Source organism: Streptomyces sp. NBC_01571 (assembly GCF_026339875.1).
GTDB lineage: Bacteria > Actinomycetota > Actinomycetes > Streptomycetales > Streptomycetaceae > Streptomyces.
Map to the genome: position 1 here is coordinate 1 of NZ_JAPEPZ010000008.1, position 43,378 is coordinate 43,378.

44 protein-coding genes are annotated in these 43,378 nt (G+C 70.4%); 20 read left to right on the top strand and 24 right to left on the bottom strand.

Translation table 11 applies throughout. The features are described 5' to 3' along the window. Positions 1-1,218: 1,218 nt before the first annotated feature. The gene (locus OHB41_RS51245) at positions 1,219-1,854 is read right to left on the bottom strand and encodes a choice-of-anchor C family protein (RefSeq protein WP_266709565.1); all 636 of its coding nucleotides are present in this window, start codon (positions 1,852-1,854) and stop codon (positions 1,219-1,221) included. An 853-nt stretch (positions 1,855-2,707) separates the two neighbouring features. Between OHB41_RS51245 and OHB41_RS51250 the strand changes: the two genes are divergently transcribed. Further along, complete coding sequence (locus tag OHB41_RS51250; protein ID WP_266709567.1) at positions 2,708-3,385, top strand: ParA family protein; 678 nt, start codon at positions 2,708-2,710, stop codon at positions 3,383-3,385. Positions 3,386-3,387: 2 nt separating this feature from the next. Next, positions 3,388-4,269 carry a hypothetical protein gene (locus OHB41_RS51255; RefSeq protein WP_266709569.1) on the top strand — a complete coding sequence of 294 codons (882 nt, stop codon included), beginning with the start codon at positions 3,388-3,390 and terminating at the stop codon, positions 4,267-4,269. A gap of 170 nt (positions 4,270-4,439) precedes the next feature. Here OHB41_RS51255 and OHB41_RS51260 read toward each other — a convergent pair whose 3' ends face one another. The 12 genes from OHB41_RS51260 to OHB41_RS51315 all read right to left on the bottom strand — a co-directional run bounded on the left by OHB41_RS51260 (position 4,440) and on the right by OHB41_RS51315 (position 12,533). Then, positions 4,440-6,173: a DUF2637 domain-containing protein gene (locus OHB41_RS51260; RefSeq protein WP_266709571.1), complete on the bottom strand. Its 1,734-nt coding sequence runs from the start codon at positions 6,171-6,173 to the stop codon at positions 4,440-4,442. A gap of 264 nt (positions 6,174-6,437) precedes the next feature. After that, positions 6,438-6,800: a ParB N-terminal domain-containing protein gene (locus OHB41_RS51265; protein ID WP_266709573.1), complete on the bottom strand. Its 363-nt coding sequence runs from the start codon at positions 6,798-6,800 to the stop codon at positions 6,438-6,440. After that, entirely contained in the window at positions 6,797-7,312 is a 516-nt protein-coding gene (locus tag OHB41_RS51270) for a hypothetical protein (RefSeq protein ID WP_266709575.1), read from the bottom strand. Before OHB41_RS51270 ends, OHB41_RS51265 begins: the two co-directional genes overlap by 4 nt. Before the next feature lie 25 nt (positions 7,313-7,337). After that, positions 7,338-7,706, bottom strand: coding sequence for a hypothetical protein (locus OHB41_RS51275; protein WP_266709577.1), 369 nt, complete (start codon positions 7,704-7,706; stop codon positions 7,338-7,340). 185 nt (positions 7,707-7,891) lie between these two features. Beyond that, positions 7,892-10,006, bottom strand: a complete 2,115-nt coding sequence (locus OHB41_RS51280; protein WP_266709579.1) for an FtsK/SpoIIIE domain-containing protein — start codon at positions 10,004-10,006, stop codon at positions 7,892-7,894. Then, the gene (locus OHB41_RS51285; protein ID WP_266709581.1) at positions 10,006-10,689 is read right to left on the bottom strand and encodes a TraA-like protein; all 684 of its coding nucleotides are present in this window, start codon (positions 10,687-10,689) and stop codon (positions 10,006-10,008) included. The genes OHB41_RS51280 and OHB41_RS51285 overlap by 1 nt, the downstream gene beginning before the upstream one ends. Further along, complete coding sequence (locus OHB41_RS51290) at positions 10,686-10,961, bottom strand: hypothetical protein (RefSeq protein WP_266709583.1); 276 nt, start codon at positions 10,959-10,961, stop codon at positions 10,686-10,688. The genes OHB41_RS51285 and OHB41_RS51290 overlap by 4 nt, the downstream gene beginning before the upstream one ends. A gap of 13 nt (positions 10,962-10,974) precedes the next feature. Next, entirely contained in the window at positions 10,975-11,220 is a 246-nt protein-coding gene (locus OHB41_RS51295; RefSeq protein ID WP_266709585.1) for a hypothetical protein, read from the bottom strand. A 302-nt stretch (positions 11,221-11,522) separates the two neighbouring features. Continuing rightward, positions 11,523-11,693, bottom strand: a complete 171-nt coding sequence (locus OHB41_RS51300; protein WP_266709587.1) for a hypothetical protein — start codon at positions 11,691-11,693, stop codon at positions 11,523-11,525. Continuing rightward, positions 11,690-11,938 (bottom strand): hypothetical protein, encoded by a 249-nt coding sequence (locus OHB41_RS51305; protein ID WP_266709589.1) that lies wholly within the window; start codon positions 11,936-11,938, stop codon positions 11,690-11,692. The genes OHB41_RS51300 and OHB41_RS51305 overlap by 4 nt, the downstream gene beginning before the upstream one ends. After that, positions 11,935-12,075 carry a hypothetical protein gene (locus OHB41_RS51310; RefSeq protein ID WP_266709591.1) on the bottom strand — a complete coding sequence of 47 codons (141 nt, stop codon included), beginning with the start codon at positions 12,073-12,075 and terminating at the stop codon, positions 11,935-11,937. Before OHB41_RS51310 ends, OHB41_RS51305 begins: the two co-directional genes overlap by 4 nt. Next, a complete protein-coding gene (locus OHB41_RS51315) occupies positions 12,072-12,533 on the bottom strand; it encodes an RNA polymerase sigma factor (RefSeq protein ID WP_266709593.1) in 462 nt (153 codons plus the stop codon). Before OHB41_RS51315 ends, OHB41_RS51310 begins: the two co-directional genes overlap by 4 nt. A 248-nt stretch (positions 12,534-12,781) precedes the next feature. Between OHB41_RS51315 and OHB41_RS51320 the strand changes: the two genes are divergently transcribed. The 3 genes from OHB41_RS51320 (at position 12,782) to OHB41_RS51330 (ending at position 15,904) form a co-directional block, all read left to right on the top strand. Further along, entirely contained in the window at positions 12,782-13,480 is a 699-nt protein-coding gene (locus OHB41_RS51320) for a GntR family transcriptional regulator (protein WP_266709595.1), read from the top strand. 19 nt (positions 13,481-13,499) lie between these two features. Beyond that, positions 13,500-13,904 (top strand): hypothetical protein, encoded by a 405-nt coding sequence (locus tag OHB41_RS51325; RefSeq protein ID WP_266709597.1) that lies wholly within the window; start codon positions 13,500-13,502, stop codon positions 13,902-13,904. A 596-nt stretch (positions 13,905-14,500) separates the two neighbouring features. Continuing rightward, complete coding sequence (locus OHB41_RS51330; RefSeq protein WP_266709599.1) at positions 14,501-15,904, top strand: hypothetical protein; 1,404 nt, start codon at positions 14,501-14,503, stop codon at positions 15,902-15,904. Between the two features lie 73 nt (positions 15,905-15,977). Here the strand turns inward: OHB41_RS51330 and OHB41_RS51335 are convergent, their stop codons facing one another. Continuing rightward, positions 15,978-16,385 (bottom strand): hypothetical protein, encoded by a 408-nt coding sequence (locus OHB41_RS51335; protein WP_266709601.1) that lies wholly within the window; start codon positions 16,383-16,385, stop codon positions 15,978-15,980. 381 nt (positions 16,386-16,766) lie between these two features. Between OHB41_RS51335 and OHB41_RS51340 the strand changes: the two genes are divergently transcribed. Next, entirely contained in the window at positions 16,767-17,342 is a 576-nt protein-coding gene (locus tag OHB41_RS51340) for a GIY-YIG nuclease family protein (protein WP_266709603.1), read from the top strand. A gap of 268 nt (positions 17,343-17,610) precedes the next feature. On the opposite strand, the gene OHB41_RS51345 is transcribed toward OHB41_RS51340, so the two are convergent. Then, complete coding sequence (locus tag OHB41_RS51345; protein ID WP_266709605.1) at positions 17,611-17,814, bottom strand: hypothetical protein; 204 nt, start codon at positions 17,812-17,814, stop codon at positions 17,611-17,613. A 179-nt stretch (positions 17,815-17,993) separates the two neighbouring features. Here OHB41_RS51345 and OHB41_RS51350 point away from each other — a divergent pair, with 179 nt between their 5' ends. Both OHB41_RS51350 and OHB41_RS51355 read left to right on the top strand, forming a co-directional pair. Next, on the top strand, positions 17,994-18,374 hold the full coding sequence (locus tag OHB41_RS51350; RefSeq protein WP_266709607.1) for a cold-shock protein: 381 nt from the start codon (positions 17,994-17,996) through the stop codon (positions 18,372-18,374). A gap of 72 nt (positions 18,375-18,446) precedes the next feature. Beyond that, entirely contained in the window at positions 18,447-18,593 is a 147-nt protein-coding gene (locus OHB41_RS51355; protein ID WP_266709609.1) for a hypothetical protein, read from the top strand. A gap of 79 nt (positions 18,594-18,672) precedes the next feature. On the opposite strand, the gene OHB41_RS51360 is transcribed toward OHB41_RS51355, so the two are convergent. The 5 genes from OHB41_RS51360 to OHB41_RS51380 all read right to left on the bottom strand — a co-directional run bounded on the left by OHB41_RS51360 (position 18,673) and on the right by OHB41_RS51380 (position 25,297). After that, complete coding sequence (locus OHB41_RS51360) at positions 18,673-18,912, bottom strand: hypothetical protein (RefSeq protein WP_266709611.1); 240 nt, start codon at positions 18,910-18,912, stop codon at positions 18,673-18,675. Between the two features lie 837 nt (positions 18,913-19,749). Then, a complete protein-coding gene (locus OHB41_RS51365; protein ID WP_266705580.1) occupies positions 19,750-20,838 on the bottom strand; it encodes an ISAs1 family transposase in 1,089 nt (362 codons plus the stop codon). A 1,401-nt stretch (positions 20,839-22,239) separates the two neighbouring features. Then, a complete protein-coding gene (locus tag OHB41_RS51370) occupies positions 22,240-23,274 on the bottom strand; it encodes a hypothetical protein (protein ID WP_266709613.1) in 1,035 nt (344 codons plus the stop codon). Between the two features lie 264 nt (positions 23,275-23,538). Continuing rightward, positions 23,539-24,360 carry a hypothetical protein gene (locus OHB41_RS51375; protein WP_266709615.1) on the bottom strand — a complete coding sequence of 274 codons (822 nt, stop codon included), beginning with the start codon at positions 24,358-24,360 and terminating at the stop codon, positions 23,539-23,541. A 13-nt stretch (positions 24,361-24,373) separates the two neighbouring features. Further along, complete coding sequence (locus OHB41_RS51380; protein ID WP_266709617.1) at positions 24,374-25,297, bottom strand: sigma-70 family RNA polymerase sigma factor; 924 nt, start codon at positions 25,295-25,297, stop codon at positions 24,374-24,376. 528 nt (positions 25,298-25,825) lie between these two features. On the opposite strand from OHB41_RS51380, the gene OHB41_RS51385 reads away from it, so the two are divergent. From OHB41_RS51385 to OHB41_RS51440, 12 genes are all read left to right on the top strand, one after another. Next, positions 25,826-26,170 (top strand): hypothetical protein, encoded by a 345-nt coding sequence (locus OHB41_RS51385; RefSeq protein WP_266709619.1) that lies wholly within the window; start codon positions 25,826-25,828, stop codon positions 26,168-26,170. A 195-nt stretch (positions 26,171-26,365) separates the two neighbouring features. Continuing rightward, positions 26,366-26,548, top strand: a complete 183-nt coding sequence (locus OHB41_RS51390; protein ID WP_266709621.1) for a hypothetical protein — start codon at positions 26,366-26,368, stop codon at positions 26,546-26,548. Positions 26,549-26,561: 13 nt separating this feature from the next. Continuing rightward, positions 26,562-26,948, top strand: coding sequence for a hypothetical protein (locus tag OHB41_RS51395; RefSeq protein WP_266709623.1), 387 nt, complete (start codon positions 26,562-26,564; stop codon positions 26,946-26,948). Positions 26,949-27,030: 82 nt separating this feature from the next. Further along, positions 27,031-28,179: a hypothetical protein gene (locus OHB41_RS51400; RefSeq protein WP_266709625.1), complete on the top strand. Its 1,149-nt coding sequence runs from the start codon at positions 27,031-27,033 to the stop codon at positions 28,177-28,179. Positions 28,180-28,316: 137 nt separating this feature from the next. Then, positions 28,317-28,976 carry a DUF6197 family protein gene (locus tag OHB41_RS51405; protein WP_266709626.1) on the top strand — a complete coding sequence of 220 codons (660 nt, stop codon included), beginning with the start codon at positions 28,317-28,319 and terminating at the stop codon, positions 28,974-28,976. A 7-nt stretch (positions 28,977-28,983) separates the two neighbouring features. After that, positions 28,984-29,628: a hypothetical protein gene (locus OHB41_RS51410; RefSeq protein ID WP_266709628.1), complete on the top strand. Its 645-nt coding sequence runs from the start codon at positions 28,984-28,986 to the stop codon at positions 29,626-29,628. A 118-nt stretch (positions 29,629-29,746) separates the two neighbouring features. Further along, the gene (locus tag OHB41_RS51415; protein WP_266709630.1) at positions 29,747-30,226 is read left to right on the top strand and encodes a hypothetical protein; all 480 of its coding nucleotides are present in this window, start codon (positions 29,747-29,749) and stop codon (positions 30,224-30,226) included. Between the two features lie 78 nt (positions 30,227-30,304). Next, positions 30,305-31,393 (top strand): ISAs1 family transposase, encoded by a 1,089-nt coding sequence (locus tag OHB41_RS51420; protein ID WP_266705580.1) that lies wholly within the window; start codon positions 30,305-30,307, stop codon positions 31,391-31,393. Between the two features lie 438 nt (positions 31,394-31,831). Beyond that, positions 31,832-32,914 carry a hypothetical protein gene (locus OHB41_RS51425; protein WP_266709632.1) on the top strand — a complete coding sequence of 361 codons (1,083 nt, stop codon included), beginning with the start codon at positions 31,832-31,834 and terminating at the stop codon, positions 32,912-32,914. After that, positions 32,915-33,289, top strand: a complete 375-nt coding sequence (locus OHB41_RS51430; RefSeq protein WP_266709634.1) for a hypothetical protein — start codon at positions 32,915-32,917, stop codon at positions 33,287-33,289. A 102-nt stretch (positions 33,290-33,391) separates the two neighbouring features. Beyond that, a complete protein-coding gene (locus OHB41_RS51435) occupies positions 33,392-35,611 on the top strand; it encodes a type IV secretory system conjugative DNA transfer family protein (RefSeq protein ID WP_266709636.1) in 2,220 nt (739 codons plus the stop codon). A gap of 135 nt (positions 35,612-35,746) precedes the next feature. Beyond that, a complete protein-coding gene (locus OHB41_RS51440; RefSeq protein ID WP_266709637.1) occupies positions 35,747-36,523 on the top strand; it encodes a hypothetical protein in 777 nt (258 codons plus the stop codon). A gap of 133 nt (positions 36,524-36,656) precedes the next feature. Here OHB41_RS51440 and OHB41_RS51445 read toward each other — a convergent pair whose 3' ends face one another. The 4 genes from OHB41_RS51445 to OHB41_RS51460 form a co-directional block, all read right to left on the bottom strand. Continuing rightward, on the bottom strand, positions 36,657-37,472 hold the full coding sequence (locus OHB41_RS51445) for a hypothetical protein (protein ID WP_266709638.1): 816 nt from the start codon (positions 37,470-37,472) through the stop codon (positions 36,657-36,659). After that, positions 37,472-38,257, bottom strand: a complete 786-nt coding sequence (locus tag OHB41_RS51450) for a ParA family protein (RefSeq protein WP_266709639.1) — start codon at positions 38,255-38,257, stop codon at positions 37,472-37,474. The genes OHB41_RS51445 and OHB41_RS51450 overlap by 1 nt, the downstream gene beginning before the upstream one ends. Positions 38,258-38,476: 219 nt before the next feature. Further along, positions 38,477-39,418: an RICIN domain-containing protein gene (locus OHB41_RS51455; protein ID WP_266709641.1), complete on the bottom strand. Its 942-nt coding sequence runs from the start codon at positions 39,416-39,418 to the stop codon at positions 38,477-38,479. A gap of 1,856 nt (positions 39,419-41,274) precedes the next feature. Continuing rightward, entirely contained in the window at positions 41,275-41,511 is a 237-nt protein-coding gene (locus OHB41_RS51460; protein ID WP_266709643.1) for a hypothetical protein, read from the bottom strand. Between the last annotated feature and the right edge of the window lie 1,867 nt (positions 41,512-43,378).

Consider the following 43,378-nt stretch of genomic DNA (forward strand, 5'->3'; position numbering starts at 1 on the left):
CGACGCGACGCCGCTACGCGGCGTTCCGTTTCGCGCTCCGCGCTCTCCGGTGCTGGGGCACTCCGTGCCCCAGAGTGACGGGACCCGCTCCGCGGCTCCCTGTGATCCCGCAAGCGGGATCACGAACTCAGCTGCTCCGCAGCCGAGTTGAGGCCCGCTGCGCGGGCGGCTGGTTGCAGGAGGGAGGCCGGTCTCCCTCGGGTGCGGGTACGGAGCGTGACGGAATCGGCTCCACCCCTACGGGATCACTCACGGCGTACGGGTTCCGCTTCCGACTGTGCGTCAAAATCGAGCCTGGATGAAATCTGGGCTCAGACCGCACCCCCTGAGAGGGCGTCAGCACCCTGTACACCCCCGCCCGTTCCTGCCCCATCTCCTCTCCCCACCCTGTACACCCCATCTGAGCTGCACAGATGCTGCCGCCCTGCCAACCGGCTACCTGTGTCCCGCTCCTGACGGGACCACTCCTGACGCTCCGTCAGGAGTGGAGTAACAGCAACAGACCCCCACCGAGCGAAATCCGTCCACCCGAAACACAAACCAGCCGTAAACACAAAGCACCCCCGGACGAAATACCGCCCGAGGGTGCTTTGGAGTGGCCCGAATTTACGCCACCCGCTCCCGCTCCTTCTTCCGCCGATTAACAACCGTCGCGGATCGTCCGGCGAATTCTCTGATTCGGCGCTGTGTCCATTCCTGGGTGAGGCCGTAGTCGATGCGGGCGTTCACCTGGGTGTCGGTGAGCAGCTCGGGCGTGCGGCCGGGGGCGCAGTCGGCCGGGATGCCGGGCAGGTCCCAGTCCTTGACGGGGCCGGCGGGCCGCGCGGGCTGCTACGCAGCGTCGTGACCTGCGTGTACACCCATCGTGGGCGTGATCCTGGCCGTGTTGCGCACCGCTCCGCAGGGCTCGCCGAGCCACTCCGTGCGGGAGGCCGGCCACCCGCCCGCCGGAGCCACGGCACCGCGCACGGGCACGTCCTGACGGCCCCTCAGCCGTCCGGCCCGAATTCGATCGGTCGCCCGGAACACCGTTGACAGCCTCCCGGGAATCCAGCCGTAAACACGAAACACCCCCGGACGAAATACCGCCCGAGGGTGTTCCACCGAACTCCCGATTTACGCGGCCCGCTCCCGCTCCTTCTTCCGCCGATTAACGACCGTCGCGGGTCAGGCGGCGGTTCGGCGGTCGAGGGTGCCCGGCGACCGCGTGAGCGCGTGTCAGCCGCAGGTAGGGCAGGGCGGGCAGGGCTTGACGGTGACGTCGTCGATGACGGGCCCCCAGGCGCTGTTGGGCGTGGTACTGGCGAAGGACAGCGTCGTGGAGGTACCGGTGGCTACGAAGGTCACCTGCCGGTTGATGTAGCCCATGTTGGTGCGGGTCTTGCCGGTGACGTCGAAGGAGAAGTTCTGGACGTCCTGGCCGTCGATGCGGACTTGGCCCGTCTTCACGGTCGGCGGACCACCGAAGTTGCCGGCGAGCGCGTACGTCACGGTGTACTGGGTGCCCGGAACGGTGGTGAACGTCTGGGACACCGATCCGGGGTTGTTTCCGTTGAGGTCCAGGGACTGGTCGCCTTCGGCCGCCTGCCAGTACCCCGCACCGATCAGGTCCGCCGTCCCGCTGGTGACCTGCCAGGGGCCGATCGTTTGCCCTGCCGTGAAGGTCTGAAAAGTTGCCGGGGGGACGGTGGGCGTCTCGAAGCTGCCGTCGTCGAAGCGGCTGAACGCCAGGGAGGACGCGGCGAGTCCGTGTGTCGCGATGGGGCCCTTCGCCGGAGCGGCGACCGCTGCGCCAGCCCCAGCTAGAAGGACAGACACCGCAGCAGCGACGAGAGAGACGCGGGGTGCGAACATGGTTGGCCTTTCCTTGATCGTCGGCACATGCCTAGATCATGTGCCGACGATCAAGTTAGGGAGCTGCACGCTGGTCATGTAACCGCTAAAGGAGGGACATGCTCCATACCCGGTTGCTCCTTCAGCGCTCCCCGCGTCCCACCCGCGCCCTCCCACCCTCTTCTTCCAGACCGGGGCGGTCGTGGAGTGCTCTGAGGGGGATGTCAGCACCACGACCACGCTCCACGGGTGCCCTGAACAGGGGTGATGGGGAAGCCCGCTACCAGGCCGCGCAACCTCCACCGCAACCTCTACCGCAACCCCTTGGCGCAACGTCTACCGCAACACCCGGCGCAACAGCGCCGATCGGCACCGCCCCACTGTCCCCTGCTCCACCGCCCGGACGCTCCAGCGGCCGGGCAGCGCGGAGGCAGCGCCGACGCGCAACACACCTCCAGAGCGCCCGATCCCCCGCCGCGCCGACCTCAGCCCCAGCCCCGCCCCCACTCCCCTTCTTCCTGATCGTGGGCGGCTGAGGGAGGCTCCAGGGGGGATGTCAGACCCCCGACCACGCCCAAAACCGCGTGGTGACCAGCGGCAACGCGCAGCATCCCGGAAGTCTCGCGCAAGAGATGTCGCAAGAGAAGGCGCAAGAGATCGTGCAGGAGATGCCGCAAGAGATGTTGCCGGGCCGGGCGTTGCACGGTGTTCAGCCGCGGCGGGACCACCAGCGCCGCCGCTCGCCTTGCTCCTGGCCGTTGTTGTGGCCGGCGGATGCCGTCTCCGGCGCGGCCGGGTCGTCGGGACGGCCGGGCCGTGCAAATGCTGCGCGGACACCACCACGGCCGCTACCGGGGTCCGTAGGGTGGCGCGCATGCTGATTGCCAGCCTGAAGCCCAGGACGATGGGCGGTACGACGAACACGGGGCTCTTGGCCTATGCCCTGGCGCGGGCTGGCCACCCCGTGACCTGCTACGACGCTGACGAGTCGCTGCAACTGTCGGCGTGGGCACGGGACGCCGGCGACTTCCCGTGCCAGGTGCACGAGGCGGACACCCCGGCGTTCGCCGAGGTCGTCTACCCGGAGATGGACCACGAGCGGGTGAACCTGGTGGATGCCGGGCACGCCGAGAACCACCCTGACGTGGTGGACTCGATACTGGAAGTGGTCGATCTTGTGATCCTGACGCTGTCGCCCACGCAGCCGGACTACGACCGGCTGGTCAAGCCCGAGCGGGGGACGCCGCTTGCCAAGGTGATCAAGCGGTCCGCCGCGCTGCGCGAGAGCGGGCAGCCGCCGGCGACCTACGTGCTGCTGAACCGCTGCCAGGCCGGGGCGGCCAGCCCGAAGAAGTACGCGGACCTGCTGACGAACGGCGGCGAGGACGGCACCGCCCCGCGCTGGACGGTCCTGTCCACCCAGATCCCGAGGCGGGAAGGCATCGCGTCCGCGGTCGGCTTCCCCTGTGACAAGCCTGAGCGGAAGAAGCCGTACGACGCGCTCGTCACCGAGCTGACGAGGCTCGGGCACCTGCCCGAGGCGAGGCGGTGAGCATGGCCGACGACAAGGCACTCGGTCGGCGCGACCGGGCACGTGCCTTCGTCCCCGAGCTGATCCCCGAACCCCAGGACCTCGAGCGCACCGGACCGCTGGACGCGCGGGAGCGGCGGGACCTGGAACGGATCCACGCCGCCCGCGACCACCACCAGGCCGCGAAGTGGATGCGGGGCAAGGCCCTGGATGCCGCGTTCCGCCGGCGCCTTTTCCGGGGTGAGGACGGGCAACGCACGCGCCAGCAGTACCTCGATGACGAGTGGGACGGCATCAGCGAGTCCGCCGCCTACCGCGAGATCGGCGAGTGGCCGCTGGCCAAGGCAATTACCGACGTCTTGGAGCGTCCGGCCCCGGACTCCCACGTCCGCGCCCTGGTCGACGTCGCCGACAAGCAGGGCCACGAGGCGGTGGCCCGCTGGTACGCCGAGCTGCGCCGCCACGGCCAGCAGGCCGGGCGCCGGGTCACCGCGGAGGTGGTGGCCAACCTCGCCGACTTCCTGCGCGAGGGAACCGAGCCGGAGCGCCTGGAGGCGCTGTTCGTTCCCCGCCAGCTCCCGCCCGCCCGCAAGCCCGCCCCGGCCAAGCGCGCCAAGCGCGGGACCGGTGAGGCGGTTACGGGCACGGGCGTCGCCCACGGCCAGGAGCAGCCCGGCGGCTCATTCCCAAATTTGGGAATGAGCGCCGACGGTGACGGCACCGGCCCGGCCGGGGAGGCGGGGCGGTGGGTGCTGAGCGCGGAACACGTCGCCCGGCTCAGCGCCTGGATCGCGGACGGAGCGAGCACGGCCGGGATCAACCCCGACCACGCAGCCGAACTCCTTCTGCAGGCGCTCACCGATGACACCTTCCAGCGCTGGATCGGCACCCGCGCCTGGACGTAGCGCACGGCGTGTCCACCGCGCTGAACTGCCGTGGTCGGGGCTGTGGTCGGGGTCCTGGTGCTCATGGTCGGGGCCGTGGTCGGGGTGGGTGCAAGCCTGGTCGGCACACAGACGGCGAGCGGGGCGGCACCCGGTGGTGGGTGCCGCCCCGCTCGCCGTCTTCCTGTGCGTCAGCGCCAGCTCTGCGGCGCGTACGCGGTCATCGGGTCGTATCCGCCGTCCAGCAGCTCCGCCGCTTCCTGGCGCAGTTCCCCGGCCGTGGTCCGGGCGGCGCCCACGGCCGTCTCGATGTCCCTGAGCGAGACCACGTCGACGTTCTTCGCGTTCCCGCCGGCCGCGACGATGAGGCGGGCGACCCGGCGGACCTTGATCTCACGGGGGTTCAGCCCGGCCCAGGCGTCGGCCGTGGCCGCCTCCGCCTCCATCACTGCGATCCGGCGCCGCAACTCAACTGCCCGCAGCCGGTCCGCCTCCGCGTCGGCGGTCGCTCGCTCCGCCTCCGCCGTCACCGCCAGCTTGCGGCGGTGCTGCTCCGCCGCCTCCGCCTCCGAGCGTTCGGCCTCCGCCTTCAGCCGCTCGGCTTCCGCGAGTTCCTCGGCCGCCTTCCGCATCGCCTCGGCCTCCCGGTGGCGGGCCTCGGCCGCTTCCGCCGACTCCTCGGCCTGCTCCACCGCCAGTGCCTTGCGCTCCGCCTGCTGCCGCGCCTGCTCCGCCAGCACCCGGGCGGTCTCCGCCTGCCCGGCCGCCTCGTGTGTGCGGACACTCGCCAGATGGCCGGCCGCCGCTTCGTCGGCCTCCCGGTTGAGCGCGGCGATCCGGGCGCGGCTGGCCTCCTCGCGCTCCCGCTCCGCCCGCAGCCGCTCGCGCTCCGCCTCCTCGCGCTGCTGCTCCGCCCGCAGCCGCTGACGCTCCGCCTTCCGCGCGGCGCGCTCCTCCTCCTGCCGCTCGCGCTCCTCCTGCTGGCGCTCCCACTCCTCCGGCAGGGCTAGCGCCTGCTCCACGGTGAACCCGCGCGGGGCCATCGTCATGGGCAGCTTCTGGATGTCACTCGCCCTGGACAGGTCGCCGCCGAGCTTCTGCTTCAGCATCGTGGTGTAGCCGTGCAGGTCCTGCTCCCGCTTGACCATCTCCGCGTAGCTGGTGACCGACGCCAGCCGCATACGCCGGTACAGCCGCCCGGTGGTGACCGGGGCCAGGACCCAGCGGTGAGCCGGGATACGGTCCGGCCGGGTCCGCTGCGCGCGTGTGGTGACCCTCAGCCAGTGCCGCAGCGCCCCGACGCCCAGGACGAACAGGAACGGCATCACGCCGTGCATCAGGGCCTTCATCGGCTCAGCGGCCAGGCCCTCCAGCACGCCCATGCCGCTGGGCAGAGCAGCCGCCGTGTTCAGCACGATCGTCACGGCGGTCATCAGGTGCGCGGACGGCAGCAGCGACCGCTTCGGCCGCCCGGCGCGGATCAGGACCAGGTCCATGGCCAGCAGGCCGATGATGGACACGTCGATGCCCACCGGGAACGCCCACGACAGCCAGCCGAACCCGCTGTCGCGGGCGAAGTCCTCCAGCGTCCGGTAGGAGACCGCGAACCCGATCAGGCCGACGATGGGCAGGGCCACACAGGCCACCGCGAGCAGCGCCTTGCCCACCCACCGCGCCTCGGCATCGGCCTCCCCGGCCGGGGCCACGGTCTCCCCCTCCCCTTCAACGGCCGGGGCCGGGACACTCCCCGCAGCAGCCTTGCCCAGCCGCCCCCGGCCACCCTCGCGGGGCGCGGGCGGAGCCGTCTCGGGTACAACCGGAGCGCCCAGGGTGGCCGCCGGAGCGGTCGCGGCCGCGACCGGAGCGGCCCCGGCCGCGGTCACCCCGCCCGGCCGGCTGTGTTCCTCCATCACCGTCGTTCGCATCCCGGCAGTCTGCGCCCCGGCCGTCGGCGCCGGAGCACCGGCCCGCGTGACCGGAGCGGTAACCGGCGCTCCCGGAGCGGACGCGGCACCGTCCGGAGCGTGGCGGGGGCGGTCGTGGGCGGGCGGGTCGTCAAGGGTGCGGGGGCGGGAGTGCGGGTAGGTTGCGTGCTGCGTCACGGGGTCCTCCGTGTCGTGGGTTGGGACCGCTGTTGCTGCCGCGGTCGTGGCCGGCCGGGCCGGGAGAGCTGAACTCCCGGCCCGGCGTCATCGGTCAAGCAAGTAGTAGGGAAAGGGCCGGTCCTCGATCCGGACACCGAAGGTCTTGATCCAGTGCCAGTGGAAAGGGAACTTCGGTGCGCCCAGGGTGCGGAGCGCGACGCTGCGGTGATGTCCGTCGGAGACGTACACGTCGCCGTATCGGTCGCTGATGCCGAGAAGGATCGGCACGCGCAGACCCTGGCGGGGGATCGACTCCAGGAGATCGGCCAGGATGGCAGCGTCCTTCTCGCGTCGCTCGAACCTGCGGTGAGCCTCAGCCCAGCGCCCATATTCGGTGGGGCGGATCGCGTCGTCGCGCAGCAGCGCGGTCGGCATCCATCCCTGGTAGCGGCCCATCGCGGCCCTCACCTGCCGTTCTTCGTCGTCGTCTTGCCCCACCACTTGGCGTGGTTGTGGGTGATGTACGTGTCGCCGCCGCGCACGGCGCGGCGCCCGCCGCTGGTTCCGGCGATGACGGCGGCGAGGCAGACCGCCCACAGCAGGCCGCTGCTCGTGATGGCGGCGAGCGGGGCCAGGACTTGGCCCAGGCCGTAGCCGACGCCGGCCGCCGCCGCCCCGGTGCCGACCCCGGCCGCAAGCACGAGCTGGGCGCGCGAGTCGATGAGGGGCTGCGGGGACAGGTCGCGCGGCTGCGTGGCGGGCACGGCGGCGATCAGAGCGTCGGCCTGCGAGCGCAGGACGGGCACCATCCGGCCGTAGGCGTCCGGCACGTACACCACGGCTTCCGTGGTGCGGCGCTCGCCGTACAGCTCCACCGGACCGCTCAGCGGCGCCTGGAGGGGCGCGGCGAGGGGGTTCTCGTAGGACTGGGGGAGCGGGCTGGCCGGGGTGTAGGGGCGGGGTTCGAGGGAGTGGGACACGCTCTGTGCCTCCTTCCTGTCCGGATCAGGCGGGGTGTCGGTGGGAGTGGAGGATCGTGTAGGAGCCGTGGGCGTCGCGCTGGAGGAACCCGGACTCGGTCAGGCGCTTGAACTCGCCCTGAAGCCACGGGCGCGAGAGGCCGTGCTCCTCGGCCCAGGCGGTGAAGTCCCTCGGCTGGACGAGCGTCTCGCCGGCTTCCGCGCGCTCGCACAGTTCGGCGCGCAGGAGCAGGCGCCTCTCGTTCAGGGCAGGCCTGGTGTCGTCCTGGCGGGGCGTCGGCACCGCCAGGACGGCGGGGCCGGTCCACTCGATCAGGGCCGCGATGATGCGGCGGGCGCTGTCGTCGTCGGTGGCCTCACAGACCAGGGCGACGACGGTACGGAAGTCGGTCACGAGCAACTTTCCTCACTCTGAGTGAAAATCAAGCCGGTGCAGTACGGGCTGTTTTTGACAGACAGAGGCCGAAGTCAGGGCCTGTCACGTGCGAAGTTCCATGACTTCCCTATAGGCCCCCGGCGGGCCTGACTGGCAAAGGTCAGGCCCGGCCGGAACTGTCATGCCGTCACTTTCCGTGACCACTATGCGGGCTGGAGCGGGGACTGGAGGATGGTGTAGTCGCCGTGCCCGTCCCGGCGGATGACCCCCAGGTCGGCCAGCCGCTTCAGCTCGCCCTGCATCCACGGCCGTTTGCGGCCGGCCGCCACGGTGGCGGGGATCAGGTCGGCGGGCTCGAACTCGAGGCGGCCCTGCTGCACCCAGCCGTCCAGCTCCACGCAGAGGATGTGGCGGGCCTCCTCGGTCGACGGGCGGCCCGAGTCGTCGAACGTGATGTCCGAGTCGTCGTCGACGTCGGGCACGTCGTCCTCGAGGCGGAGGTGGGCGTAGTCGGCGTCGGGCTCCGGGTCGCCGGGGATCGCACCCAGGATTTCGGCGCGGGCCTCCTGGAGCTCCAGGGCGGCGGCCTCCTCGATCTCGGACATGTCGGTGTCGTCCTCCAGGACGTAGGCGGAACGGACGGGGGCCGGGCCCGGAATCGCGGCCACGGGGGCCGGAGCGGCGGCCTGCACGCCCGGAGTGGTGCGGTTGGTGCCCCGGTGGGAGCGCTGCGCGTAGGCCTGGCCCAAGGCCTGCGCCGTGGTGTCGTCCAGCGGGTCACGGACGGCGGCGGCGGCATCCACGAGCGCGGCCAGCACCTCGCGTTCGGTCAGGGCGGAGCGCACCTCCGTGGTCCACCGCTCCTGTGGAATGCCCATGCCGGTGGAGAACGCGTAGCCGGGCCGGTCCGAACCCCACGCGGGCACCGCGCCGGCACCGGTCACGCTGTCCGGGAGGCAGAACGAGGCGTCGCCCGGGTCGTCCACTCCGAAGCACGCGGTGGCCTGGAGGTTGGCGCGCACGTCGGTGGAGACGTTCGTCCAGGTGGCGCGCTGGAGGGAGACCACCAGCCAGATGCCCACCGAGCGGGCGGCGCGGGCAATCTTGTCCAGCTCCTCGAAGTCCGCCAGGTCGGCGGCCTCCTCCAGCCACACGCACACCGCGTTCAGCGACGAGGCGGGCGACCACTGGTCGAGGCCCTCCTCGGCCAGGACGTTGCCGCGGGCCTTGATGGCGCCCGGGAGCGCCTTCAGCAGCCGCTTGGCCTCGGCCGTCTCGGTGATGAACCAGTCCAGGCCGTCCTTGATGTGCCCGACCGTCTGCCGTCCCTTGGCCACGTCCACCAGGAAGATGCTCATCTGACGGCGGCACATCAGGTGGGTCAGCACGGTGCGGGCGAACTCCGACTTGCCCGCGCCGGTCACGCCCATCACCAGCAGGTGCTGGAGGATGTCGGCGTCGAACGGGTTGATCGCCCACACCTCCCCGTCGGCGTACAGACCGATGGGGATCTCATCGGTGGGTAGCAGGCCCAGGGCGCGGGGCAGTGCGAACGGCACCCCGTCCTTGAGCAGGTCAGCCACCCGCAGCGACAGCGTGCCGCGGGCGCCGTTCTCCGGATCCGGGGTGACGATGACCCCGGACGGCGGCACGTGCAGCGCCGCCGCCACCTTCGCCGTGGTCGCCTGCACGTCGGGCACGGTGGCACCGGCGGTGACTTCCACGTCTGCCTTCACGGTGCCCTTGCCGGACCCCTTGGGGTTCTTGACCTTGACCTTCTCCCAGCCGATCGCCTCGGCCAGCGCGCCCAGGCCACCGCCGTTGGTCTCCTCGGCGACGTCGCCGGAAGCGCCGTTGCGCTGGATCTGGCGCAGGTTCCAGGACGCGGCGAACAGTCCGCCGCCGATCATCCACAGGTCGATCAGCGGGTGCCCGAACGGCCCGGCAGCCGTGGCGCAGGTCAGCCAGCCCATCCCGGCCGCCACCGACGCGGTGGCCTGCGCCCGGCGGAACGCGCCGAACTTCGTCGCGGCCGGGGTGGACTTCCACGTCACCGCCGCCAGCGCCACGCCGCCGACCGCCAGGCCGGCCGACGCCAGCCCGGTCGACAGCGGGTCGGCGCCCCACATGGTGTTCGTCGCCCACCCGGCCAGCGGCGGCAGGGTCGCCGCGCCGATCCACGGCGGGGTGTAGGGCAGGGCCTTGCCGACCACGTGGCCCACCAGGTGGCCGAAGAAGCCGCCCCGGCCGACCGGCACGATGTCCGTCGACGTGTTCACCGGCGCCGCCGCCGCTGTCGTGTTCTTCCGGCGCGCCATCAGTCCACCTCCACCGTGAACTCGCGGCTCTTGGGCTTGTTGCCGTTGCGCCGGGCCCGGGCCTCCTGCTCGGGCTTGATGAAGTGCCGGTTCATGGCGTGCGCCATCTTCAGCGCGCCCACCCCGAGCGCCTTCGCGGCCTCCGCGCTGACCTTCAGGTGGGCGGAGACCAGACGGGCCTTGACCCGGCTGGAGGCGCCGAAGGTGTACCACTTGCCCTTGTAGGTGGACAGCACCCCGTTGATCTCCTCCGCGCGCATGCCGAGGATCAGGTGCAGCTCGCGCCCGAGGTGGTTGATCGCCTTGGCCAGGGCCAGGATGTCCTTGCTGTTGCGGATCTCGATCCGCTCCACCGCGTAGATCAGCCGGTCGCCCTGGTGAAAGTCCCCGCTGGAACCAGAGCCGTTCGCCGGCGTTCCGCCGCCACCACCGTTGCCACCGTTGCCGTTGCCGCCGCCGATGTTGAGGGTGACCGGCGGCACGAACGAGCCGCCCATCGCGCCGACGAATCCGCCGGCCGCCGAACCCGCCGCACCCGCGACCCGCGCCGCGCGGCCGTTGCCGCCGGAGCCGTTCGGTGCCTGGCGGGGCGGAGGCGGCGCGGTCGGCGTGGTCGGCGGCTGAGTCGGGCGCGGCGGCGCGAACCCGGGGTCGTCCTGCCAGTTGTAGGGCTGCGTGCTCACAGTTCGTCCTCCACGATCGTCGTGCCGCCGAACCACAGCGGCTGGCGGATCTGAATCAGGTCGGTGTCCGGGTCGTCGGCCACCTCGTCGGCGGCCTGGTCGATCAGCTCGTGCGCCGCCATGAACTTCGCGGTGGCGAGCGCGGCGTACAGGTCGGTAGGGGCGAGCCGGGTGCGGGTGGCGAGGCGCAGCGCGAGCCGCGCCACACGGGCGAGGCGTTCGGTAGCGGACACCGCGCGGTCCAGCAGCAAGATGCGGGTCTGGCCGTACATCAGCGCTCCTCCTTCAGGAAAGGTCGAGGCAGTCGGGGATCTCACCGGCGCGCAGCTCGGCGGCGATGTGCCGGTACTCGGCCGCGTTCTCGCGGGCGGTCTTCGCCGCGCGGGCGGCACAGGCGCGGGTGTAGTCGCTGCGGGTCGGATCGGCGGCGACACGTTCGCCATCTGCGGCGGCTGCGTCCGACCGGCGCGCGGCCACGTTCTCGAAGTAGTCGGCCTCGCGAGCCATCCGGGCCTTCGTGATGCGGGGCATGGTCAACGTCCTCTCCGGGGCACGGGCTGTCCGGTCCCTGCGCCACCACCAGCCGGAAGGGCTGGTGATGACGCAGGGCCGTCAGCCCTCGCACGCGCACCCGCATCCCTGGCCGGCGCACTGGCGGCAGTCCTGGCAGGTGTCGCAGTTCTTGCAGTGCTCGCAGGCCCGGGGAACCGGCGGCCAGCACCGGCAATCCCGGGTCGGCGCCCACGGCTCAGCGCTGCCGAACAGGCCCATCTGCCCGAGCACCGGAGCCTCCGGCGCGGCCTTCGGGGCCCGCGGCTTCACCCGGCGCGGGCTCACCGGTCCACCTCGTCCTGCTGAAGCACCCAGGTGACCGCGACCGCACCCAGACCCAGGACGGCCGCCAGGTTCAGCACCAGAGGTTCGCCCGCGACCAGCGCGGCGACCTCGACCACGATCGCCACCATGGCCACCGCGCGCAGCGCCCAGAAGACCACCGCGTTCACCGGGCACCTCCCGCCCGGACCAGGTGATCCGAGGTGGTCCACACCGAGCCGACCGCGAACGGCTGGCCGTCCGCGCGCAGCACGTCCTTCACGATCACCGCGAACCTGGCCGACTGGCGCTTGAGGAGCCGCACCGCCTCGGCCGAGTCCGTCACCAGCGCGAGCACCTCGAACGCCCCGTCGCTGTTCTGGTAGATCGCGCCCGCCGTGCGGGGCCCGATCTGCGCCGTGATGTCGCTGGTCATCGGGCACCCCCGGCCTGCGCCAGCGTCTCGGCCAGCCGAGCCGCCGCCGCCTGCGCCGCCGCCAGGTCCGCCGCCGCCTGCTGCCTCGCGGCCTCCAGCGCCGCCGCCGCCTGCTGCCTCGCCGCGTCGTCGCTCATGCCGCCGCCCCGATCCACGACGCCAGCCGCGCCACCGCGTCGGAGTCGTCCTGGAAGTCGGTCGCCTGCTCCCGGCGCACCCGCGCCAGCCGGTAGTGGTCCACCACCCGGCACCGCGCCATGAACGCCAGCAGACCCGCCGGCCGCGCCACCTCGTTGCCGCGCAGCAGGTACCGCCACGCCGCCACCCACACGTCCTGCGCCAGGTCGTCCACCAAGTCCAGGTCGCCGTAGCGCACCGTCCGGCCGACCACGCCCCGCACCATCGGCGCGTACTCACCGAACCAGCCCGCCAGCAGCTGCCGCGCCTGGTCGTCCTCCGGACGCACCGCGCCACCCACCACCCGGTACGGGTGCGGCCCACGCGGACGCTGCGGAAGCGGCTCCTTCGTCTTGCCATGCTCATCAGCGCGCGGGGCCACCTGCGCTAACGGCATCCGTTCTGCCACGATCGACACGTTGGATCTCCCTCTCATCCAGGGGTTCCGACAGCGGGACCGGTGCGCTAACACCGGGTCCCGCCGCCCGGTCTGGTGCGCTAACACCAGGCCGGGCACCTGCGTTTTCGCAGGTCGGAGGCTGCTTCCTGCATGGCTGTCGCTAAGCACTGCCATCCGGGCGACTTGCAGCTTCCTATAGGAAGTTATGCCGTACTTCAGGTATCGTCAACCACATCCGATAGGAAGCTAGGAAGGAAGGAGGCGAGATGAGCGCCGGAACCGTGGCCAAGATGGTGGACGACCTGCGGCAACTGATCCACGAGGGAGAGTTGCAGCCTCATGCCCAGTTGCCGTCGACCCGGGCCCTGATGAACACGTACGGCCTGTCCGACAACGCCGTGTACCGGGCCGTGGCTCTGCTCAAGTCGGACGGCTACGTCTACAGCCGTCAAGGGGCGGGGGTGTTCGTAGCCGACCGCCGCGCGCTGATCACGGGGGCGGAACGAATCGGAGGGATCACTCGGCCAGGCGAGCAGATCGAGTGGCGGCACAGCATCCGAACCGACGCGCCCGACTGGGTCGCCGGGTACATCGGCGAAGGCGAATGCGTTGAGCGTGCCCGCGTCGTCCGGCGCGGCTCGATCATCCGCGAAGCGTCGCGCTCCTGGGTACACCGGGATATCGCTGCCGTCGTCCCCGAGCTGGACGAACCGGCCCCCTGCAACCCGACATGGCAGGCGATCTATCAGGAGCGCTCCGGCGACCCCGTCGACAACACCTCCCGAGCCGCCGACGCCCGCATTGCCACCGCCGACGACATGGCGGCCCTTGAGCTGACGCCCGGCACGTATGCCGTGCTGATCGTGCGCAACGTGTACTCCTCCGCAGGCCGCGTGATCGGGGTTGGAGAGATCGTGTGCGCCCCCGGACGTCCCGTTGAACTCAAGTCCCCCAGCCCCTCCTGACCTGCCCGGAAGGACCTCCATGAACCGCACAGCCACCCAGCACGCAGGCATCGCCGCTGAGTCGGTCAACGGCCTCAACCAGCGCATTCGCGCCGCTCTCACCGATGGCGAGACCTCGGATCTCGCCCGGCTCAAGGACGCGTACGAGGTCACGGCCAGCCTGAAACTGCTGGCCCAGCGCCTGACGCTGACGGCCACCGAGCTGCAGCAGCTCGTCGGCGGGTGGCACCAGGAGGGCCACCTCCTCACCGCGCCTGCGGTCGACACCGAAGCTGTGGTCGACGGCTTCAGCACTGCGATGACGGATGCAGGCAAGGTGGCCCGCGCCCTGTTCGTCGCCTTGGACGACGCAACCAAGAACCTCGCCCCGATCGGCTGGCAGGAGTCGGCGCCGGCGGCAGCTCCGCACGAGACTCAGCCGTAAATCCCCCAGCGCCAAATGCCCGGCGCTCTCAGGCGCCGGGCACATGCGAAAGGCAGCGTGACAGTGAGCAATTGGTGCGCCAGTCCCTGGCGCGCGACAGCCGAACCGTACGCATCAAAAGCGACCCCGTGCGTGCAAGCAAGAAAACAGATCCGCATTTACGTGATTTTAATTGGACGCCGTAAATTCGAGTTTACGGGAAAGGTTGAAATCCCCGTCTCTAACTCTTGCCATCACCTAGCGCGTCAGCTCGGCCGTATTTCATGCGGCGCCTCTTACTGTCACCTAGCGCGTCAGCTCGGCTGTATTTCATGCAGCAGAGGCGGGCGGTTTGAGGAGCCGATGACGCGGTTTACCCGCCAGGGCATTCCGGTCCTCCGTCCTCTGTCCACAGGCGGGCGGGGGCAGGATGGGCCGCACAACGCAACAGGCCCCGCCAAATGTGGCGGGGCCCGAACGTCCTCCCGGGTTCGCGGCCCGGGTGGAAAGCACTTCGACTCCCGGCAAGGAGGTGCGCTCCCCTTGAGCGTACGACGCACGACCAGCACAGCACCACATGGACAGGCCGTTGCCCTGCTCACGGCGGGGGTAACGCTGTGAGCATGTACCCGGTCCTGTGGGCCATCGATCACGCTCCGGTGTACGACGCCGAGGAGCGTGCCGTCCTCGTGGCCCTGGTGGTGAAGGGTGATTTCGACGGGATGAACTGTTTCCGGTCGTACCCCACCCTGGCCGCCGCAGCGCGAGTGGACGCCAAGACCGCCGGGCGGAAGTGCCGCGCGATGGAGTCCCGGGGCATCCTGCGCCGCCAGACCGCGCACCAGTCGCGAGTGTGGCTGTCCATCCCCAAGGAACAGCGGCCCGTGATCTGGGAGGTCATGATCCCTGCCGAGTGGTGGAGCGCCGCGCAGCTGGAGTCCATCAACGAGCAGAGGGCGGGACTGGGTCGCCCCCTGCTCACCCCTGCGAACCGTCCGGCACTGGCTCCCGCCCCCCTTAAGAAGGCCCGCGCTGACAAGGGTGTGCAGCGTCCGAAGAAGGCCGACCCGGGGACTACAAGTCCCCGGGTCAAAACGGACATCACAGCGGGGGGGGTAGGGACTACAAGTCCCTACCCCCCGGACTACAAGTCCCTACCCCCCGGACTACAAGTCCCCCAACCTTCTGAGTCACCTTCTGAGTCACCTTCCGAGAAACCCAACGACTCCTCCCGTCCGTCCGTCCGTGAAGCTGAGGTGGCGCGCGCGAGCGGTTCGGGCACGGAGGGACGGACGGACGGGGGCGGCGGCGTCATCGAGGACCAGGAGCAGGAGCCTGTGCGGGCCGGTGGGCCCGGCGGTGAAGCGGCAGCCAGTGAGGGTGGCGTCACCGGTGATGCCACCCCGGCGGCGGGTTCAGTGGTGCTGACTCCGGGGGCCGAGGTGCTGCGGGCGATCGCGGCGGAGGCTCCGCAGTGGACGCTGACGTGGGATGCGTTGCGGGATCAGGGCCTGGCGGTGAGCGGGATGCTGCTGGAGGGGTTCACGGCGCAGGAGGTCCGGCATGCGCTGCTGTCGCGTCCGCTGCCGCAGCCTCTGACCCACACGGTGGGCGCGGTTGTGTCCCGGCGGCTGAAGGACCTCATCAAGGTCGGGCCGGCGGCGGGAGCGCGGCCGATCCCGGAGCAGCACCGGGCCGACGAGTGGACGCCCGGCGGCTACGGCAGCCGCGGCGGCTCGGGCGACGTGACGCCGACCCCGCCGGCCTGGGGTGCGCGGCATGCCGAGCTGGAGGCCGCGAACGCTGGTCGGTCGGCGCTGCGCAACTGCACCGGCGACGACGGGCTGTGTGACCGCCTGGCAGTCATCGGTGAGGACCAGTGCGGCGAGCACCTGGGCTGGGAGCGCTGCCCGCAGTGCGCCACCCGCTACCGGCGCCCCGGAAACGAGGCGTGCGACCGGTGCCAGGACGCCGGAAGCATGTTCGGCACCGAGGCACACACCGCACCCGCCCCGTTCTAGGCCGCCGTGCGCCCGTCTCCCGCGCTTTCGCCCCGCCCGGGTCTCTCTGGGCGGGGCGATGCCTTTTCGGCCGTCAGGCGGGCGTGCAGCGCGTTTGGTTGGGGTGGGCGGTCACTGCGTCGCCCGCGCGGTCGAGCAGGGCGCGGGCCAAGTCGGTGGCATGGGCGGCCTCTTCCAGCAGGCGCATGGTCTGGCGCAGTGCGGTGGCGAGGTTCTTGTCCGGGACCAGGACGCCCGCTCCCATCAGGTCGTCGAACAGCAGCCGCTCCACGCGGTCGGACACGTACGGCAGGTCTCCGCCCAGTTCGTCCGGCAGCAAGAGCCCGGCGAAGACCTGGGTGACGGCGTCCGCCAGTCCGTGCCGGAGGCTGTGGGCATCCATGGCGATCCGGTGCAGGTACCCCCACAGGTCGCCGGGGCTGGTGCAGCTGGCCCCTTGCGCGGTCCGGTTCTGCCGGTAGTCGAGAGTCGATTCGGTCATACCGGGCATCTTTCGGGAACGGCGCACTGTGAGGTATGAGGCTCACGGGCCGTTTCGCCGGGTGGGTGCCCCGGCTGTGAGCTGTGATGCTGTGAGGTCCGATCGGCTGCTGATTGGCCGTGATCGGCTGCTGACGGCCGATCAGGTCCGATGGCCGGCCGATGGCGGGACCGATGCTGACCTGCGCGGACCAATCGATCCGATCAGCCGCCGCACCCCCCGGGTTTCCGGCTGTACGGAGCGGTTTTGGCTCCAGAGGCGGGGGTGTGTCGGTGGGTGGGTCCTAGCGTGGCTGGCTCGGGGTGGGACCGAGTCGGGGGTGCGATGGAAGCCGGTGCTGGTGCGTGGGTGTACCTCGTGGGGGCGTTGGAGTCGAGGCCGGTGAAGATCGGCACGGCGTCGGATGTGGCGGCGCGCTTGCGTGATCTGCAATGCGGGTCGCCGGTGCGCCTGCATGTCATGTGGCAGACCCGTGGTGGGCGTGACCTTGAGCTTGCCCTTCACCAGCGCTTCAGCGCCTACAGGGTCCATGGGGAGTGGTTCGACTTCGGTGAGGACCACCCTGTGGCGATCGTCGCGACCGCCGCCGTGGATCTCGGGCACCGCGCCTACCCGTCCGGGGAGTTGCCCAGCGCCGGCGCCCTTCCCCTCGCGCCCGACGTTGCCGAGGCGCGGCGGCTGGCTGTCCTCCTGCGCGAGGCCTTCGCCCAGGCCGGGGATCCCCCAGTGCTGACCGTCGCCGAGCTGCTGGAGCACCTGCGCGCCGCTGAGCCGGACACCTGGCGGAAGTGGGACGGCCGACCAGACAAGCTGGCGATGGCCGGGCGCACCATGGCCGTCATCTTCCGGGCCGCTCGCTTCGACCTGGCCAGCGTGCGCCTTCGGACTGCGGGCCGTCCCACCGCGTACCGGCTCGATCAGGTGGCACGGGCGGCGGCAGGCTCCCGCAGCATCTGAGCCGGGCGACGGTCGACAGGTCGGCGTCATCACCACCGCCGTGGGACGCCTCGCGGGCGCGAAAGGCGTGCACACGTGCCCGAGCACACGCGTGCACACGAGAGCAGGACGGGAAGCCGCCGATGGCTTCCAGGAGGGGCCCAACGCGTGCCGCGCGTGCCGCGTGCCGCGCGTACCGCGTGCGCGACGCACTGGCACGGGTCGGCCCGGCGGGTGCGTCACAGCCCCGGTGCCACCGCGTCGGTCACCGCGTCGGTCACCGCGTCGGTCACAGCTCGGGTGCGGCGGGGCCGGCCCCGAGCACGCGGCGCCCGGGGAGCGGGTGCGCGGGCTTCGGCTCGGCGGCGGCCGGGACGGCGGGCAGGCGTTCGGCGGCGAGCTGGGCGCGCGGCGCGGGCGCCGGGTCGGTGTCTCGGGTGCGGGACGTATCGGCGCGGGCGGGTCCGGTGCCCAGCGGGCGGCGGTCGGTCATCGCGCGCGGACTTCGGTGAGCACCGGGCGGTGGTCCTGGCGGTGTTGTTGCCCGGGCCTGAGCGGAGCGCCGGGACCCGGCGGAACCGGGCCGGTGCTGCCCGCGGGGGTCTCCCCTGGGAGCCGGTGCCGGGCCGGGTAACGTATTGCTGATCATGGGGTTCGGGTGTTGAGGTTGGGATGACTGTCGGTCGCGTAGTCAGGTTCGATGGGGTTCGTGGGTACGGGTTTGTTGCGCCCGTTGAGGGCGGCGAGGATGTCTTCTTGCATGTGAACGACATCTTGGTTCCCGAGGCCGCTATTAGTCCCGGGGTCATGGTCGAGTTCGTCACGGCAGAGGGGGAGCGTGGGCCGAAGGCGTCGCAGGTCCGCCTCGCCATGTCGACAGCGTCCCGAAGTGATGAGGAGGCGCTCTGCGATGTGCTGTCCGCCGAGGAGCTGAGCAGGGAGTTGACGGAGCTCCTCCTCCTTGCCGAGCCGTCGTTGACCGGACAGCAGATCCTCGATGTCCGACGTCGTCTGCTCGTCTGCGCCGAACAGCACGGCTGGACCGAGGGCTGACGTGGGGGTGGGTGCATCGGTTGCTCGCAGCGTGCTCCGGCGGGCTGCCGGAACCTGACCGATCCTCAAGCCGTGCTCGCCGGACGCCTGGCCGTCCGGGCGGAGGTACTGCGGGCGCAGGCCGGCCGGGACGGCGGCGAGGGGCTGAGCGTGGCCGACGCGGTGGCCCTGGCGGCGGTGCAGCTGGGCCTCGAAGCGCCTGCTCCCGAAGGCGCCTGAGGACGGACGGGCGCCTCGTTCGGGTCGCCGTTTCACCGGTACGTGTGTACCTGTCGTGCTTGAGCTGCTGCTGCGTCTGTCAGGAGAGGATCGCTCGCCACTGCGTGAGGGCGGCCCGCAACTGCTGTGCGCCGGTTACCCGTTCGGTCAGTGCGCACCGCTGTGTCCCGTCCTCGTCCGCCATGTAGACGTCTAGCTGGATCTCCGCATCGGGCGCGGCAAGACTCTGCCCGCCGACGGGCCGTACGTCGACCTGGAAGCCCCCGATCTGCAGCCTGAATCCCTCGTAGGCACCATCTATCAGGGTCGCCGTGGTCATGTCTTCGCTCTCCTCGCGGTAAAGCTTGATCGATCTGGCGGTGATGGTCAGCACCTTCACCCTCAGCCCGCCGACTATCAGGCTACCGAGCCCCCACGCGCCGGGGCTCGGAAACCGCTGCGCCTCGTTCGGGGTGCGGTCCCGCGCCGTGGCGTGCACAAGCAGCGCCAGACTGGCCGGCCAACGCGTGCCGCGCGTCTCGCGTGCCCCGCGTGCCGCGTACGCGAGGCGAAGTGGAGCGCCAGCAGCGCCTGTCGACGGGGCCCCCGATACGGGCCGTAAGGCGAGCCGAACCCGTGGGAGGCGCTCCGCCCGGTTTTCCCTGGTCAGCACTCGCACACGTACTCGTGCACTGCTCGCACACCACTCGCTCACACGGGGCGGATGCACGAGCAGTGTGCGAGTGGTGCACGAGTACGTGTGCGAGCAGATCGGGCCCCGCGAGGTGGTCACGCGAGCGCCGCAAGAAGGCGGAGGCCCGGACGGAGGGCAGGAGGCTGTGCAGGCCGCTGACGGGCTCTCACGGCATCAGCCTCCAGGCGGTGTTGGGCACGGAATTGGGGCAGCGTCCGTGACGTCAATCCGGGGGAATCCGGATACGGTTTCCGATATCCGGTCCGGCCTCTTTCACATTCCCTGAGTTCCCGTCAATTGGGTTTCGATGGTGGGGTTTTCCGCCGGAGGACCCACGCACGCCCCGAACGCCCGTCCAGACAGGGCTTGATCAAGTTCCGTAGGTGTCTGGTTCGGTTGTGATGCCCAGGATGTGGAGTGCTCGTTCGGGTTCGTTTCGAATCGCTCGGGTGGTTTTGGCGATGTTGTCGGATCCGAGGGTCTTCAGGACGCCGATGGCGAGGTTGCGGAGGGTTGCCATGGCGCGGGGTGCGGTGCCGGTGTGGACGGTGGAGGCGTCTTCGGCGAAGGTGACGTCCCTGATGTGGTGTGAGGAGTTCTCGATCCCCCAGTGCCCGCGGATCGCGGTGGCAAGGCCGGCGGGGCCGGTCTGGTGGGCGTCGAGGCTGGTGACGGCGTAGAGGCTCTCCCGGGTCTCGCGCTGGCCGGTTTGCTTGCGGCGGCGGTGGACACGGATGGCCAGGCGGCCGTGGGGAAGGAGATCCCGCCGAGTTCGTCCGGGACGGCGCAGGTCTTGATCGAGCGGGACTCGCGCCTGCCGTGCCCGGTGGTGGAGGCGGTGTGCTGGACGGGAATATCGCGCCACGGCAGGTCCGCGAGCTGGCTGTGGGCGGTCGGCTGGTTGGTCTTGATCACGGCGATGTAGTGGGCCTTCTTCGTCTCGACCAGCCAGGAGACGTTCGCCTTGACCGAGTGCAGCGCGTCGAAGGTGACGACGGTGCCGGCCAGGTCCAGCGGTGCCAGGAGCGGTTGGAAATGTGTGGTTTCGTTCGTCTTCGCGCCCACTTCCACCTGCGCGAGGGTGACGACCGGGGCGTGGGTGACCGCGGAGAGCAGATGCCGGCGCTTCGCGGTCAGACGGGCTGATCCCTTGAGTGTCTTGCCGTCGACAGCGATCACACACGGCCGCCCGGACGCCGAGGGCGATGGCCTGTGGGCCGGCTCGGTGGCGACGCGGTGCCGGTCGGCGAGGTAGGCGCCCACCGCCCGGTCCAGGGCGTCACCGTCAACGGTCCCCAGCACCCGGCCGATCGTGGCCGGTGACGGAGTGCGTCGCCAGCCGAGCAGGTGACGCCGGATCCCGATCACTACCAGGAGTGCGTTCGAGGCGCGCTGGCCCCACTCGGCGAGTTCCTCGATGCTCCTCGCTCCCGACACGGCCGCACAGGCGCACACCAGCAAGATCGCGGTCAGTGAGTACCAACGGCCCCGCCGCGAGCGCGGATCGGGCACCGCATCGAGGTAGGAACGCAGATCGGCGACCTGACCGGCGTCCAGCGGACCCAGCCTCATCAGCACGGCAGGGACCGGAGAAGATATGGCAGCAGGCACGGGCCACCTCGTGATCATCGGGCGTAGGAACCACAATGATCACGAAACCCGTGCCTGCCCTGCTATCCACCCCAACCGACGACAGCCCGGCCAACCCTCACCACCCCGGAACTTGCAGCCGCCCTGCCGTCCAGAAGTCCGCTGGGAGCCCGCTGACGGCCTGTCCGGGGACCGCCGGACGACCGGACGCAGACGGACTCCCAGCGGACAGCCAGCGGGTGCCCAGCGGACTCCCAACGGACCTGCGCCCGTCCGGCATGCCCGCTTTCGCACCGCCACCCGGCACCGCCACCCCGCCCGGTTCGCACCGCCATGGGCACCGCCACCCGGCAGCCTGGGTGCCGGTGGGTGGCGGTCGGGTGCGGTCTCATGGCGGTGCCGGGTGGCGGTGCTGACCAGCACAACCGGACACGGAGGCCAGAACACCGCCGCACGGCCCTCAACCCGGGGGTGCGACGGCTGATCGGTCTGATTGGTCCGCGCAGGTCAGCATCGGTCCCGCCATCGGCCGGCCATTGGACCTGACCGGCCCTCATCAGCAGCCAAAGAAGACCGCCCAGCCACCGACTTACCTACTACTACTTCCCAGCTCAGAGCCCCCTTTCCGCGCCCGCACGGGCCCGGAGAGGGGCCTTGCGGCTGGGAGGTAGTAGTAGGTACGACCCGAGAGTGACGACTCATGGACGACACCACCGGCGCCCCGGGAACCGGCCCGGAGCAGGGGCCCCGGGACGCGCCCGCGTGCTTACAGACACCACCCCGGCACCGTAAAACCGCACACGCCCCGTGAGCCCCCCGAACACACACGCACACGAGGAAAGCCCCACTGCCGCCGTCCGGAGCCCGCAGACGGGCGTACAGACGCCCGGGAAGGGCAGCCGGACCATCCGCCAGGAATCCGCCGGAGATCCGCAGACGCGTGCGGCCAGCCGCGGGCCCAGCCCTGGGGGCCAGAACGAATGTCGATCATGGCCAAAGTGGGGCCACCTGAACCTGTCACAAGCACCCCGAGGGCAACGTGAACGCCCCGCCCCGTACGCGTACGTACGCGTGTAGGGCCCACATTCGTTCACCCCCACCCAGCACGTGAACGAGTGAACGAAACCCGCTCCCGGACGCTGTCGTCGACGATCCCGACACCGCGTCGGGAACCGCGCGATGCCTAACTTCGAAGACCCGCGATACCCCACCCCGCCAACCAGAGGCCCTGTACGGCGGCCTGACGTCCTTTCCGGCCCCGCCCCACCCGGAGAGACCCGGGCGAGGCGAAAACGCGGGAGACGGGCACACAGCGGCTCCTGCGCATCCGCAGGATGCCATCGGTCGGGTGGGCAGCGCGGGCACGGCTCCGTCCCGCCGCGATCAGACCGGCACGGTCAACGCGCAGTCGAGACAGCCCTTCCGGTAACGGGCCGGATGATCCGGACACCGCTCACGGCCACCCACACCCCCCGCCAGGCCCGGCCGGACCGACCTGAGGCGCTTGACGCACTCCGGATGCATCGCGGCACGACCAAGGTCGGTCCAACGGCGATCCCCCGCGAACTCCGCGATCGCACGCAGCTCCTCCGACGTCACGTACTCCCCGGCAAGCTCGGCGACCTGCCCGGCAAGCTGCCCGCCCACCGAGGCAGGCGGACGCTGCAGCCCGGCACCCAACGCCCACCCAGCGAGGACCAGATCGACAGCACCGGAGTCCGCGGCCTGCCCGGCGCGCTGCTGCGGAACACCGTCGGAACTGTCGTTACGCACCTCAGCCGCCGGTCCCTCCGGCGCAGCCGCCTCTCTCTCTCCGGCGCGCGCCCCCTCCGGCGTGTCACTGGTGTGACTGCCGAGAGAGAGATCGTCTTCTGCTCCGCAGGAGGAATTGTTCTTCTTATGCGGCGGATCAGCCTGCGCAGGCTTAGCCTGCGCAGGAAAATCCGCCTTAGGTTCTGACCTGGGCTTTTGCGTCTCGCCCACCTGAGGCGGATTTTCCGGCTTAGGTGCTGACCTGCGCTTTCCCGTCGGAGGCTCTTCGGGGGTCTCCCACGGGGCCTCCGCACCCAGCAGTAGCCCGTTGGGCATGTCGGTGATCTTGAAGACCGTGTCTCCGAGGTGCCCCAGATCGTTGCGCTCGCGCTCCCGGTGCAGGTAGCCGTACCGCTCCAGCTCCTTCAGGGCGACGGTCAGCGCGTCCTTGCCCTCCGGCCCGTTCGCCAGAAGGGCGGCCATCGAGACACCGAAGCCGTCACGGTGCGACAAGATCTCCGCCAGCAGACCCCGCGCGCGCCGTGACAGCCGCCTGTCCCGCAGCGCCAGGTTGAAGATCTGGGTGAAGTTCTCCCGGAGAACGTCGGCCGCCATCGGGCCACGCTCGATCCGCCCGCTGAAGCCCTTACGAGTGGGCGCGCTCATCGGGGCACCCCCGCCGTGACCAGGGCGGGGGCCTGTCCATGTGGTGCTGTGCCGGTCGTGCGTCGTACGCTCAAGGGGAGCGCACCTCCGATCTACTAGCTCAAGGTGCTTCTCCGCCGTCCGGGCTCTCATCCCCGGCGACGGACGTACGGGCCTCGCTTCGGCGGGGCCTTTGCGTTTTATCGAACGTCCTCGGCCCTTTTCAGGCTGGTGGCACTTCGTCTCGCGTAACCAGCGGCGGAAGGGCGAGGTGGGCGACGGCGGTCATCGCGCCCCCTCCTGCAACGCGGATACGTATGCGGCGGTGGCGTCGTCCGAGCGCTTGAACCGGGGCCACTGCTCCCCCACCGGGTCGGCAAGCTCGGCCTCACGGGTGCGGGTGATCAGTGCTACCGGGCCTTCGGTGCGCAGAAGCGTCAGCAACTCAGCCCAGGTGAGAGCCCCGAAGCAGTCGACAAGGCGACTGGCGCCGTCGGTTAGCAGCGCGGCTTGCTGCACGCGCGCGAGTTCCACGGAGCCGGTGATGGCCTCGTCTGCGGCCGCCGGATCAGTCGCCGCGACCCAGTAGCCACCGGGCTTGTTGCGGAGACGTCGCTGGACGGTGACGAGCCGGGATACGCGGGCAGCGTGCTCAGGAGTGCCGGTCGGCCCCTGCAATGCGGCTCGTACTTCGTCGGCCGCGACCTCTTCCACACGCTTGTCGACGATCGTCCTTACACCCTCGGTGCTGAGGTCAAGTACTAGGACGTTGTCGGAAAGCACTAGGTAGTCGAGGAAGTCGCCGCGCTCGCGGATCATCACCACGGTCGAGGCCGGTACCGCTCCCTGGTCCAGGTCGCAGGAGTCTCGGTGCAGGTCGTTGACCTCGGCGATTGCGACGCGAAGGGCCTCCCGGAGGGACACCTCGTCGTCGCCGATCAGGTTGATCAGGGTGGTGCCGAGCTGTCGCACGAACCATGGGGTGCCGTGAACGCACCCCATGGGCAGGTCCTTCGGGGCGGACAGGCCGTCCAGCACGACCACTCCGGTGGGGCTCACGTGGACCGTGTCCTCGTTCGCGGCGCCCACACCCGGGGTCGATGCCATGGATACCTGCACGTCAGGCCCCTTCCGGGCGGTAGAACGGCGTGATGCGCTTGCTGGAGGTGATCTCCAACGTGTCGGGGTCGAACGTGCTGGAGACGAGGGTCGAGAAGCGCTTCGCCTTCAGTTCTCGGTGCACGGTCGCCAGCTCGCTGTTGAGCCAGTGCACGACGCCACCCGAACCGCGGGCGTGGATGCCAGCGATGTAGAGGAACGTGCCTTGACCGTCGGGGCGCGGGAGCCGGCCGAAGTACGCGACGTCGCTGTTGCCACCGTGGTCCATCGGCGAGCGATAGACCTCGCCGGTCTTCCGGTCGGTCAGGAACCAGCCGTCGTCGTCTTTGTCGAACCGCAGGTGAGGGTCACTTTCGAGGATCTGCTCGATCAGAGGCGACAGCCTGGGGCCGCAGATCACCACCAGGTTGTTGCGGTTGAGCCGTACATTGCCCCCGAGCGGGATGCGCTCGAACGTGATCTCCAGGCCGACGTCCTCGGCTAGCTCCCGCAGATGCTCGTAGGTCTGGAAGTCCTCCGTGGCGATCACGGGGCCCTGGACCCGCTTGTCGCGGCCGTCGTGCAGCTTGCCGTGCTCCAGCTTCTCGGCGAGCGCCACGATGACCTTGCCCGAGCCGAGGAACAGGCGCTCCGGCGGAGCTCCCTTAGCGAGCTGGCTCACCCGTCCCTTGCTGATGCCGAGTTCTGCGGCCAACTGGGTGCTGTTCAGCTCCCCGACCCGCAGGGTCTCGTTCATCGCCTCGTTGCGCACTGCCTGGATCTCATTGCCGTAGTCCTGTACGCGGGCGACGAGCCCGTGAGCGGCTTTGGCCCGCTGTAGAGGGTCGCCCAACTCCTTGAGCTGGGCCAATGCGACGTCGAACGCTGAGTGGAGCTGTTCCTGTAGCTCGGTCAGCGGAGCAGCGTCGGGCCGTTCCTTTTCCATCCGTGCCTCCCTTCGTGCCTCATGTTTACCTCACTAAACCGCAACTGTTCAAGGTGGTTGACGCGCGGCGGAGTGGCGTCCTATGGTTTCGATGCACGGTCGGTTTAGGGCGCTAAACCGGTCCGTCGCGTTGGCTATACATGTACTTCAAGCGCCAGATCCAGATGTCGGCCCCGGTGAACTCGTCGTACTCGCGGCGGGGTGATGGGTGGCCGGTCGTTGTTTGAGAACTCAACAGTGGACTTGATTTTCGGGCGCGGCGCCCCTGCCGTCATTTGTGACGAGACGACCCTCCCGCTGGTACTTGCCGGTGGGGTCTTGAGCGGGGGCTGGCCGCACGGCAGCCCGAGAGCGGATCTGAGCAGGGCCCCAGGGGTGGGGTCGGGGCTGGCGAGAGCCAGCAGCCAGTGTGTTGTGCAACTCCCCATCCGCTCGCCGCGCCGCACAGACGGCGCGACCCCCGGCACGGCGTTGGAGCGCCATGTGTGCCGGGGGTCCACGGATCTCCCAGCGAAGGAACCGATCCGCATGACCATCATCGCAGTCACGAACCCCGATCAGCGTCTGGGTGCGCATCTGCTTGCGGTCGTCCGTGCCCAGGACGCCTTGATTCTCGCTCCTCGGCGCGTGCCGCGCACTGCGGTGCAGATGCGGGCCAGGCTGGTCCGCATGGCCGACGACGCGTGCCCGCTGTGTGGCCGGTGGTCGTGCACCGGCAGCGACTGTCCGCCCTCCGCCGCCGTTCCTGCGGTCACGCCCTTGGCCGCGCCGGCCACTGCGTCCGGTGGTGGGCAGTGCAGCTACTGCGGTCAGTGGTTCCCCGACTGGAACGGCGGCGTGTGCGGCGTGTGCAGCAGCACCGGCCGCAGCTGATGCCGCATCTCATACAGGCGGCCCGGGCAGCGCAGCACCGCGCAGCCCGGGCCGCGTTCGCGGTCGGGCCGACGCACCCGCTGACCCGTTTGCTGCTCGCGGCTGCCGCCTTGGCGGCCGCGGCGGCGTGGGAGGCCGGGTATCGCGTCACCGACCTCCACCTCATCCGCCGGCATCACCCAGGAAGACCGCCTCGTGGCTGATGACTTGTACCAGCGCTACCAGGCTGCGCACCGCGCCTACCAGACACACACCACGGCCTGCACCCACTGCACCAGCGACAGCCTCAACTGCCCGGCCGGGCAGCGGCTGTTCGAGGCCTTCGCCCGGCTGCAGGACGCCTACCTCAACCGACTCAACCAGCGCCCGGGGCGCTGAAAGGGAGATTTCGATGGCCTTCGACATGAGCAAGTTCGGTGGCGGCCGCTGGGTCAAGACCCACCCGAACAACGTCCACACCCACGGCTCGACCGAGCCGATCTTGAGCATCCTCGACGTGCGCGGTTTCGAGCTGCGCGACCTGTTCCTGATCGGTCTCAACGACTCCTGCGGCTCGATCGTGCTGCCGTCCGAGTCCCGTGCCGAGAACGCGGCCGCCGCGCTGGAGCCCGCCTATGAGACCCGGGTGCACCTGATGGGCCGCCGGGACGGCGAGGAGGTGTGGGCGACCGACTACACCCGCCGCGCGCTGGACGGCACCACCCTGTCGGCGTTCGTCACCGACCTGACCCTCAAGGACGGCCGCCAGGTCATCAAGGACGGCCGCTGGGTCCGCTGACACCTCCGGCCTGCAGGCTGCCTGACGGCCGCCACCTGATCCCGGCCGTCCGGCCGGGCCCGGAACGAGAGGAAGCAGAAGAGTGAACAGTAAGAGGAACTGGCGGCGGCTGTCGCCGCGCGGGATGGTGCTCGCGATCCTGGGTGTGGTCACCCTGGGGGTGGCTGTCCTGTCGATGGCGGTCAGCTATCAGATCCTGGAGCCCAGGTTCGGGGTGTGGGCGGTCCCGACCGTGGGCGCCCTGGATGCCTTGTGGGTCGTCTTCCAGGCAACCGAGATCCTGTCCGGCAACAACCGGGTCCGCGCCAAGCGCGTGCAGTGGGCCGGTCTCGCGCTCACCGCCGTCAACGCCGCGATCCCGACGGTCGACCTGGCCCTGAGGCTGAAGACCACGGGCGCCGGCTTCGACCTGGCCGTGGTCATCGCCCCGATCGCGATCGGGGCGACCAAGGGCGCCTGGTGGTTCGCCCTGCCCGCGCTGGGCCGCAGGGTGTCCGACGCCACCCGCCGCGCCATCGCGACGCGGCGACAGCAGGTCGCGGACCAGCTGGAGAAGATGGAGGCGGACACCGCCGACCGCATCGAGCTGCTGAACGTGGCCCGCGACCTGAACGAGCGGGTGTCCGAGGCGGAGACGGCCTACCGCCTGTCGGTGCTGAAGACCCAGCAGTCCATGACCGAGGACCTGCACGAGCAGGCCGGGACCACCGCCGCCACGGTCGCGGAGAAGGTGCTCCCCGCTTCGGTCGCGGCGATCGCCCTGCCGGAACTCGGCACCTTCACCCCTGGCGCGCCTGCCCTGCCCGGCACGGCCACCGGCACGCCGCTGCCGGGCCGTGGCACCACCGGCACGCAGGTCAGCGCCCTGCCGCACGCATCCGGTACGGAAACCGGCACGCCCGGCGTGACGCCCACCGGCACACCGGCACACAAGGCGGCACGCACCGGCGCGCTCGCGGACCTCGCGGCGGTCGCGGGCGTGCCGGTGCCCGTGCCCGGGGAGCAGCTGACCGACGCTCAGATCGGCGTGGTGCTGCGGCACCTGCGCTACTGCGACGACCCGCCCTTGTCCTACCGCCAGGCCCGCGACGGCTTCCGCAGCGCCGGCTACCAGGGCAGCGAGGAGCGGATCCGCCGCGCGTGGACCGCGCTGCGGGCCAACGAGGGACACGGCGAGATGGCCGAGGACATCGACAGCGACGACGAGGCGTCCGAGGACTCCGACGTCTGACCCGGTCCTGTCCGGCACCACCAGTGAGGGCCAGCCAGCCTGTGCGGGCTGGCCCTTGCTGCGACTGCCGGAAGCAGTCGAGAACCCGCGTGGCAGACCCCGGTGAGCGAGCCGGTGAGTGAGCCGGTGAGCGGCCAGTGGCCGCAGACCCGGCGAGCAGACCCGGCGAGCAGACCCCGGTGAGCGAAGCGGAGATCAGTCAGCCCATCGAACGGACGGAGGGCAACGCCATGGGCGGACCCGCGTACTGGACCGAAGAGATCAAAACAGTGGGGGCACGATCCCCGAAGGAGGGGGCGCCCCGCCCCCAGCCCGGCCGCCGCTCGCCTGCTCCGGCCCCGGCACCGGTCGTGGTGCCGGTTGTTCTCGGGGGGCGGCGCCGGACGCTGGCCGTGCCCGCGCCGCCCGGGCGCGGCCGGACCCTCCTGCCCCGCCCCGTGCGAAACGCCCTGTCCAGCTGGGGCCTGGTCTACGACAGCGTGGCCCGGCCCCTGATCCCCTCCGCGCACCTGATCCAGCTGGGGCACCTGTTGCAGGCGTGGGGTTGGGGACAGTCCTTCGACATCAGCCCGTCCGGGCGCCTGTGCATCCGGGGCGGTCAGACCGTCCTCGAGTACCACGGCTACGTCACTCCCGCCGGCCGGGCCCGCGCGGTCGCGTACATGCAGCAGACCCTCGCCGCCGACGGCGTCGGGATGGAGTTCTTCGCCTGGAACGACCTGCCCGGCCGCACTTTCGCCGAGGTCGAGCACCTCATCAACCGGTCGGCTGCCGCCGCCCTGAGCAACAAGGAGTAGATCCCTGATGTCCCCCGAGGACCGCGAGACCTTCGACCGGCTCACCGCCCGCTTCCACACCGCCCCCGCACAGTCCGTGCAGCCGGAGCAGGTCGAGATCATCGACCCCACCCCCTACGGCGGCGCCCCGGCCGGCCGGACCGGCCTGACCCCGCGCGGGAAGGTCGTGCTCGGTCTTGCCGGTGCGGCCGTCGTCGGCGCCACCCTCGTCGGCTACACGGCCTATTCCGCCGACTCCGACCGGGCTGATGCCCGCGCTCAGGAGATCACCCTCCAGCGGGAGCGCCTGGAGCTGGAGCGCATAAAGGAGATCAACAAGGCCAGCGCCGACGACCGTAAGGCCGCCGTCGAGGCCGGCGCCGCCCGGCAGACCGCGCTGAACAGTTGCGTCAAGGACGGCTCGGCGCAGATCGGCAAGACCGGCGGCCCGTGGAACCGCGCCCAGGTCGTGGGCGAGTGCAAGCAGCTCGGCGACGGCGCTGACTGGTCCGCCACCAAGACCGGTACGGACATGGCCAACGCCGCCAGCTCCAGCGGCCTGAACCCCCACGACGGCGGTGGCGGTTCCGGGAACAACGGCCTGCTGTGGCTCGTCGGCGGCGGCGCCGCCCTCGCCTTGTTCGGCGCCAAGAAGGCCAAGAAGACCGCCTAGCCACCGAATTACCTACTACTACTTCCCAGCTCAGAGCCCCCCTTTCGCGCCTGTGGGCACGGAAAGGGGGCCTGCTGGCTGGGAAGTAGTAGTAGGTACGACCCGAGAGTGACGACTCATGGACGACACCACCGGCGCCCCGGGCGCCGGCCCGGAGCCTGAACCCACCCCGGCCCCGACCTCAGCTCCCGTCTCGGGCCCGGCTGCCGAGGAGCCGCTGGGCTTCGTCGCCTCCGCGCTCACCCCGATCGCCCCCGTCCACCCGGCCGGTGACGCCGACGAGGAGAACGCCGGATCGAGCGCCGCGTTCCATGCGCAGGACGGCCAGGAGGCCGGCCAGAGCGGCGACGCGCACAGCGGGAGCGTGCTGCGCGCGCTCGCGCTGGCGGCCGTCGAACGCTGGCGCAAGGGCGCGGGAGCGAACGTCAAGGCGCTGGAAGTCGAGAAGGCCAAAGCGCAGGCGCGCCAGATCCGCACGAACCACACGATCAGTGAGAACCGGGTCGGGGGCCAGGGCGGCTGCAAGTTCCGGGGTGGTGAGGGTTGGCCGGGCTGTCGTCGGTTGGGGTGGATAGCAGGGCAGGCACGGGTTTCGTGATCATTGTGGTTCCTACGCCCGATGATCACGAGGTGGCCCGTGCCTGCTGCAATATCTTCTCCGGTCCCTGCCGTGCTGATGAGGCTGGGTCCGCTGGACGCCGGTCAGGTCGCCGATCTGCGTTCCTACCTCGATGCGGTGCCCGATCCGCGCTCGCGGCGGGGCCGTTGGTACTCACTGACCGCGATCTTGCTGGTGTGCGCCTGTGCGGCCGTGTCGGGAGCGAGGAGCATCGAGGAACTCGCCGAGTGGGGCCAGCGCGCCTCGAACGCACTCCTGGTAGTGATCGGGATCCGGCGTCACCTGCTCGGCTGGCGACGCACTCCGTCACCGGCCACGATCGGCCGGGTGCTGGGGACCGTTGACGGTGACGCCCTGGACCGGGCGGTGGGCGCCTACCTCGCCGACCGGCACCGCGTCGCCACCGAGCCGGCCCACAGGCCATCGCCCTCGGCGTCCGGGCGGCCGTGTGTGATCGCTGTCGACGGCAAGACACTCAAGGGATCAGCCCGTCTGACCGCGAAGCGCCGGCATCTGCTCTCCGCGGTCACCCACGCCCCGGTCGTCACCCTCGCGCAGGTGGAAGTGGGCGCGAAGACGAACGAAACCACACATTTCCAACCGCTCCTGGCACCGCTGGACCTGGCCGGCACCGTCGTCACCTTCGACGCGCTGCACTCGGTCAAGGCGAACGTCTCCTGGCTGGTCGAGACGAAGAAGGCCCACTACATCGCCGTGATCAAGACCAACCAGCCGACCGCCCACAGCCAGCTCGCGGACCTGCCGTGGCGCGATATTCCCGTCCAGCACACCGCCTCCACCACCGGGCACGGCAGGCGCGAGTCCCGCTCGATCAAGACCTGCGCCGTCCCGGACGAACTCGGCGGGATCTCCTTCCCCACGGCCGCCTGGCCATCCGTGTCCACCGCCGCCGCAAGCAAACCGGCCAGCGCGAGACCCGGGAGAGCCTCTACGCCGTCACCAGCCTCGACGCCCACCAGACCGGCCCCGCCGGCCTTGCCACCGCGATCCGCGGGCACTGGGGGATCGAGAACTCCTCACACCACATCAGGGACGTCACCTTCGCCGAAGACGCCTCCACCGTCCACACCGGCACCGCACCCCGCGCCATGGCAACCCTCCGCAACCTCGCCATCGGCGTCCTGAAGACCCTCGGATCCGACAACATCGCCAAAACCACCCGAGCGATTCGAAACGAACCCGAACGAGCACTCCACATCCTGGGCATCACAACCGAACCAGACACCTACGGAACTTGATCAAGCCCTGGTCGGGGGCACCACCACGACCAACACCCACGCTCACAAGGGCAACAAGGACGCCAAGTCGGCGAACACCCGCACGCACACCAACGCCAGCCAGGCCAAGAGCAACCGAGACGACAAGAACGCCTCCCACCGCAGCCGGGACGACAAGAACCACCGGCAGCAGCAGGGCAAAACCAACCGCGACGACAAAACGTCCGCGAACACGGCCGACAAGACGTCCCTGAGCAAGGACGACAAGAACCACTCGGCCAGGACCAGCGCGGCGAAGACCTCCAAGGACGACAAGAACCACGACACCGACACCAGCGGCCGGTCGGTGAAGTCCTCGAACGACTCGAAGAACACAGGCGACTTAAGGACGGCGAGCGATTCGAAGAACGCCAAGGGAGACCAGCGGACCACCACCGTCCACGACGGCGACGGCGGCGAAGCCCTCGCCCCGAACCCCAAGACCACCCCCAAGACCAGCAAGGCCACCGGGCCGCAGGACCAGGCGGCCAAGGCGTCCGGTGCGCAGGCGGGTAAGCCGGCCGGCCCGAAAGGCAAGGTGCCGGCCGACTCGAAGGACCAGACGGCCAAGCCGGGCGACTCCAAGGAGGCCGCATCCGGCGATCCGAAGGAGAAGGGGCAGCAGCCGACCGGCCCGCAGGACGCATCCGCATCGGCCGCAGCTGAGGGTCGGCCGCGTACGCAGGACGCCCGCGAGGCCGGGTTCCGCGACGGCCACCGTGCCGCGCGTGGTGTCGCTCAGGTCCGCGCTTACGTCGACGGCACCCGGGACGGCTACGCCGACGGCACGGAGCAGGCCGCCAAGGACAAGGCCCGGCTCGATGAGGCCCACCAGGACCGCAAGGAGCAGCGCGCCGACGCCCAGCAGCGGCCCGCGCCAACCAGCAGAGACGGAGAACAGCAGCCGGTGAGTGACACAACCGTCGACACTGCCGCCCCGCTCGCGGTGAAGGGCATCGACAAGGACCGCGTCTACCTCGGTGACGGCGCGGCCCGCGAGTCGATGACCCGCGGCGAGGTCCGCAGCCTGAAGACCTTCGAGCGGCGCCTGAAGGCCCGCTCCACGCAGATGGCCAAAGCCGCCGACGTCCTCAAGGCCCTCGTCGCCTACGAGAAGGAACAGGCGCGCCAGGCCCTCGCCCTGGCGGAGAAGGCCAGGAGCGTCAAGGGCGGCGAGAAGCTGATGCCGAAGCTCCAGCGCCTGGCCGAGGCGGCGCAGCAGGAGGCGGCGGCGGCCGAGGAGGCGCACAAGCGGGCCGTACGTGCCGCCGAGTCCGTGAAGGTGCTCCTCGCCAACGTGGAGAAGCGCGACGGCCTGATCTACAAGGCCGTCCTCGACAGTCCCGAGACGATGCCCGCCGAGATGGCGTTCTACCAGGAGGCCGCGTAAATGGCCGTCAAGATCACGTACAAGCAGCTCCGCGCCGAGGTGCAGGCACTCGCGAAGAACGTCCGCAAGGGCGGTGAACAGGTCCGCCAGCGTGCCAAGGCATTGGAGGCCGCCGCGAAGGACACCGGCAAGGTTGCCGAGTCCATCGGCCGTATGGGAGTCGCTCGGGCCACCATCGCCGAGACCGCCGAGCTGGCCAAGATCATGGACGGGACGTCGAAAGCGATCCTGGCGTACTCGACCAGCACGGACACCACGGGGAAGGCCGCCGACGCGGCCGACGCCCAGGCGAAAGCCTCCCATGACGGCATCAACACGGCCGTGGGCCGCAGCCCCGACCACGCAACGGATCACCGCTGGTACCGGCAGGAATAGCCCGCGCCCACGCACCAATGCGAACGGGGCGCGCTCCCTTCGCCCGGGAGCGTGCCCCGCCCATGGCCCCCATCAAGAGACCCAGGAAGGACCCTACCTCCGATGAACACCGCCACCGAGCGTCGCATCGCCTACGCCACCACCGCGGCCCCCGTCGTCATCGGCGCCGGCGCTCCGCTGCTCGACTCCGGCGCGGCAGGCCTCGCCGGTCTCGTCGTCGGCGGCGCCGGGGCCTTCGCCGCCGCCAATTACATGCACCGCGTCCCGCACTCGGTCATGCAGCAGATCCCCGGAAACGACGTCATCCGCGCCCACCGCTCCACGCTCTTCCTGTCGTCGGTGACGTCCGCGGCCGCCCTCGCCGTCGGCGCGCTCGGCGGTGCCGACGGCATCGACAACCTCGCCTTCGGCATGCTCGACTTCCCCAGCGTGCCCGCGCTGGTCTCCCTCGCCTGGTGGGGCGGCGTCGCCCTGGTCCCGCTCAAGCTCCGCGCCGTGTTCGGCTCGAAGAAGCCGGGTAAGGCCAAGGCCGCGCCCTCCACGCAGGCCACCGGCCAGCCGCTGCAAGCGTCCGGGGCCGTCGCCGGCATCTACCGCAAGTGGGCCGAGTTCATCAGCGGCCCCGAGGGAACCAACCCAGCCCAGGAACTCACCGTCCGCGCCGCGTCCGCCGACTCCTGGCGCGGCGTCATCCGCGCCCCCATGCCCCAGCCGGTCAACGTCACCCGGGAAACCGTGGGCGCCCTCTACGAGGTCCCCGCCGGCCAGGTCACCCTCACCCCCGGCACCCACCCCGGCGAGAAACTCATCACCGTGCACCTGGTGCCGCCCCCCGAGATGGACCCGAACACCCTCGAGGGCGCGTGGCTGATGCGCGTGGCCCGCAGGAGCGGCCCCATGCCGCACACCCACCTCGAAGACGTCCAGGACGACCCCAACACCGGCGGAAAGGCCGCGCTCGTCGTCGCCGACGAGGACATCTCCAAACTGCCCTCACCCGACCGCATGGAGCTCGCCGGCGCACTGCGCACCAACCCCCTGCTGATCTCCTACGAACCCCGGCTCAACCCCCGGCACGGCGTGATCCGCATCATGCACACCAACCCCCTCGAACAAGGACGGGCCTTCCCCGGCCCGCACGTGCTCAAGGCCAACGCCAACGGCTACGTGGTCCTCGGCCAGGGCATCAGCGGACACCCGGCCCGCGTCCAGATGGCCGACCCCCAGCTCGGCGCGCAGCACATCTGCATCTGCGGCGTCACCGGCTCCGGCAAGGGCGGCGCCGCCCAGCTCGTCGCCCTGGCCGCCCACACAAACGGCCACGCCGTCATCTACGCCGACCCCAAAGGCTCCAGCAACCCGGCTGTCGCAGAACTCGCCGCGCACTCCGGTACTGGCCTCGACGGCGCCCTCGGCTCCCTCCGCGTCGCCTACAACCTCCTGCAGCACCGCATCGCCGAGGGCGCGCAGAAGGGCCTGAAGAACTTCACCGCCACCCCGGAGCGCCCCCAGGTCACCGTCATCCTGGACGAGGCCTCACGGCTCCTGGGCGAGGAGTCCTCCTGCCGGAAAGAGGCGGCGTTCATCGTGGACGCCATCGCCACCCAGGGCCGCAGCATGGGCATCCAGCTCGTGCTGATCAACCAGATTCTCCAGCTCGACCAGCTCGGCGGACTCGCCTCGATCCGCGACAACGTCATCTACGGCGGCGCGCTGATCCTGCTGCGCTCCGACAGCTCCCAGAAGAACCTGGTCGACCTGCCCGACCACTTCGAGGGCTGCAACCCCGCCGACATCCCGGCCGTCTGGCGCGAGGAACGCGGGATCATCTTCGACCCCAACATGTCGGAGAACGACCCCCGCCGCACCTTCGGTCTGGGCTACATCGCCGGACCCGGCGGACACCCCGAGATGATGCGCGTCTGGATCCTGGAAGACGCCTCCCCCCACATCGACCACGACCACATCGCCGCCCCGGCCGACATGCCCAACTGGGACGAGCGCGAGAAGCTCGCCCTCGTCTGCGTCCTGGAAGACGAGGAAGGCACCTGGTCCGTCGGCGAGATCACCGTGTCCGCCGGCCGTGAACCGTCCGCCGACGACAAAATCCTGGCCGTCCTCGCCGAGCACGCCGACCCCCTCGCACTGGAAGTCATCTACCTGGACAGGGACGCCATCGGCGAGGCCGCCCAACTGGAAGGCTCCACCTTCAACAACGCCCTCACCAGGCTCGTGAAGGCCGACAAGATCCACCGGCAGAAGAAGGACGGCAAGGAGGTCCGCGGCATGTACGGACCCGGCCCCGAACCCATCACCGGCTGACCAGCGTTGCGAGTTGCCCCGGCCCTCCGGACCTGAACGACCGGAGGGCCAGGGCGCACCGGGCAGCCGTCGCATCGGCATGAGGGCCGGCCGCCCCCCCGTCACACCCCTTCGAGTGCCCCGGGAGGAAGCCTCATGACTACCACGGCCCCCAACACCGACAAGACCCCGGATGCCGCCTGCGCCACGTCGGCGGGGCCGCGCGCGTCCGGGGGAACGGCACCGTGCCGCGCTGCCGGTCGTTCACCGCGCATGGCCGACTCTGTGATCGTCACCGTGCACTACATCCCGCCCGGCGCGTCCGACACCGACAGCCTTCGTCTGGAGCTGCACGCCGAACCCGGCGCCCGCCTCACCGTCCACCTCGGCGCTCACCGTCCGCCGGCCCCGGCCTCCGCGGATATCCCCGCCCAGCCTCAACCTGCCAGCCCCGCGTCTCATCCATTACCCCAGGACTCGGACCTGCCCGGCCTGCCCGCCGACTGCGCGCCCGGCACCAGACCCGCGCTGCTCACCGACACCCAGGCCCACGCCCGCATCCGGTACGGACTGTCCCAGGGCTGGACACAACGCCGTATCGGAGAGTTCGCCGGGCGCAAGCTCGCCCTCGTCTGTGTCCCGGAAGACGAGGAAGGTAACTGGTCCGTCGGCGAGATCACCGTGTCCGCCGGCCGTGAACCGTCCGCCGACGACAAAATCCTGGCCGTCCTCGCCGACCACGCCGACCCCCTCGCACTGGAAGTCATCTACCTCCACAAGGACGCCATCGGCGAAGCCGCCGGACTGGAAGGCTCCACCCTCAACAACGCCCTCACCAGGCTGGTGAAGGCCGACAAGATCCACCGGCAGAAGAAGGACGGCAAGGAGGTCCGCGGCATGTACGGGCCAGGCCCCGAACCCATCACCGGCTGACCAACCGCAAGATGGCCGGGCGCCAGCTCGGCGACGACACCAGGCCTTTCAATCGGCCGTCCACGGACCACTCGACGGCAACGGCCCGGCTCCGCACATTCCGGAGCCGGGCCGTTTTTCGTTTCCAGAGCCGTCAGGCCGCGGTCGACTGGGCTGACGACTTGATCTCTACCTCCATCCCCACCGATGTCGACAGGGCCTCGATCAGCTCGCGCACCATCGTTCGCGTGCCGTCCGGGTTGCGCTCCATGGCGGCCCGGACGGCGTCCGGGCTGAGCTTCCTCGTGACCCGGTGCAGCGCCTTGTACGGGTCGGCGGACGAAGGGAGTTCCTGCTTCCCCTCGATGCTGGCGAGGTACGCAAGCACGGCCTCCTCGGTGGCCTTCTTCTTTCCGGCCGCCTCGGGAGGCAGCGCCCGGACGGCTCCCTTCACCATGTCGGACGTGACGTCCAGTCGCTTCACCTGGATCAGGGCGAGGTAGAGCAGGGCGGCAGCGTCGATGCCGTGGTCCTCGGCGAGCGACACCAGCCCCCTCGCCTGGGCGATGCCCAGCTTTTTAGAAACTACAGTTTCCAAATCGTTCGATTTTCCGTGGACCGATTCGAACAGCTTCTCTGTGATCTTCCACGTCTTGATCAGCTGGTTCGCGTACTGCGGCGTGATGTCCCACAGCTCGTTGCAGTAGTCCTCGAAGGTCTTGTGTGTCGCCCGGTACAGCTTGCCGTCCCGGATGACCTGGAGCGCCTTGCCCGCAGCCCAGTACGCGATCCGCAGGTTCTCGAGCGCGGCCTCGCAGCGCACCAGGAGTTCGCGCTCCTGGGCGATGAGAACCGGGGTGTCGGAGAGCTGCTTCGTCGGCAGGTGATCGATGGACCGAGCCAGCGCCACCGCCGTGTCCGGCCGCCCCGGCCCCTGCGGCGCGCCGTTGATGTTGATCTGCCGCCCCATCAGAGCATCTGCTCCATCGTCAGGGCGACGCGCATGAAGTCCTCGCGGGCGTTCAGCGCGGTGCCGCTCATCTTGTACTCGGTGACGAGCGTGCCGTTCTCGTAGGCGTGCTCATGGATCGTGTACCGACGGATCGGGTCGGCAACGCGCGGATAGTTCCGCTCGTCGATCCACTCCTTCACCTTGTTCAGTTGCCTCTCGTGTTTATCCTTGCCGGGATCGTGCATATTGATCACGACCAGAAAAGGAATACCCCGCGGCTTAAGAACACGCTCGATCGTGAACTCGCACTCATCCCACGTAATTTTGGACGGGGTGATCGGCACGAGCGCCAAATCCGCCACCTCCAAGACCTCACGCAAAGCGTCGGCTGTACGACTCTCGCCAAGCGGGTCCGCGCCCCATTCGGCATCAGGGTCGACATCCAGAAAGCCGGGGGTATCGACGATGATGCGACGCCGCTCCGGGTCGTCCACGATGCCCGGGAGGATGCTGAGCTTGCTTTTGGTGACGACATAGTCGAACGGCAGCGCCGCCTCGCGTACGCCTGCGCACCACTTTTCCAGGGTGCCCTGGACGTCGATGCCGGCCGCGACGACGGGGGAGCCCTCGGACTCGTCTGCGTTGGACATCACTGCCGACCTGCCAGCACAGGCGGCCGTGTTCACCGCGATCGTGGACTTGCCCGCGCCGCCTTTCTGCTGAATGACGACGATCACCTTCCCCGACCGCCCGGCGCGTGCCGTGGTGTCGGTGGCACGTTGCACGCCTGTTGATGTGGTCATCCGGTGGCCTCTCAGTCGTCCGTTGATTTCACCGCCCAGTGCGGCTACTCGGACGCGGCACAGCTTGCCAGAAGGCCAAGATCACACGTCGACACCCGCCAGGAGCGCGTCGGGGCGACCGGGCGCCCCTACCGTGCCTGCACGCGCGTCGGCGGGCCCGCGCGCGGATCGCGGATCGGAGCGGTGCTGTCCCGGCGGGTCTGAGGGGTGCTGTGGGGCTCAGGGCATCGTCCACTGCTGGTTCGCCTGGCCTGTGCAGTTCGTGATTGCCACGGTGCTGGCGTCCAGGCATCTTCCTGAGTGGGGGTTGACGATTTCCTGCAGGGCGTCGCGTGCCCATTTCTGGGCTGGGGTGGTGTTGCAGGTGAAGAGTTGCACGGTCGAACCGTTTGCGGCCTCGCCGTTCACCACGTCCAGGCAGCGGTTGTCGGATCCGTTGCGCAGGGAGCCGTCTGCCAGCGCCTGCCACTGCTGTGTGTCGGTTCCGTTGCAGGGGGCTAGTAGCAGCGACGTGCCGCCGTGGGCGGTGTCCTGGCCGGACGTCAGACACATGCCGGTAGAGCTGACGACCGATCCTGGGTAGGTCGGTGCGGTGGTGTGCGTGGGGGTGGGACGGGGCGAGGTGCTGCCGTTCGCCGCGGTGACCGTGGCGGATGGCTTGGCCGGGGTTGTGGCGGTCGGCAGTACGGCGGTGGTCGCGGTCGTCGTCGCGGTGACCGTGGTGGACGGCCGTGCGGGATGAGTCGGTGTGCCGGCTGACGCCGGCCGTCCCGGCGGTGGGACGACCGGCAGCCCTTCGCCAGGCCTGTCGGTGCCGACGGCGGTGACGACGTCGGAGGCGGGGGGCCGGTGGGGCGGGTCGGTGATCGTCAGCGCCGCCATTATCACACTGACGACCAGGCCAGCCGCGCTGAGGACCAGCGGGAGTCGGCGCAACTTCTGCGAGGTCGCACCCGGGTGTTGCTCCCGGGCGGGTGTGGGGACGGGCGCTTGCTCCCGGCATGGTGCGAGCGGCGGGAGGTCCTGCTCGCCGGGCGGGGTCACGATTTTGTTCTGGAGATCGCCGCTGTCCGGTGCCTTGGGGGTCCAGAGGATGGTCCCGCACCCGGGGCAGTTGAGGGCCCCGTTCAGCCGTCTTCGGCAGTGTTCGCAGTAGTCCATTGCTGTTCTCCGTGATCATTGGTACCAGTCACGCCGACGGACCAGGTGGTGTGGATACCGGGGGTGAGGTCCCGGCATCACCGCTTTGATGCCGGGGCCTCTTCTCGTTCGTGCCGGCACCCCTGCTCGGGCGGGGAGTGAACGAGAAGCGGGAGAGCGGGGGCGTCTGGCATGGGCGGCGGACGTTCCCCGTTGACCTGTCGCTGCTTGCGTGTTCAGCGGCAAGGGTCCCGCAACTGGAACACGTAGATGGCCAGGGGGATGGTTCACGGTCAGGGTGTGTTCGTGACGGATTGTTATAGGGCGTGTTCGGTGAGCCTTTCAGGCAGAGGAGCGCAGCAAGCAGCAGCGGGGAGCCAGGTTGTGGCTGTGTATGCCGCTGCCCTCGGTCGGCCGGTGCTGAACGGGACCAGGGCCAAGTTGGAGCGTCAGGCCGTCGTGCTGCTGGCGCAGGGCTTGCCGGAAGCATGGTTGTGCGACCTCGAAGGCCGCGCCTCGCCGCCGCGGGGCTGACGTCTGGCGCCGTCCCCGGTCCGCCTGTGGGCCGTTGACCGGCATCGGCCCGCGTCTGCCGTGTCGTGCCCGGCGTCAGCGTCGGGTCGTCGTACAGCGGTTTGTGTTGGCGGTGGTGGGGCCGGACGGCCACCCTGGTTGGCGGTGTCCTGGGCTGGCTGGGTGAAGGGGTGGTGTGCGTTCTCGCTGCGCGGGTCATACCCATTGCGGGCCCCTGCTTCCTGTGGGGTGACCTGCCCGCCCGGCAGGCTCCCCGACAGGACGGCACGTCGGGCGGGCGCGGCGGCCTGGCGCGGGCCGCCGGCCCGGCAGGTCGGCACCGGCAGGTCAGACAGGCCCGGCGGCGCCTCGGGCCGGGCACCGCCACGCTGTGACAGGCGGTGGGGGGAGAGGTTGGCACGCCGTGAGCCGCCCCGGCGGTTTCGGGCGGTACCAGGACGTGTGCCTGGTCGTTGGCCGTGTATGGCCGAACTCGTGATCGTCACCGTGCGGTACACGCCGCCCGGCGCGCCCGACACCGACAGCCTCTGCCTGGAGCTGTACGTCGAGCCGGGCGCCCGCTTCACCGTCCACCTCGGGACGTCTGCGCGCTCGCTGACCTCGGCAGACATCCCCGCGCAGCCGCAGCCCGCCGACCCTCCCCATTACCTTTTTGGTAGCCCCGCAATGGGGCGCCCGGCCTTCGGAGTTGGCATGACTTTCTCCCCCTGTCGATCGCATGTCTTGGGGGGTGGTGTCACCGGCTCCGGAGGCATCGACAGACCGCTGATTAGGGGCATGACCACCGGCTTCTTCGCAGGTCGGGAGGCTCTTCGTAATGTGGATGTGGCGATCGGTGCCGTGGGACGGCCGGGCGAGGACGACCGAAGGACGCGCGTGATCGACGTCAGTGACATCGGCGCCTTCCTCGGCCTGGACGTTGAACATCCGCGGCGCCGTCGATCTGGCCGCCGTGCAGCTTGGCCTCCAGGCGCCGACGGACTGAGGCCGCCCGCCCGTGCGGCCCGTACGGGAGCCGCCCGGCGGGTCGCCGGGCCCGGGGTCCGACCGGGTGCTGCGGGGTGGTCTGAGGGCGGTTTCCGGGCCGTCGTGGGCGTCGCGCGAAAAGCGTGCACACGTGCACGGGCGCACGCGTGCACACGAGACAGGACGGACGCCGGGACCGGGCCGGGGGAGCCGCACGGGGCGGGTCGAGGGCGGGGCTGCGGAGCGCCGCCGACGGCTCCGGGGCGGGGGTCCAACGCGTGCCGCGCGTGTTGCGTGCTGCGCGTGCCGCCTGCGCGCGGTGACGCGCACGTACGCGTGAGGGCGCGCCCCGGCACGGGCCGGGTCCGGCCCGGCGGTCACAGCCCGGTGTCACCGCGTTGGTCACAGCCGCGGTCACCGCCCGGCGCGGCGGGGCCGGCCCCGAGCACGCGCCGCCCGGCCGTCGGGCGCGGCGTCGGCTCGGCGGCCGGGACGGTGGCGGGTAGGCGTTCGGCGGCGAGCTGGGCGCGCGGCGCCGGCGGCAGCTCGGTGTCTCGGGTGCGGGACAGGTCGGCTCGCATCGGTCCGGTGCCCAGCGGGCGGCGGTCGGTCATCGCCCGATTCTCGCCGCGGCGGGAAGTTCTTCATCACCGCCACGACCCGGCGCTTCGGCGGGCCCCAAGACGCGCGCGTGGCGTGCGCGTGCGAGTCGGTGAGCTCCGCCAGGAGCGCGGCGGGCAGATGCTCGTGCTCCTGGCCGTCGTCGGCGTACCGGCGGGGCGCAGCATTCGCACGGCCCGCCGGCGGTTACGGGTTACCGGTTACAGGCGGCCCGGAAGGGACCGCACCGGAGCGCCCTGAGCAGCGCGAACCGGCGTCCTCACCGGCCTGTAACCGGTAACCCGTAACCGCCCGGCGGTGTGCCGGGCAGCTGCTCGTGCTCCTGGCCGTCATCGGTCTTGGACGGTGCGCCGCTCGCGACAGCGCAGCATTTGCACGGGCCGAGGAGGGGCAACCCCGGCTGTCGTGTGGCCTGTTGTGTGGGTCGGGTTGTCGGCGCGACAGATGCCCTGTGACCTGCGGTGTGCCCGGCTGCTCCCCGTGGTGGGGTCGAACGCGACAGCCCGGACGGGGAGGGCTGCGAGGGTCTCCGGCGCGGTCGTCCTGGCGGCGGTGCAGCTGGGCCTCCAGCCTCCGTCCTGTGATGGGGGCCTCAAGTGAGGGCCGGTTCTTGAAACCGGCTTGGTCGCTGTCCGCGCAGCATGTGCATGGCCTGGGCTGGAGGCCGCCGCCCCGGCTCCCCGATGCCGCGCCGCGCATCGAGCTGGAGCACCAGGAGCAGCCCGGCGCCGGGCCCGTCCCGCGCGGCACCTCGGCGGGCTCTCACGACAAGCCGCGCCCGCCTCCAGACCGTCATGGAGCACCGGCAGCCCACCGTCATGGGACCGACACGGCCACGCCGCCATGTCGGTGCCATGACGGTCCCCGGGCGCGGTGCTCCATGACGGTCCAAAACGGAGGGCCAAAGCGTGCACACGTGCACGTGCACCCGCGTGCACGGACAGCGCCAGACTGGCCTGGCCAACGCGTGCCGCGCGTGCCGCGCGTGCCGCGTAGGCGAGGCGAAGTGGAGCGCCGGCGACGCCTGTCGACGGGGCCCCCGATACGGGCCGTAAGGCGAGCCGAACCCATGCGAGGCGCTCCACCCGGTTTTCCCTGGTCAGCACTCGCACACGTACTCGTGCACCACTCGCACACTGCTCGTGCATCCGCCCCGTGTGAGCGAGTGGTGTGCGAGCAGTGCACGAGTACGTGTGCGAGCAGATCCGGCCCCGCGAGGCGGTCACGAGAGCACCGCAAGAAGGCGGAGGCCCGGACGGACGGCAGGAGGCTGTGCAGGCCGCTGACGGGGTCTCACGGCATCAGCCTCCAGGCGGTGTTGGGCGCGAAATTGGAGCAGCGTCCGTGACGTCAATCCGGAGAAATCCGGATGCGGTTTCCGATATCCGGTCCGACCTCTTTCGCATTCCCCGAGTTCCCGTCAATTAGATTTCGGAGGTGGGTTTTTGGCGGGAATAGTGTGCGGGTTTTGGCCGTGTCTTTCTTGGTCAATTGGCGGGAATGCGGGGCGGTTTGGGAGTGCGTTATCCTGGCCCGTGGAGGGGGAGAGGGGGTGCCGTGTCAGCCCAGAAGTCATCCGGCCCCGAGAGTGACGCACTCACGGGGCCGACCCTCCGGCCTCTCGGTCGCGCTCCGTGCACACGAGCCGAGCGCCGGACCGGCCCCTCTCCTAGCCAGCCGCTTTTCTGGCGGCCACGGAGTGGACGACAGGTCTTCAAGCAGGCTGCGGAGCAGACTGGTTGGAGACTGATCCGGCGTCAGCCGGATCGGCTGATCGCGGAGCGAGCAGCCCCGGGGGCCGGAGGCCGCCGCCGCGCGGAGCGCGGGAAGCGCCGCGTAGCGGCGCCGCGTCGCGTCTGC

Coding starts and splice junctions, on each gene's coding strand:
- OHB41_RS51245 (WP_266709565.1), bottom strand. CDS start 1,854: ATGTTCGCACCCCGCGTCTCTCTCGTCGCTGCTGCGGTGTCTGTCCTT.
- OHB41_RS51250 (WP_266709567.1), top strand. CDS start 2,708: ATGCTGATTGCCAGCCTGAAGCCCAGGACGATGGGCGGTACGACGAAC.
- OHB41_RS51255 (WP_266709569.1), top strand. CDS start 3,388: ATGGCCGACGACAAGGCACTCGGTCGGCGCGACCGGGCACGTGCCTTC.
- OHB41_RS51260 (WP_266709571.1), bottom strand. CDS start 6,173: ATGCGAACGACGGTGATGGAGGAACACAGCCGGCCGGGCGGGGTGACC.
- OHB41_RS51280 (WP_266709579.1), bottom strand. CDS start 10,006: ATGGCGCGCCGGAAGAACACGACAGCGGCGGCGGCGCCGGTGAACACG.
- OHB41_RS51290 (WP_266709583.1), bottom strand. CDS start 10,961: ATGTACGGCCAGACCCGCATCTTGCTGCTGGACCGCGCGGTGTCCGCT.
- OHB41_RS51295 (WP_266709585.1), bottom strand. CDS start 11,220: ATGCCCCGCATCACGAAGGCCCGGATGGCTCGCGAGGCCGACTACTTC.
- OHB41_RS51305 (WP_266709589.1), bottom strand. CDS start 11,938: ATGACCAGCGACATCACGGCGCAGATCGGGCCCCGCACGGCGGGCGCG.
- OHB41_RS51310 (WP_266709591.1), bottom strand. CDS start 12,075: ATGAGCGACGACGCGGCGAGGCAGCAGGCGGCGGCGGCGCTGGAGGCC.
- OHB41_RS51320 (WP_266709595.1), top strand. CDS start 12,782: ATGAGCGCCGGAACCGTGGCCAAGATGGTGGACGACCTGCGGCAACTG.
- OHB41_RS51325 (WP_266709597.1), top strand. CDS start 13,500: ATGAACCGCACAGCCACCCAGCACGCAGGCATCGCCGCTGAGTCGGTC.
- OHB41_RS51335 (WP_266709601.1), bottom strand. CDS start 16,385: ATGACCGAATCGACTCTCGACTACCGGCAGAACCGGACCGCGCAAGGG.
- OHB41_RS51345 (WP_266709605.1), bottom strand. CDS start 17,814: ATGACCGACCGCCGCCCGCTGGGCACCGGACCCGCCCGCGCCGATACG.
- OHB41_RS51350 (WP_266709607.1), top strand. CDS start 17,994: ATGACTGTCGGTCGCGTAGTCAGGTTCGATGGGGTTCGTGGGTACGGG.
- OHB41_RS51360 (WP_266709611.1), bottom strand. CDS start 18,912: ATGACCACGGCGACCCTGATAGATGGTGCCTACGAGGGATTCAGGCTG.
- OHB41_RS51365 (WP_266705580.1), bottom strand. CDS start 20,838: ATGAGGCTGGGTCCGCTGGACGCCGGTCAGGTCGCCGATCTGCGTTCC.
- OHB41_RS51370 (WP_266709613.1), bottom strand. CDS start 23,274: ATGAGCGCGCCCACTCGTAAGGGCTTCAGCGGGCGGATCGAGCGTGGC.
- OHB41_RS51375 (WP_266709615.1), bottom strand. CDS start 24,360: ATGGCATCGACCCCGGGTGTGGGCGCCGCGAACGAGGACACGGTCCAC.
- OHB41_RS51380 (WP_266709617.1), bottom strand. CDS start 25,297: ATGGAAAAGGAACGGCCCGACGCTGCTCCGCTGACCGAGCTACAGGAA.
- OHB41_RS51385 (WP_266709619.1), top strand. CDS start 25,826: ATGACCATCATCGCAGTCACGAACCCCGATCAGCGTCTGGGTGCGCAT.
- OHB41_RS51395 (WP_266709623.1), top strand. CDS start 26,562: ATGGCCTTCGACATGAGCAAGTTCGGTGGCGGCCGCTGGGTCAAGACC.
- OHB41_RS51410 (WP_266709628.1), top strand. CDS start 28,984: ATGTCCCCCGAGGACCGCGAGACCTTCGACCGGCTCACCGCCCGCTTC.
- OHB41_RS51415 (WP_266709630.1), top strand. CDS start 29,747: ATGGACGACACCACCGGCGCCCCGGGCGCCGGCCCGGAGCCTGAACCC.
- OHB41_RS51420 (WP_266705580.1), top strand. CDS start 30,305: ATGAGGCTGGGTCCGCTGGACGCCGGTCAGGTCGCCGATCTGCGTTCC.
- OHB41_RS51430 (WP_266709634.1), top strand. CDS start 32,915: ATGGCCGTCAAGATCACGTACAAGCAGCTCCGCGCCGAGGTGCAGGCA.
- OHB41_RS51435 (WP_266709636.1), top strand. CDS start 33,392: ATGAACACCGCCACCGAGCGTCGCATCGCCTACGCCACCACCGCGGCC.
- OHB41_RS51440 (WP_266709637.1), top strand. CDS start 35,747: ATGACTACCACGGCCCCCAACACCGACAAGACCCCGGATGCCGCCTGC.
- OHB41_RS51445 (WP_266709638.1), bottom strand. CDS start 37,472: ATGGGGCGGCAGATCAACATCAACGGCGCGCCGCAGGGGCCGGGGCGG.
- OHB41_RS51450 (WP_266709639.1), bottom strand. CDS start 38,257: ATGACCACATCAACAGGCGTGCAACGTGCCACCGACACCACGGCACGC.
- OHB41_RS51455 (WP_266709641.1), bottom strand. CDS start 39,418: ATGGACTACTGCGAACACTGCCGAAGACGGCTGAACGGGGCCCTCAAC.
- OHB41_RS51460 (WP_266709643.1), bottom strand. CDS start 41,511: ATGACCGACCGCCGCCCGCTGGGCACCGGACCGATGCGAGCCGACCTG.